We start from the raw sequence: 56,527 nt of genomic DNA, 5'->3' as shown, positions 1-56,527 counted from the left end.
CTGCGCGCCACGGCGCCCGGCCTCGCCGTCGACGGCGAAATCCAGTTCGACGCCGCCTTCGTGCCCGAGGTCGCCGCCGCCAAGGCCCGAGACAGCGCGCTCGGCGGCCGCGCCAATGTCTTCGTCTTTCCCAATCTCGACGCCGGCAACATCGCCTACAAGATCGCGCAGCGCGTCGGCGGCGCCATCGCGGTGGGCCCGGTGCTGCAGGGCCTCGCCAAGCCCGCCAACGACCTCTCGCGCGGCTGCTCCGCCGAGGACATCCTGCACATGATCGCCGTCACCTCCGCGCAATGCGCGGCAACCGATCGGAACGCGATCCGCATCGCCGACCCGGCGCAGCACGCATGAGGACAGGCCCCTCCGGGCATCGGGGGAACATCGGGGCGGGCAGATCGCCCGCCCCGATGCCGTTCAGGCCTTCATCCGCTCCGATGTCGGATCGTAGAAGGGCTTGAGCGAGGCTTCGGCCGCGACCCGGGTGCCGGCGATCTCGATTTCGTAGCGCGAGCCGAGGAGGTCGCCCGGCGTCTCGCCCGCGCAGGGCACGTAGCCCATCCCCATCGCGCCGCCGAGCGCGTGACCATAGGCGCCCGAGGTGAGATGGCCGACGACCTCGCCGTCGCGCAGGATCGGTTCGGCGTGGTAGAGCAGCGGCTCGGGGTCGGTCAGCCGGAACTGCACCAGCCGCTTCTGCAACCCCTCCTCGCGCTTGCGCAGCACCGCCTCGCGGCCGAGGAAATCGGGCTTTTGCGTCTTCACCGCGAAGCCGAGCCCCGCCTCGAGCACGTGGTCCTCGCAGGTGATGTCGTGGCCGAAATGGCGAAAGCCCTTCTCCATCCGGCAGCTGTCCATCATGTGCAGCCCGCACAGCTTGAGCCCCAGATCGGCCCCGGCCTCGGCCAGCGTCTCGAAGCCATGCGCGGCCATCTCCGCGGGCAGGTAGATCTCCCAGCCCAGCTCGCCGACATAGGAGACCCGGTGCGCCCGCGCGAGGCCCATGCCGAGCTCGATCTCCTGGAACGTGTTGAACGGGTTGGTCTCGTTGCCGAAATCATTCGGCGAAACGCGGGTCAGCAGGTCGCGCGCGCGCGGCCCCATCACGGCGAGCACCGCCTCGCCCGAGGTGACGTCGGTGATCACCACCTCGCGGTCGCCCACGAGCCGCCTCAGACGGGTCTGGTCCGCCAGCCGCGTCGCCGCCGGGGTGACCACGAGATAGGCGGTCTCCGACAGCCGCGCCACGGTCACGTCGGCCTCGATGCCGCCGCGCGAATTGAGCATCTGCGTATAGACGATGCGGCCGACCGGCACCGACATGTCGCCGCCGCAGGCATGGTTCATGAAGGCCTCGGCGTCGCGCCCCTCGACCCGGATCTTGCCGAAGGACGACATGTCGTACATGCCGAGATTCTCGCGGATCGCCATGTGTTCGCGCGCGGCGTTGTCGAACCAGTTCTGACGGCCCCAGCCATAGCGGTACTCGTGCTCTTGTCCCTGATCGGCGAACCAGTTGGCGCGCTCCCATCCCGCAAGTTCGCCGAACACCGCGCCGCGCGCCTCGAGATGCGCGTGCAGCGGGCTGCGCCGGACCCCGCGCGCCGTGGCCTTCTGGCGATAGGGGAAATGATCGGCGTAAAGCAGGCCCAGCGACTCCTTCGCGCGAGCGACGAGATAGCTGCGGTTGCCCTGGAACGGCTGCATGCGCGCGATGTCGACATCGCCGAGGTCGAAGGGCTTCTCGCCGCTGTCCATCCATTGCGCCAGCGCCATGCCGGCGCCCCCCGCCGACTGGATGCCGATCGAGTTGAAGCCGGCCGCGACCCAGACGTTGTCCATCTCGGGCGCCTGCCCCATCAGGTAGGAGGTATCGGGGGTAAAGCTTTCGGGCCCGTTGAAGAAGGTGTGGATGCCGACCTCGCCGAACATCGGGACCCGGTGCATCGCCTTTTCGAGGATCGGCTCGAAATGGTCGAAATCCTCTGGCAGCTGGTCGAACTCGAACGCCTCGGGAATGCCCGACATGCCCCAGGGCTTGGCCACCGGCTCGAAGGCGCCGAGCATCATCTTGCCCGCATCCTCCTTGTAATAGGCGCATTCATCCGGCACCCGCAGCACCGGCAGCCGCGGCAGGCCGTCGATGCTCTCGGTGACGATGTAGAAATGCTCGCAGGCCTGAAGCGGCACGTTGACACCGGCCATGCGGCCGACCTCCCGGCCCCACATGCCGGCGCAGTTGATCACCGTCTCGGCCTCGATCCGCCCGGTCTCGCCATGCGCGGCCCAGTCGAGGCCGGTGATCCGCCGCCCCTCGCGCCGCATCCCGGTCACGCGCACGCCCTCGAGGATCTGCGCGCCGCGCATCTTGGCGCCGCGCGCCAGGGCATGCGCGATGTTAGCCGGGTCGCCCTGCCCGTCCTTTTCGAGATAGACGCCCGCCAGCACGCCCTCGAGATTGATGTGCGGGTAGCGCGCCGCGATCTCGTCGGGGGTGATCCGCTCCACGTCGACGCCGTAGGTGCGCGCCATCGAGGCCTGCCGGAAGATCTCCTCGCGCCGCGCCTCGGTCAGCGCCACGGTGATCGAGCCGTTGCGCCGGAAACCCGTGGCGACGCCGGTCTCCTCCTCGAGCGCGCCATAGAGTTCCTGGCTGTATTTCGCGAGGCGGGTCATGTTCTGGCTGGCGCGCAGCTGCGCGATCAGCCCGGCGGCGTGCCACGTGGTGCCGGAGGTGAGCTGCTTGCGTTCCAGCAGCACGATGTCGGTCCAGCCGAGCCGGCTCAGGTGATAGGCGACCGAGCAGCCGATGATGCCGCCGCCGACGATGACCACGCGCGCCTTCCCGGGCGGCAGGGCCGATGCCGGCCCCGTGCCTTGCCCCTTCGCTTCGCTCATGCCTTGATCCTTTCATTGCTGGGATCCCACAGGCAGATCCCGTCCTGCACCTTGGCGGGACGCCGATCGCCGCGGATATCGATCTCGAGCGCCGTGCCCGGCGCGGTGCTCGCGGCCTCGACCATGGCCAGCGCGATCGCCGCACCGACCCTGTAGCCATAGCCGCCGGAGGTGACCTCGCCGACGATCCGGTCGCCCTGCCAGACCGGGGCCGAGGCGGGCGCATCGCTCTCGGGCGCATCGACGATCAGCGATACGAGCCGTCGGGCCGGGCCGGCCCCGGCCTGCGCCGCAAGCGCCGCCTTGCCCGGGAAATCGGCCGGTTTGCCGAGCGCCACGAAACGGTCGAGCCCGGATTCGAGGGCGGAGTAATCGCTCGAGAACTCACGCCGCCACGCGCCATAGCCCTTCTCGAGGCGCATCGAGTCCAGCGCGTACATCCCGAAGGGACGCACCCCCGCCTCCATCAGCGCATCGTGAATCGCCACCATCTCCTCATTGGCGGCGTGGATCTCCCAGCCCAGCTCGCCCGCGAAGCAGACCCGCACCAACAGCGCCGGGCGGCCTGCGACGCGCGCCTCCTGATGGCTGAGCCATGGCAGCGACAGATCGCCATCGCTCACGCCTTGCAGGACCGCGCGGCTCCCGGGGCCGCAAAGCACGAGTGTCGAGATCTCGCGGCTGCGATCGGCGAAGGTGATCGAGCCGTCGCCGGGCAGCGCCGCGCGCAGGAGGTCGGCGTCGTGCCACTGCGCCGAGGCGGCGCCGATCAGCGTCACCCGGTCGCCTTCGTGGCGCAGCACCGAGAACTCGGTGCGCACATGGCCGCGCGCGTCGCAGACATAGCCGAGCGAGAGCCGTCCCGGCTTCGGCAGCCGCCCCGCGATCAGCCCGTCGAGCCAATCCGCGACACCCGGCCCCTCGATCTCGAAGCGGGCGAAGCCCGGCAGGTCGAGCACGCCCGCGCCGCTTTGCACCGCCTCGACCTCCTCGCGGATCCGCGGCTCCCACGGGCCGTGGCGCGACCAGGTCTGCGTTGCGGCTTCGCTCAGATCGTCGCCGGGCTTCGCGAACCAGTTGGCCCGCTCCCAGCCGCCATGGACGCCCATCTGCCCGCCCGCGGCCTTGATCCGCTCATGCAGCGGCGACAGCTTGCGGTCGCGCCCGGCCGGCCATTCGTGACGCGGGAAATGCATCGCGAATTCATGCCCATAGACTTCGCGCGCCTTGTCGACGCAATAGTCGGGATCGGTGTAGTCGGTGAAGCGGCGCGGATCGACCGACCAGCAGTCCCACTCGGTGCGGCCATGGATCACCCATTCCGAGAGCACCTTGCCCGCCCCGCCCGCCTGCGCGATGCCGAAGGTGAAGGCGCAGGCCTCGAAGGCGTCGGGCACGCCGGGCATCGGCCCGATCAAGGGCAACCCGTCCGGCGCATAGGGGATCGGCCCGTTGATCACCTTGTTGATCCCGGTCTCGGCCAAGAGCGGCACCCGGCCCATCGCGTCCTCGATATAGGGTTCGAGCCGGTCGAGATCGTCCGAGAACAGCTGGAAGCTGAAATCCTCGGGCATCGGGTCGCCATCGCCGCACCAATGGGCGCGGCATTCCCGCTCATAGGGGCCGAGATTGTAGCCGTGCTTTTCCTGGCGCAGGTAATAGGAGGTGTCGACATCGCGCAGCAGCGGCAGCTTGCGCCCGGTCTCGCGGCTCCACGCCTCGATCTGCGGGATCTCGTCGGTGAGCATGTATTGATGCGCCATCACCGCCAGCGGCACCGGGCGTCCGCCGAAGGGCTCGAACCATTTGCCGACCCGGCCCGCGTAATATCCCGCCGCGTTGACCACCTTGTCGCAGGCGATTTCTCCCTTCTCGTGCTCGACCACCCAGCGGCCGTTCTCGCGCCGCACCCCCGTCACCGGGCAGAAACGGATGATCCGCGCGCCGAGATCGCGCGCGCCCTTGGCAAAGGCCTGGGTCAGCTGCGCCGGGTCGATGTCGCCGTCATGCGGATCGTAGAGCGCGCCCGCCAGATCGTGGGTCTCGATGAACGGGTAACGCGACTTGATCTCGTCGACATCCAGAAGCTCGATCGGCAGGCCCTGCCGGTCGCCCATGGCGCGGACATGGGCGAATTCCTGCATCCGCGCCTCGCTGTGCGCGAGGCGGATCGAGCCAGTGACGTGGTAGTTGAGCGGATAATCGACCCGCGCGCCGAGCTCGCGGTAGAGCCGGGTCGAGAAGCGCTGCATGTTCATCACCGCCCAGTCGGTGGAGAAGATCGGCACGTTGCCCGCCGCGTGCCAGGTGCTGCCGGCGGTCAGCTCGTTGCGCTCCAGCAGGACGCAGTCGGTCCAGCCCGCGAGGGCAAGATGGTAGAGGGCCGATGTGCCCACCGCCCCCCCGCCGATGATGACGACACGCGCTGTGGTGGGCAGCTGGGACATGTTGGCCTCTCTGAGTTCAGTAGACGGGGGGCGAGATCACCCACAGGGCGATCGCGGGTTCGGAATGGGGGTTGGCCCAGCGATAGGGCTCGTTTCGGATGCGAAAGCTGTCGCCCGAAGCGACCGTGAACTTCTCGGCCCCGAACCAGATGTCGAGCCGGCCCGACAGCATGAAGCCGATCTCCTGCGTGGCGCGCTGCATCGGCGTCTCGAGGGCGCTGCCGGGCTCGAAGCGGGAATGCACGATCTCGAAGCTGTCGGTGAGATCGGGCGAGATCAGCGTCTCGAACAGGCCCTCATGCCTGTCACCGATCGGGCGGCGGCGGTCGGCGCGCACGATGCGCCCCTCCTCCCGCGCGGCTTCCGGCGCGGGCTGCGACAGCAGCGCCGGCGCGACGCCGAGCACCGCCGCGAGCCGCTCCAGATCCTCGGCCCCGATCCGCGACAGGTCACGCTCGACCTGAGAGGCCCAGCCGACCGACCGGCCCATCGCGCAGGCGAGCTCCGCCAGCGTCATGCCGCGATTGCGGCGCAGTGTCCTGAGATCGGCTCCCGTCATCACGAATCGCGGTCCATCGCTGTGTCAGATGGAGCCTCACACGGTTCGTGAAATTTTCAAAGATTTTTTCATGAGCATCGTGTGAACGACGCGCACCCCCGCTGCCGTTGCCATCCATGCCCTCCAATTGCTCGAAAAACGGGCGGAACGGGCATCGACAGGGGTGGCGCGATCAGGAGATCCCGCCGGGCCCCGGTCCGACCGATCCGCGCTCGACGATGCGTGAGGGCAGCAGCACCGGGGCGAGTGGCGTGCGATGTTCGAGATGCTCGACGATCTGCCCCGCCACCTCGCGACCCATCATGCCGGCGGGCAGGTCGATGGTGGTGAGCGGCGGCACCGTCTCGGAGGTCCAGTCAAGGTTGTCGAAGCCCATCACCGCCATATCGTCAGGAACGCGCCGCCCCCGCTCGGCCAGCGCGAAATAGGCGCCAAGCGCCAGCACGTCCGAAAAGCACAGCAGCGCGGTGAGATCGGGATCGCGGTCAAGCAACCGCGCCGTCGCGCTCTTGCCCCCCGCCACGCTCAGCTCGGTCTCCTCGAAGCACAGCTCCAGCCCCTGCGCGCGCATCGCCACGACCCCGGCTTTTCGAGCCACGGCGCGGTCGTTATCGGCGAGCGGCCCGTGGATCACCCCAAGATGCCGGTGTCCCCGTTCGGCGAGATAGCCGACGGCGCTCCTTGCGATCTCGTGATTGTCGTATCCGATGCAGGGCACCGGGCCCTCCGGCCCGGCCCAGATCGAGGTGAAGACATGCGGAACCTTGCGGCGTGCCAGCATGTCGAGCAGCGCCCGATCATGCGCGGCGCCGCTTAGGATGAAGGCATCCGCGCCCATGGCGAGCAGCTTGCGGGCGGCCTCGATCTCTTCGGCCTCGCTGCCATGCGACACGGCAAGCAGCAAGGTATAGCCCTGTTCGGAGAGCGTCTGCTCGATCGCGGCCACGAATTTCGCATAGACCGAGTTCTCGATCGTCGGGATGATCGCCGCCACGGTGCGAGTCCGGCTGGTCGAGAGGGCCCGCGCAGCGGAGTTGGGCACGTAGTCCAGTCGCTCGCAGGCGCGTAGCACCTTTTCCCGAGTCGCCTCTCTGACCCCCTTGTAGCCGTTCATCACCCGCGACACCGTTGCGATGGAAAGCCCGCTTTCCTTCGCAACATCGCGAATTCTGCCTATTTTTTCGGCCAATGCCCAGCTCCCGGGTGTCGTACAAGATTCGAGATTGACGTGGCGTGACGTCGAATGCCTCGATGTAACCGGTTACTTCCCCATTCAACAACCGAGAATTCGAGATGAACTGTAACGGCGCTCGCAAATGTAACCGGTTTCAATGTGCACTGATCCCTTCGCTTCGGATCGCGACCACGGGGAGGATACTATGACCATGGCCCGGCCCCTAGGGGAGGCCCGATCGCGCTATAGTGGTCTCGGTCAGCCGGTACACCACAAGGCCCGCGTCTCGAACGGCATGGCGGTGCGGCTGCGCGTCGCCGCGGGCAGCCTGATCTCGATCACCGATGTCGATGGCGGCGCCCCGGTCTACCTGACCGCCATCGCCGACGACCAACGGGAATTCGGAGTCACGGCGCTGGACATCCCTACCAACTCCGCGACCGCCCTCGATACCGGCGGCTTCGACAGCCGCGAGATGGCGGCGATCGCCGCGGCTCGCGACGCCTGGCTCGAGGAAGCGACCGCGCTCGTCCTGTTCGGCGACGGCGCCGGGGGCGAGATCTACGTCACGAGGGCGAAAGCCGACGCCTCCGTCTTCGTGATCGTCCCGACCGATCCCGGTTACCTGACCTCGGGCGGCGGTGGCCTGGCCGAGATCACGGTCACCCCGCCCGCGCACATCACGGGCCATCTGATGCTGCCCGAACCCCTCGGCCAGATCCGCGACGAGTTCCGCGTCACCCGCGGCACCGCTCTGGCCTATGAGCTCAGGAAGGGCGAGTTCGTCCAGATCATCGACGTAGAGGGGCAGCAATGCTCCGACTTCATGGCGATGCGCTCCGATGCGCTCGATGCCGGGATCGAACGATACATCGACAGCACCGTCTCGCGCACCATGAGCCGCAGCGCCTTTCCCTCGCCCGGCCTCGGCGACAAGTTCTTCGATCAGGACATCCGCCCGCTGCTGTCGATGCGTCAGGACACGGTGGGGCGCCACGACACCTTCGCCTTGGCTTGCACCGCGCGCGGATACGAAGAGCGCGGCTTTCCCGGCCACGTGAACTGCTCGGACAATATCACCGGGGCCTTCGCCCCCTATGGGGTCGCCCCGCGCAGCGCATGGCCAGCCATCAACTTCTTCTTCAACACCTGGATCGACGGCGCCGATCACCGCATCGCCAGCGACGAGGCTTGGTCGCGCCCTGGTGACCACGTGGTCATGGAGGCGCTGACCGATCTGGTCTGCGTCAACACCGCCTGCCCCGACGACGTCGACCCGGTCAATGGCTGGAACCCGACGGACATCCATGTCCGCATCTATCGAGAGGATACGCCCATCACACATGCGGTCACCTGGCGCGCGCAACCAGACGACGCCGGTCGCCTGACCGAGCCATCGGCGTTCCACCCCCGTACTTCGCGGCTCACCACCCGGTTTCACGCCCGGCGCGACCTGTGGCTGCCCTCCGACTACGACGGCACCGGCGCGATCGAGGAATACTGGGCCTGCAAGAACGCCGCGACGCTGCAGGACATGTCCGGATTGCGCAAGTTCGACGTGGCCGGCCCCGATGCCGAGCGGCTGCTGCAGCACTGCATGACGCGCGACGTCTCGAAGCTGGCGCTGCATCGCGGCATTTACGCGCTGCTCTGCGACGCGCGCGGCAGCGTGCTCGACGATGGCACGCTGTTCAGGATCGAGCCGGCCGTCTTCCGCTGGTGCTGCGGTTCCGAGGACTCCGCGCTGCACCTGCGCGAGCAGGCGCGCCGGCTCGGCCTGAACGCCCGCGTGCTCGCCGTCGGGCAGCGCATGGCCAATCTGGCGCTGCAGGGTCCGAAATCCCGCGACATCCTGCGCGAGGTGGTCTTCACGCCGCCGACGCGCCCCTCGCTCGACAACCTCAAATGGTTCGGCTTCACCATCGCCCGACTGCGCGACCGCGACGGGCCGGTTTTCATGCTGAGCCGCACCGGCTTCACCGGCGAGCTGGGCTACGAGATCTTCTGCGACCGGGACGACGCGGTGACGATCTGGGACGGGCTGATGGAGGCAGGCGCGCCACAGGGGCTGGTCCCGATGGGGGCCGACGCGCTCGAGATGCTGCGGATCGAGGCCGGCCTGATGACCGCCGGCGCCGAGTTCGGCCCCGAGTGCGACGCGTTCGAGGCGGGGCTGGGCTTCGCCGTGGCAATGGCCAAGCCGGACTTCATCGGCCGCGCCGCGCTCGAACGCAACGGCGCCGCCCCGCGGCGCGCCCTGGTCGGCCTGCATCTAACGGGGGACGAGGCGCCGCATCACGGCAACGCGGTCTTCGCGGGCCGCGAGCAGGTCGGCACCGTTACCAGCGGCTGCTACTCGCCACAGCTCGGCCATGCCATCGCGATGGCCCGGATCGCCATCGAGACCGCCGAGATCGGCACCGCGCTCGAGATCGGCCGGCTCGACGGCCGCATGAAGCGCCTGCCCTGTAGCGTCACCGGTCTGCCCTTCCTGGACCCCGAGAGAGAGAAGGCCCGCGCATGACACAAGCAGATACGGACGAAGTCGTCGTCGCCCGCAACATCTGGAAGATCTTCGGGCCCCGCGCCGAGGAGGCGATGCAGGCATTGCGCCGCGAGAACCTCTCCAAGTCGGAGGTGCTCGAGCGTTACCAATCGGTGGTCGGCGTGCGCGACGTGTCGATCTCAGTCGGCCGGGGCGAGATCTTCTGCATCATGGGGCTCTCGGGCTCGGGCAAGTCGACGCTGGTGCGTCACATAAACCGGCTGATCGAGCCGACCAGCGGCCAGATCCTGATCGACGGGGTCGATGTCGGACGGCTCGATCCCGAAGGGCTGCGCGCGATGCGCGCCAAGAAGATCGGCATGGTGTTCCAGAACATGGCGCTGCTGCCGCACCGTACGGTACGCGACAACATCTCCTTCGCGCTGGAACTGCGCAACGTCGATCCCTTCACCCGCGCCGAGGCCGCCGACCGGGTGATCGAGCTGGTCAGCCTGCAAGGCTATGGCGACCGCATGCCCAGCGAATTGTCGGGCGGCATGCAGCAGCGCGTGGGCCTCGCCCGCGCCATGGCCGCCGATCCCGACATCCTGCTTATGGACGAGCCCTTCTCGGCGCTCGACCCGCTGATCCGCCGTGGACTGCAGGACGAGTTCCTCGCCCTGTCGCGGGTGATGAACAAGACCACGCTCTTCATCACCCACGATCTGGACGAAGCCATCCGCATGGGGACGCGCATCGCCATCATGAAGGATGGCGAGGTCGTGCAGACCGGCACGCCGGAAGAGATCGTGACCGCCCCGGCCGACGACTACGTCGCGGAGTTCGTCGCGGGCATCTCCAAGCTGAAGCTAGTCTTCGCCCATACCGTGATGCAGTCGATCGATGCCTACACCCGCAATGGCATCGTTCTGCCGCCGCTCGAGGCCTGCCCCAAGGCCGGGCCCGACGACAATCTCGACGCGCTGATCACCCGGGCCGTCGATCAGGAGCATCCCATCATGATCATGAGCGACGGCCGACCCGTGGGCGTCGTGACCAAGGACGCGCTGCTGCATGGCATCAAGGGAGAGGTATGAAGAGATGAGCGACCAATCCGATCCCCGGCAACACTTCAGCGATTTCGCCGGCCCCAATGGCGACTACTACGCCGAGGTCTTTCTCAAGATCCAGAAGGCGACGCTGGGCCGCCTGCATTTCAACAAGGCGGCGCTGCTCGGCAGCTTCGTCTGGGCCGCGCTCAGGGGCAACATCACCCTCTTCGTGGCCGGGCTGGTGATCGACCTGATCGCGATGGTCAACGGCGCGCTGGTCTACAAGTATTCCAAGGCCGCCGCCGACAATGCCGACAAGGACTTCCTCGTCGCGCGCTACGAGGGCTGGGCCGACACCCATCTCATCGCGGGCGTCGCCGCGCTAATCCTTGGCCGGCTCTTCTTCGCCTGGATGGCCGACCGGGTCTACTCGGCGCAATATGGCCGCTGGCGGGTCAACCGCGCGGTGAGCAGCGGCATCTGCACGTCGAGGCTGCTGCTTTGCGCGATGATCACGCTCCTGATCGTGCCGATGATGATCTACCGCGCCACCCAGTTCGTGCCGGACGAGCGCAGTTGCTTGCGTCAGGCCGAGGCCGTGGTCGAAGGCGAGGCGGTGGGCTTCAAGGCGCGCTTCGACTGCTTCCTGATCGGCGAGTTCCCGACCCTGATCTGGATCGACCGGCCCGACGAGGTCAGCTTTCCGCGCGATGCCTCCGGCAACCGGATCATGGAGCGAACCCCGGCCGCCCCGGACGCGCCGCCGGTGAGCCTCAACACCTATGTCGCGGGCGCGATCGACGACACGATTTCCTACCTGACGGTGTTCCACGGGGTCCTGTTCGACGGCATCACCCAAGCGCTGCGCGGCATGCTCGGCGCGATCACCTCGGTCTTCGTCGGCACCCCATGGCCGATCACCATGGGCGTGCTGCTGGTCCTCGCGCATCGGCTGGCCGATGCGCGGACCACGCTCTTCGTCGGCGCGACGCTGGCCTATCTCGCATTGTTCGGTTTCTGGCAGACGGCGATGGACACGCTGTCGCTGGTGGTGGCCGCCTCGCTGATCTGCGTGGCGATCGGCCTGCCGCTCGGCATTCTCGTAGGCAAGTCCGAGCGCGGGCAGGGCATCGTCACGCCGATCCTTGACGTGATGCAGACGATCCCCTCCTTCGTCTACCTGCTGCCCGCCATCGCCTTCTTCTCGATCGGCAAGCCGCCGGGCATCCTCGCCACGGTGATCTTCGCGATGCCGCCGATGGTGCGACTGACCGCGCTCGGCATCAGGCAGGTCCCCGCCTCCACCCGCGAGGCCGCCCTCGCCTTCGGCGCCAGCCCCAAACACCTGCTGACCAAGGTCGAGCTGCCGCTCGCCCTGCCCTCGATCATGGCCGGGATCAACCAGGTGGTGATGATGAGCCTGTCGATGGTGGTTGTCGCGGCGCTGATCGGCGCGGGCGGCATGGGCTACGTCGTCACCGAGGCGCTGGAGAACACCGAGACCGGCCGCGGCATCCTCGCCGGCATCGGCATCGCGCTCCTGGCGATGATGATCGACCGGGTGGTGCAGAAAACCAGGCCAGGCGCGCGCTGAGCGCCCCCTCTTCCCCCAAAAGCCAACGACGAGACCAGAAGGAAGGACCATGACATGACCAGAGCGTTCACCCTCGCCGCGAGCGTCGCGGCCTGCGGCCTTGCCCTGCCCGCCGCCGCGCAGGACCCGACCGTCCGGATCGGCGACCTGACCTGGACCGGCGCCTCGGCCATCGCCCATGTGATCGAGGCTGTGATCGACGGGCCGCTGGGTTCGGAGGCCGAGATCGTCGAAGGGCTGTCGGACGGCTCGATCATCGCGGCGGGCATCGACAAGGGCGATGGCTCGGCCGACGTCTTTCCCGACCTCTGGCTGCCCGCCCGCGAGGCGATCTGGAACGCCTATGTCGAGGACGCCGAAACCATGGCGCACAACGCGCCCTACCTGGGCACGCAAAAGCTCTACGTGCCCGCCTACATGGCCGAGCGGGTCCGCTCGATCGAGGATCTGCGCGATCCCGAGATCGCCGCGATGTTCGACAAGGACGGCAACGGCAAAGGCGAGTACTGGGCCGGCGATGTCGGCTGGAAATCAGCTCGCATGTGGGAGGTGAAGTTCAAGAGTTACGGCCTCTCGGAGCTGTGGGAGGCCGAGAACCTGCCCGATGCCACCTTCAAGGCGCAGCTCAAGACCGCGATCCAGCGCGAACAGCCGATCCTGTTCTACTATTGGACCCCGGAATGGGTGCATGCCGCCTACGACCTCTCGCCGATCGAGGAACCGGCCCGGAGCGAGGGCTGCGAGAATGTCGATCTCGACGCGACCGACTGGCTCGAAGTCTCGCATTTCGCCTGTGCCAGCCGCGATGCCGAGATCTTCGTGGGCTACTCGAAATCGCTCGAAACGCGGAACCCGCCGGTCGCGAAGTTCCTCAGCCAGTTGCGGCTCGAGCCCGAGATGGTCAACGGCTGGATCCTGCAGATCGGCCGTGACGAGATGGACCCGCGCGACGTCGCCGAGAACTGGGTCCGCGAGAACAAGGACGTGGTGGACGGCTGGATCGACTGAGCGTCCCGGCCGGAGATCGGCGCCGCCCTGACCTCACGGCGGCGACGGTCGGACCGGTCCTCCTTCACCGGGGCCAACAACGGCACGATGCTTGGGCCCGGAACGCGTCGCTGCCATCTCGGGGCGAGGCAGCGGGGAACCTCCAACGGCCGTATCGGGGCATCGCAACCCTCATTTGCCCATCGCGTCATCCCAGTCATAGGCGACCAGATCTCGCGTTTCCCGCGCGTCGAGCCGCCGGTAGAGCGCCCGTGCGGCAATATTTTCCGCCTCGGTGGCGAGCCAGACCCCCTTGCATCCGCGCGCACGTGCCACGTCGATCAACAACTCGCACAAGGCCGTGGCAATGCCCTGCCGCCGCGACGCCTCGCGAACGCCGACCTCGTTGACGAAGAAGATCGGCTGCTTGTCGGGATGCAGCAGCACGGTGCCGGAAGCGAAACCCACCACCGCGTCGCCGATCGTGGCGAAGACCAGAACATGACCCTCGTCGGCGAGGAATTTGGCGAGTTGGTTGGGATCGACCGCGTGGTCGAAGACCTCGGCACCCCGGAGACGGTACGCGTTGCCGGGGTCGAGCAGGTGGTAAAGCGCTTCGCTACCCATGCCCGAAAATAGGATGTTCGGGCATGTCCCCGCAATGGCCGGGCCGGGCATTCTCTGGCCCCCTACCCGATTGCGGGCACGCGTCAAATTTATGCGATCACCGGTAGAACCCGAGCCGGTCCGGGACGTTCGGTTCAGCGGGACGGCCGAAACCGGGCGCCCGCGCGAACGGGGCGAGGGGATGCCGGATGTCGGAATGGTTATTGCCGGGGAGCTATTGCGGCGCGGCGCCCGTGCCGGCGAACGCGCTGCAATCGTGGAATTTCGATCCCCTGCTGCTGGGCGGTCTGCTCGCCATGGCGATCGCCCTGCGGCACAGCCGCGCCGGCCTCGCCGCGACGGCGGTGCTGGCCCTCGCCTTCGTCTCGCCGCTCTGCGCCATGGCGGTGGCGCTGTTCTCGGCACGGGTCGTTCACCACGTGCTGCTGGTCGCCGTGGCGGCGCCGCTTCTCGCCGCCGCGTGGCCCAGCCGCCGTCCCTCGGGCGCCGCCCTGCCCTTCCTGATCTCGACCGCCCTGCTCTGGGCCTGGCACCTGCCCGCCGCCTATGACCTCGCGCTGCGCTACATCGCCGTCTACTGGATCATGCAGCTGAGCCTGCTGGGCTCCGCCGTCTGGTTCTGGCGCGCGGTGCTGGCCGAACGATCGGCCATCGAGGCGATGCTGTGGTCGCTGGCCGGGCTCATGCAGATGGGGCTGCTCGGCGCGATCCTCACCTTCGCCCCGGCGCAGCTCTACGCGGCGCATGCGCTGGCGCCGCTCGGCTGGGGCCTCTCGCCGCTGGCCGACCAGCAACTCGGCGGGCTGATCATGTGGGTGCCGGCGATGCTGCCCTATCTCGCGGTGATCGCCCTCACCGCGCGCCGCGGCTGGCGCTTGGCGGAGCGCGCGGCGGCATGAGCTGGCTCGCCGGGCTGATCCCACATCTGAAGGCGCTGCATGTCGGCATGCTGCTGCTGTGGTGCGGCGGGCTCTTCGCGCTGCCGCTGATGCTGGCGCGGCACGACCCGGCGATCGGCCCGAGCGACTACCGCCGCATCCGCCGCGCCACCCATTACGCCTATACCTATTTCGTCACGCCCTCGGCGGTGCTCGCCATCGCCTCGGGGACCGGGCTGATCTTCCTGCGCGAGGTCTTCGTGACATGGATGTTCGCGAAGCTGGTCTTCGTGGCGCTGCTGGTGAGCTTTCACGTCTGGGTCGGCTACGTCCTCGTCGCCGTGGCCGAACGCGAGGGCGCGCACCGGGCGCCGAACCCGGCGCTGCCGCTCGTCCTGCTGCTGGTGCCGATCCTGACGATCCTGGCGCTGGTCCTCGCCAAGCCGGAGCTGGGCGAGATCCCGGTGCCCGGCTGGCTCGCCGAGCCGCGCGGCAATCAGCTGCCTTTCGACGTGCCCAGACGATAATCGAAGACGAGTTTGCCGCCATGCCACCCCGTGACCATCACCACGAGCACGTTGAAGCCCGACATCAGGATGCCATAGGGCAGCACCGCCGCCTCGTATCCCTGCAGCCGGTAGCCCCAGTTCAGCCCCAGAAGCGACAGCAGCAGCACCGCGATCACGAAATGGGTCCATGCCGGGGCCCGGATGCGGATGCCCGGGACCAGCAGCAGCTCGGCGGTGCCCGTGGCCCCCGCCGCGAGGCCGAACAGGAAGGCCGTGCCCGCCGCCCAGATCGCGGCGCGGGCCCAGAACAGCTCTCCCGACCACCAGTAGAGGATATCGGCCCCGAAATTGCAGAAGGTCAGCGCCACCGGGAAGGCCACGCTCATCGCGTGCAGCGGGTGGCCCCAGATCCCGACGAGGGATTCCGTCTGGTCGTAGCCCGGCGCTTCCGCGATCGGATCGACCAGATCCTCCTTTTCGTTGATCATCTCCTCAGCCATGCCCGGCCTCTCCTGCGCAGTGGTGTCGCCGGCTCAACACTCCTGCTGCTCGCCGGTTGCGAAGAGAGCCTCTCGACGGTGCATCCGGCCGGACCCGCCGCCGCGATCATCGCCACGCTGTGGTGGGTGCTCCTGATCGGCGCGACGGCGATCTTCCTTCTCGTCGCCGGGCTGATCGCCTGGGCCTGGCGGCGACCGCCTGGCGAGGTGCCGGAGCGGCGCTTCGTCGTCTGGCTCGGCCTCGCCTTTCCGCTGGCTGTGCTCGCCGCGCTGCTGGCCTACGGCCTCGTGATCGGCGAACGGCTGCTGCCGCGCGCCACGCCCGACCTGGTCGAGGTGCGCGCCGAGGCCCGGCAATGGGACTGGCGCTTCGGCTATGCCGACGCGCCGGGACGGGTGACCGAGAACCAGCTTCACATCCCCGCCGGGCGCCCGGTCGACGTGGCGATCAGCTCCGCCGACGTGGTCCATTCCTTCTGGGTGCCGCGGCTGGCGGGCAAGCTCGACGCCGTGCCGGGCCATGTGAACGTGCTCAGGATCGAGGCCGACCGGCCCGGCCGCTACGAGGGGCTGAACGCCGAATACAACGGACCGGGATACCGCGACCACCGCTTCACGGTGATCGCGCATGACGCGGAGGGCTGGCAGGCCTTCCTGCGGGGAGAGAGACCATGAACGCGCTCCGGCGTCACCGCGCGCTGTCGCGCATCTGGGCCTCCGAGCCCGGCCTCAGGGGCTGGTTCACCACGGTCAACCACACCGATCTGGGCCGCATGTTCCTCGCGGTCGCGATCTTCTTCTTCATCGTCGGCGGCATCCTCGCGATGCTGATCCGGGCGCAGCTCGCGAGCCCGCGCTCGGCCTTCCTCGGGCCGGACCACTACAACCAGATCTTCACCATGCACGGGACCATCATGATGTTCCTGTTCGCGATCCCGTTCTTCGAGGGGCTCGCGGTCTACCTGCTGCCGAAGATGCTGGGCACCCGCGATCTCGCCTTCCCGCGGCTCACCGCCTACGGCTTCTGGTGTTACGTCTTCGGCGGCTCGATGATGATCTTCTCGCTGCTGGCCGGCGTGGCGCCCGACAGCGGCTGGTTCATGTATCCGCCGCTCTCCTCGACCATCGGCGCGCCGGGGATCAACTCGGATTTCTGGCTGATCGGCATCACCTTCGTCGAGATCTCGGCGATCTCGGCGGCGGTCGAGATCACCGTGACGGTGCTGCGCTATCGCGCGCCGGGCATGTCGCTGTCGCGGATGCCGATCTTCGCCTGGTACGCGCTGGTCACGGCGGTGATGATCCTCACCGGCTTTCCGCCGCTGATCCTCGGCTCGATCCTTCTGGAGCTGGAACGCGCCTTCGACATGCCGTTCTTCCAGGTCGCGGCGGGCGGCGACGCGCTCTTGTGGCAGCACCTGTTCTGGCTGTTCGGCCACCCGGAGGTCTACATCATCTTCCTGCCGGCGGCGGGGGCGATTTCGACCATCCTGCCGGTGATGGCGCGCACGCGGCTGATGGGCTACGGCTGGGTCGTGGCGGCGGCGGTGAGTTTGGGCGTGCTGAGCTTCGGGCTCTGGGTCCACCACATGTTCACCACCGGCATTCCGCATATGGGGCTGGCCTTCTTCTCGGCCGCCTCGACGCTGGTGGCGGTGCCGACGGCGGTGCAGATCTTCGCCTGGATCGGCACGCTGTCGAAGGGCCGCCCGAGCCTGCATCTGCCGATGCTGTGGCTGCTGGCCTTCTTCGCCACCTTCGTGATCGGCGGTCTCACCGGGGTGATGGTGGCGATCGTGCCCTTCGACTGGCAGGCGCATGACACCTACTTCATCGTCGCGCATCTGCATTACGTGCTGGTCGGCGGCTTCGTCTTTCCGATGCTGGCGGCGCTCTATTACTGGATGCCGCATTTCACCGGGCGCAAGACCTACTTCAAGCTCGGCAACACCGCCTTCTGGCTGATCGTGCCGGGGTTTCACGGCACCTTCCTGCTGCTGCACTGGGCCGGTCTCCTGGGCATGCGGCGGCGGATCGACACCTATGAGAGCGGTCAGGGCTGGGAGGCGATCAACCTGATCGCCTCGATCAGCGGCTTCGTCATGTCGATCGGCTTCGCGCTGGTGCTGATCGACGTCGTGATCAACGCGGCGGTGGCGATCCGCGGCTCGCGCGACCCGTGGAAGGCGGGCACGCTGGAATGGGCCATGCCCACGCCCTCGGCACCGTACAACTTCGCGAGCCTGCCCCAAATCACCTCGCGCGAGCCGCTCTACGACGCCCCCGACCTGCCGGTCCGGCTCGCCCGGGGCGAGGGCTATCTCGGCGATCCGTCACGGGGCCGACGCGAAACCCTCTCGGTCGAGATCGCCACCGGCGCGCCGCGCTACATCACCGTCTTTCCGGGCAACACCGTCCTGCCGATGCTGATGTCGGCGGTGACCGGCCTGTTCTTTCTGGGGATGCTGCTCAAGACCTACTGGCTGGTGCCGATCTCGGCCACCGGCGTGATCTGCTGCGCCCTGTACTGGGCCTGGAGCCTCGGCGGCACCACGCGCGAGGGCGCGTTGCCGGTGGGGCACGGCCCCGAGCTCTTGACCGCCGGCGAGGTCGCCGATCCGCCGGGCTGGTGGGGGTCGATCTTCCTGCTTCTCGCGAACGGCACCTTCTTCGGCTCGCTGCTCTTCGGCTATGTCTTTCTATGGACCATCGCCCCCAACTGGCCGCCGCCGCGCTACGCGGAGCCCGGGCTCGACGTGGTTCTCGCGGCGCTGGCGGGCGCCGGGCTCGCCGCTCTGGGGCCGAGGCTGCGCCCCGGCACCGGGCTGCTCCTCCTGCTGCCGGGCCTTGGCGGCCTCGCATGGGCAGGGAGCCAAATTCTGACCCGCATGCCCGACCCGACCGCGCATGCCTATGACGCCACCCTCTGGGTGCTGATCGGCTACGCGCTGCTGCATCTGGCGGTGGCACTGGTGATGGCGCTCTTCGTCGCGGCGCGCCGCCGGGCCGGTCATGTCGGCGCCATCATTGGCGGAGAGCCCCGCATCGCGCGGCTGTGGAGCGATTACGCCGTGCTCGTCTCGGGGATCGCGGTTCTGGCGGCGGCGCTGCCGGGATGGCTGACATGATCTCGGTGCTGCGCCTGTCGCTGCCGCTGGGGCTCTGGCTCGCCTCCTTCAGCGCGGTCTACGGCCTGCACGGCCTGCTGTGCTCGAGCCGCTGGGCCGCGCCGCCCATCGCCCTGTCCGAGCGCGCGCTGCTGATCGGCGCGACGCTGGCCGCGATCGCGCTGCAGGCCCTCTGCCTGCTGATCCTCAGATCGCCGCGCTGGCGCGAACCCGATCCCCGGCTCCGCAACATCGGCCTCGCCCTGGCGACGGTGGCGCTGCTGGCGACGGCCTGGACGATGCTGCCGGTGGTGGCCTTCTCCTCCTGCCTGTGAGCGCCCGGCTTCGCAGCCGCGCGCCCTCGACGAATGGCGGCGGATGGGGTTGGATCGATGTCCATACCAGCGAGGCGAGACATGAACGACTTCGTCATCCCGGCGCCGCCGGTTCCGACCATCCCGACCACCGATGGCGGCCTGTTCCCGGTCCGCCGGGTCTACTGCATCGGTCGCAATTTCGCGGCGCATGCGGTCGAGATGGGCCATGACCCGGATCGCGAGCCGCCCTTCTTCTTCCAGAAGAACCCCGACAATCTCGACGCCTCGGGCACATTCCCCTACCCGCCGCAGAGCCGGGACGTGCATCACGAGGTCGAGCTTCTGGTCGCCCTGAAATCCGGCGGCAGCGACATTCCCGTTGAAAAGGCACTGGATCACGTCTGGGGCTACGGCGTGGCGCTCGACATGACCCGGCGCGACCTGCAGGGCGAGGCCAAGAAGGCGGGCCGCCCCTGGGAGATCGGCAAGGCGTTCGAGCGCTCCGGACCGGTGGGCCCGCTGATGCCGGTCGCGCAGGCCGGTCACCCCGAGCAGGGCCGGATCGAACTGCGGGTCAATGACGAGCTCGCGCAGGAGGGCGACCTGAACCAGATGATCTGGAAGGTGCCCGAGATGATCTCCTACCTGTCGGAATATTTCGAGCTCGCCGCGGGCGACGTGATCATGGCCGGCACGCCCGCGGGCGTCGGCCCGGTCAGCCGCGGCGACAGGATGCGGGCCAGCATCGAGGGGCTGGGTGATCTGGCCGTCAGCGTGACCTGACCGGTCGGCGCCAGCTTTCCCGGCATCCACCATGGGCGTGGGATTGGCGAAGCGACGGGTCACCAAGCCTTGCACGAACGCGGGAACGACGCATTGCAAATCTACGCTTTGCGAAAGCTTGAACGCTTCCCTTCACAAGGTGGCGGCGCTGGCACGGCCCGAGGCCGAAGGACTGAAGGGCTGCCCCGTTCTAGTGCTCTAAACCGACCGGGTCCGCCGGTTCGCCAAGGGATTCCGCGTCGCCCAGCACCTCGATCGCGCCGGCGAGCATCGGCGCGATCTTCGCGAAATCCGGCAGCAGCTTTCCATGCAGCAATGCCCGGCATTCCCGCGCCAGCCGGGTCGGCAGATTGCCGAGCTCGTCGCTTCTGGTCACCAGATAGATCTGCCGCGACAGGCTCGCGAAAGGCAATGGCGATATGTCTATTTCCGACACGAGCGATCCGACATCGAGAAGGCTGAGCGGCGTGGCAATCGTCCAGCCACCGTTTTGTGCCACCGTCGCAATGACCGACCGGTTCGTTTCGAACGAAAATCGCCGCTGCGGGTGAAATCCGACGCGTTTCAAATGGCCCGAAACCAGTCGCCCCATCGGCATCGTTTCCGCGTATTGCACGAGAGGCAGCCGGGTCAGGCTCTGCCGCCAATCCTCACGGCGGTCATATTGCCCTTTGGCGGAAATCAGGACGAATTGCTCGCGCAATAGCTGAAGGATGCTGAACCGGTGCATGTCGGTCGGCATGATCCCCGTGATGGCGATGTCGACATCGCGCGACAGGAGCTTGGCCGTCACCTGATCCGAGCGGCCCGAGAAGGTCGAAATGAAGCACTGCGGCAATTGCCGCTGCAACGAGGAGGCCACCACCGGTGTGATCGAGGCGTCGAGATCGTCGATGATCCCGAGGTTCAGGACCGGCAGGCTGCGCAGGTTGAACTCGGCGAGGTTCGCCTCCGCCGCCGATACCGTCGCCATGATGCGATGCGCATGCATGCTGAGCACCTGCCCCGCCGGGGTCAGCAGGATCGGCCGGCTGTTGCGGTCGAATAGCTTGGCACCGACATTCTGTTCGAGCGCGGTGATCTGCTGCGACACGTTCGACTTGCTCACCCCGAGCTTCTGCGCGGCCCCGGCGACCGAACGCGCCTCCTCCAGCGCGATGAAGGCGCGCAGGCCGCGCAGCGTCAGCCGCGCGATCGGCCTCTCGGTCGCGGTCGGGGGGGTCTGTGTCGTCGCCATCATCGAACCTCGGGATGTCCCGCCTCGGACAATGCCCGTGCTTCGTCTCCCGGTCGACCTCGAATCCGGACCCGGGCCGGGGCTGGCGCCCCCCCGAAGCCCCCTGCGGGAGCGGGTTTCGAAGCTGACCTGCGGATGAGCACCCCGCCCGAAATTCCGCCGGCCGCGTGATGCGGCAAGGCCTCGCCGGGCCGGATTTCCCGTCTGAGGCGGCGCTTCGTTCAGCAGATCACCCACCCCCGTTCTGTTTCCCTGAACGAAGCCTCGGCGCGATTGACCGGGCGGCAATCTGCCGCGCTACTCGTCACAAATCCGAAACGGTCCGAGGGTAGAATGAAAAGTCAGACACGCGTCGTCGTAATCGGCGGAGGCATCGCGGGATGCTCCACCCTTTACCACCTGACCCAGGAAGGTTGGACCGACGTCGTGCTCGTCGAAAGAAACGAGCTCACATCCGGAACCACCTGGCATTCGGCCGCGCAGGTCACCAATTTCGGCGCGACCCAGACCATGGTCGGACTGAAAAGCCATTCCATCAAGCTCTACAAGGAATTGGCCGAGGACCCGGAATACCCGATCAATTATCACCACGCCGATGGCGGAATTCGACTGGCCAATACCGAACGGCAAATGGAAGGCTATCGCCATTTCGCCAGCGTCGCGAAAGGCATGGGCGTCGAATTCGAGGTGATCGATGCCGAGGAATGCGCCCGGCGACATCCGCTGATTTCCACCGACAACCTGCTGGGCGGGCTCTGGGACCCGCTCGACGGCGACATCGACCCGGCGCAGCTGTGCCAGGCCTTGGCGCGCCGCGCCCGCCTCGCCGGGGCCGAGGTCTATCGCAACACCCCCGTGACCGGGCTGACCCAGCACAGGGACGACAGCTGGACCGTGCATACCGAGCATGGCGACATCGACTGCGAGATCGTCGTCAACGCCTGCGGCTACCGGGTCAACGAGGTCGGCGCGATGATGGGGGTGCACCACCCCGTCGCCTCGATGGAGCACCAGTACTTCCTCACCGAGCCGATCAAGGCGATCGAGGAGGCGGGCTTCCGCATGCCGCTGCTGCGCTGCCCGATCAGCGACTACTACTGCCGCCAGGAAAAGAACGGCCTGCTGGTCGGCTTCTACGAGCAGGACTGCAAGACCTGGGGCATGGACGGGATCGACCCGAACTTCGTCAACGCGCTCTGCCCCGACGATCTCGACCGGGTGATGGACGTGCTCGAGGGCGCCTTCGCGCGGATGCCGGCGCTGATGGATGTGGGCATCCACTCGGTCGTCAACGGCCCGATCACCTACACCATCGACGGCGCGCCGCTGGTCGGCCCGATCCCCGGAAAGCGCAACGCGTTCTGCATCATCGGGCTGCGCGCGGGCCTCGGCGAGGGCGGCGGCCATGGCTGGCTCTTGGCGCAGCAGATCGTGCATGGCGAGGCCTGCTACGACACCTGGGTGATCGACCCGCGCCGCTTCACCGGCCACGCCAATGTCGAGCTGACCGCATTGAAGGCGATCGAGGATTACCAGAACGAGTTCCGCTTCCACTTCCCGCATGAGCACCGCCCGGCGGGTCGTCCGGCCAAGACCACGCCGCTGACCCCGGTACTCGCCGCCGAGGGCGCCGAGTTCGGCACCGTCAATGGCTGGGAGCGCGTGGCCTACATCAAGCCCACACCCGATTTCGAGGAAACCCACAGCTTCCGCTTCAACGAGACCTTCCCCGTCGTGGCCCGCGAGATCGAGGCGGTGCGTACCGGCGTGGGCCTCGCGGAGGTCAACGGCTTCAACCGCTTCGAGATCACCGGCCCCGGCGCGCACGACTGGCTCGACACCATGGTCTGCGGCCGCATTCCGCGCAAGGACGGCAAGGTCGGCCTGACCTACCTCCTGAACCACCACGGCAACGTGAAGGCCGAGGCGACGCTGGCCAATCTCGACGCCGACACGATCTGGTACGGCTCGGCCGCGGCCTCCGAATCCCACGACATGGACTGGCTGCAGGCGCATCTGCCGAAGGACGGCTCGGTGCAGCTCCGCTCGCTCACCAATGACTGGACGATCCTCGTCCTCGCCGGTCCGAAATCGCGCGAGGTGCTGTCGGGCGTGTCGCGCGGCGACTGGTCGAGGGCGGCCTTCCCATGGCTCTCGGTGCGCCGCGCCTTCGTCGGCATCGCGCCCGCCGTGATCATGTCGGTCAGCTACTCGGGCGAGCTCGCCTACGAGATCCACGTGCCCAACAACCAGCTCTACGCCGCCTGGCTGGCGCTCAGGGCCGAGGGCGAGAAGCACGGGCTGACCCTGTTCGGCGGCCATGCCGTGGAATCGATGCGGCTCGAGAAGGGCTACCGCCACTGGAAGGCGGACCTGATCACCGAGTTCAACCCGATCGAGAGCGGGCTCGACCGTTTCGTGAAGCTCGACAAGCCCGATTTCATCGGCAAGGCGGCGCTGGAAAAGCAGCTGGCGGGCGGGCTGAAGCGGCGCTTCGTCACCCTCGCGCTCGATTGCGACCACGCCCCGGCGCATGGCGGCGATAGCATCCTCGCCAATGGCAGATGCATCGGCACCATCACCTCGGCCGGCTGGGGCCACCGGGTCGGCAAGAACCTCGCCATGGGCTTCCTGCACCCCGAATTCGCCGAAGTGGGCACGCCGCTGCAGGTCGAGGTGATCGGCGAGGCGGTCGCCGCGACAGTGGTGGATCCGGGCCTCTACGACCCCGAGAACCAGCGCATCAGGGCCTGACCCGAGCACCGGGCGGGGCGCACGCCCCGCCCGGCCCGAGACAAACGGGGCGATCCGCCGGGCCCGCCCCCCAAGACAGAGACTGGAGACGACATGAAGATACTCGTGCCGGTGAAACGCGTGATGGACTACAACGTGCAGCCGCGGGTGAAGGCGGATGGCAGCGGCGTCGACCTCGCCAACGTGAAGATGTCGATGAACCCCTTCGACGAGATCGCGGTCGAGGAGGCGATCCGGCTCAAGGAGGCGGGCGTGGCCTCCGAGGTGATCGTGGTCTCGATCGGGGTGAAGCAGGCGCAGGACGCGCTGCGCACGGCTCTGGCCATGGGCGCCGACCGCGCGATCCTCGTGAATGCCGGCGACGACGTGCATCGGGACATCGAGCCGCTCGCCGTGGCGCGGATCCTCGCCAAGGTGGTCGAGGCCGAGGCGCCCGAGCTGGTCATCACCGGCAAGCAGGCGATCGACAACGACATGAACGCCACCGGACAGATGCTGGCGGCCCGGCTCGGCTGGGGTCAGGCGATGTTCGCCTCGAAGCTCGAGATCGAAGACGGTGTCGCCAAGGTGACCCGCGAGGTCGATGGCGGTCTGCAGAGCATCGAGGTGAAGCTGCCGGCAATCATCAGCGCCGATCTGCGGCTCAACGAGCCGCGCTACGCCTCGCTGCCCAACATCATGAAGGCCAAGAAGAAGCCGCTCGTGGAGACCAGCGCCGCCGATTACGGCGTCGATGTCAGCCCGCGGCTCGAAATCGTCTCGGTGCGCGAGCCGCAGGGCCGCCAGGCCGGGATCAAGCTCGGCTCGGTGAACGAGCTGGTCGGTCAACTCAAGGAAGCGGGGGTCCTCTGATGGCGGTTCTTCTGGTAGCTGAAATCTCGAGGGGCGCGCTGAACCGCGACGCCACGGCCAAGGCGATGCGCGCGGTGCGCGATCTCGGGCCGGTGACGCTGCTTTGCGCCGGGGCCATGCCCGAAGCGGCGGCCGAGGCGGCGCGGATCGACGGCGCGGCCCGCGTGCTGCGCGCGGAGGGCGCGCAATACGCCCACCAGATGGCCGAGCCTCTGGCGGCGCTGATCGCGGTGCTGGCGGGCGAGTTCGAGCACGTCGCCGCCCCCGCCACCTCGGTGGCCAAGAACGCGCTGCCCCGCGTCGCCGGGCTGCTCGACGTGATGGTGATCCCCGACGTACTCAAGGTGGTGGACGCCGAGACCTTCGAGCGGCCGATCTATGCCGGCAACGCGATCCAGACCGTGCGCTCGCGCGACGCGGTCAAGCTCATGACGATCCGCACCACCGGCTTCGACGCGGCGGGCGAGGCCGAGGCCGCCCCGGTCGAGACCGTGGCCGATCTCGCCGATCCGGGCCTCGCGACCTGGCTCTCCGACGCGGTGACCGAGAGCGACCGGCTCGAGCTGACCTCGGCCTCCCGCGTAGTTTCGGGCGGGCGCGGCATGGCCTCGAAGGAGAACTTCGCGCTGGTCGAGGGGCTGGCCGACAGCCTCGGCGCCGCCGTCGGCGCGTCCCGCGCCGCGGTCGATGCGGGATACGCCCCGAACGACTGGCAGGTCGGCCAGACCGGCAAGGTGGTGGCGCCCGATCTCTACGTCGCGGTCGGCATCTCGGGGGCGATCCAGCACCTCGCCGGGATGAAGGACTCCAAGATCATCGTCGCGATCAACAAGGACGAGGAGGCGCCGATCTTCCAAGTCGCCGATTACGGCCTTGTCGGCGACCTGTTCGAGCTCGTGCCCGAGCTGGCGGGGGCGCTGAGATGAACATCCGCGAGACCACGCGCGCGGCCCGCATCGACGGCAAGGCCTTCGCCGCGGGTGTGCGCGCCCGCGTCGCCGATCACGTGGCGGGGCTGAAAGCCGCGCGGGGGATCACCCCGGGGCTCGCGGTGGTGCTGGTGGGCGAGGACCCGGCCTCCGAGGTCTATGTGCGCAACAAGGCGCGCCAGACCCGCGAGGTCGGCATGACCGGCTTCGAGCACAAGCTCGACGCCGAGACGATGCAGGCCGAGCTCCTGGCGCTGCTGGCGCGGCTCAATGCCGACCCTGCGGTGCACGGCATCCTCGTGCAGCTGCCGCTGCCGCGCCACATCGACACCGAGGCGGTGCTCGCCGCGATCGATCCTGCCAAGGATGTCGACGGCTTCCACGTCTCCAATGTCGGCCTACTGGGCACCGGCCAGAAGGCGCTGGTGCCCTGCACGCCGCTGGGCTGCCTGATGATGCTGCGCGACCGGCTGGGCAGCCTGAGGGGGCTCGACGCCGTGGTGGTCGGACGCTCGAACATCGTCGGCCGGCCGATGGCGCAGCTCCTGCTGCGCGACGACTGCACCGTGACCGTGGCGCATCGCCATTCGCGCGATCTCGAGGCGATCTGCCGGGGCGCCGACATCCTCGTGGTGGCGGTGGGCCGGCCAGGGATGATCCCGGGCGACTGGATCAAGCCCGGCGCCACGGTGATCGACGTGGGCATCAACCGGATCGAGGCCGATGACGGCAGGACCCGGCTCGTCGGCGATGTCGATTTCGACGACGCGGCGCGGGTCGCGGGCGCGATCACGCCGGTGCCCGGCGGCGTCGGCCCGATGACCATCGCCTGCCTGCTGTCCAACACGCTGACCGCCTGCTGCCGCGCCCACGGCCTGCCCGAGCCCGAGGGGCTCACCGCCTGACCCGCCGCACCAGCGACCGCCGGGGCACCGCGTCCCGGCCCGCCCGCCATCCTTCGGAGACGCCCATGACCAAGTTCTGCCTGACCGTGACCTGCCAATCGAGCCGCGGCGTCGTCGCGGCCATCGCCGGCTACCTGGCCGAGAACGGCTGCAACATCGCCGACAGCGCCCAGTATGACGACCCCGAGACCGGCGGTTTCTTCATGCGGGTGAGCGTCGTCTCGGAGACCGGCGCGACGCTGGCCGATCTCGAGGCGGGCTTCGCCGAGACCGCCCGCAGCTTCGGCATGGACTACGCGTTCCACGACGAGGCCCGCAAGATGAAGGTCGTGGTCATGGTCTCGCGCTTCGGCCATTGCCTCAACGACCTGCTCTACCGCTGGAAGATCGGCGCGCTGCCGATCGACATCGTCGCGGTGGTCTCGAACCACATGGACTACCAGAAGCTGGTGGTGAACCACGACATCCCGTTCCACTGCATCAAGGTCACCCGCGCCGACAAGCCCGAGGCCGAGGCGCGGATCATGGCGGTGGTCGAGGAGGCGGGCGCCGAGCTGATCGTGCTGGCGCGCTACATGCAGATCCTCTCCGACGAGATGTGCAGCAAGATGTCGGGCCGGATCATCAACATCCACCACTCCTTCCTGCCCAGCTTCAAGGGCGCCAACCCCTACAAGCAGGCGTTCCAGCGCGGCGTGAAGCTGATCGGCGCCACCTCGCACTACGTCACCGCCGATCTCGACGAGGGCCCGATCATCGAGCAGGACATCGTCCGCGTCACCCATGCGCAATCGGCCGAGGACTACGTCTCGCTCGGCCGCGACGTCGAGGCGCAGGTCCTCGCCCGCGCCATCCACTCCCACGCCAACCGCCGGGTCTTCCTCAACGGCGACAAGACCGTCGTCTTCCCGGCCTCGCCCGGCTCCTATTCCAGCGAACGGATGGGCTGAGCCCGATCCCCCCACCGGCGCGGCCCCTCCGCGCCGCCCCCACGACAGAAATCGGGCGAACCGATCGTCACCCCGGCCGCACCGACCGGCCATATCCGGACCCAACAAGGACAGACCCATGACACGCAAGCCGACCCTGCCGATCCTCGCCCTGACCGGTCTTCTGGCCGGGACCGCCGCCAGCGCCCAGGACGGGCTGACCGTCGCCTATTTCCCGGAATGGCCGATGCCGTTCCAATACGCCAAGGCCGAGGGGCTCTATGACGAGAAGCTCGGCCTGCCGGTGAACTGGGTCCGCTTCGATTCCGGCACCGCCATGTCCGCCGCGATGGCGGCGGGCAACGTGCAGATCGCGATCAGCCAGGGCGTGCTGCCCTTCATCGGCGCCGCCTCGGCGGGTCAGGATCTGCGCATCGTCGACATCGCCGCCTCCTATGCCGACAACGAGAACTGCGTCGTCGCGGCGGCGCTCGAGATCGACGCCGAGAACGCCGAGGAGCTGGAGGGGCTGCGCGTCGCGGTGCCGGTCGGCACCGGCGCGCAGTACACCTTCCTCCAGTTGATGGAGCATTTCGAGGTCGACACCTCGACCATGTCGATCGTCGACATGGCACCGGCCGAGGGCGCCGCCGCCTTCTCGCGCGGCGATGTCGACATGGCCTGCGGCTGGGGCGGGGCGCTGGCGCGGATGATGGATTACGGCAACGTACTGCTGACCGGTGCGGAAAAGGAGGAGATCGGCATCCTCTCCTTCGACCTTACCACCACCTCGGCCGAGTTCGCCGCGGCCCGGCCGGAACTGCTGGCGGATTTCCTCGAACTCACCGCCGAGATGAACGCCAGGTGGAACGCCGGCGCGGACCGGGCCGAGATGCTGCCGGTCATCGCCCGCGATGCCGGCATGGAAGAGGGCCCCGCCGGCGAGGTGATCGACGACTTCACCTTCATCCCGGTCGACACGCTCCTGTCGGAGAAATGGCTCGGCGGCCGCGTCGGCAGCTATATCGACGGGGCGGCCGAGTTCTTCCACGCGCATGGCACCGTGCCCTCGATCCTGCCCGGCTATGGCGAGCTGATCATCACGGCGCCGCTGCAGGACATCGTCACCCACTGAGCCGGCGGAGGCGCGGCGGCGCCTCCCCCACCCCATCCCCACCGACAAGGGAATGCCCGGATGCCCGGATTGACGCTGAACGACATCTCGATGCGCTTCGATTTGCCCAATGGAACCCATGTGCAGGCCCTGCGGGACGTGTCGCTGCATCTCGCGCAGGGCGAACTCCTGTCGGTCCTCGGGCCGTCGGGCTGTGGCAAGACCACGCTGCTCAACATCGTGGCGGGGTTTCTCGCCCCCACCTCGGGCGAGATCACGCTGAACGGCCACGCGGTGCGCGGCCCCGATGCCGAGCGCGGCATGGTGTTCCAGGAGGGGGCGCTGTTCGAGTGGATGAACGTGCGCGACAACGTCTCCTTCGGGCCGCGCATGGCCGGGCGGTCCAAGTCCGAATACCTGCCCGAGGTCGACCGGCTTCTGGAGATCGTCGGCCTCAAGGATTTCCGCAACAAGGCGATCTACGAGCTGTCGGGCGGCATGCAGCAGCGCGTGGCGCTGGCCCGCTGCCTCGCCAACGATCCCGACGTGATCCTGATGGACGAGCCCCTGGGCGCGCTCGACGCGCTCACCCGCGAAAAGATGCAGGCGCTGGTCCTCAAACTGTGGAAGGAGACCGGCAAGACGGTGATGCTGATCACCCATTCGGTCGAGGAGGCGCTGCTCCTGGGCGAGCGGCTGATCGTGATGGCGCCGCGCCCGGGCCGCATCCACAAGGAATACCGCCTGCCCTTCGCCGATCTCGGCGCCGAGATGGACCTGCGCGAGGTCAAGAAACACCCCGATTTCGGCCGGACCAGGGAGGAGATCCTGTCGATGATCTGGAACATGGAAGAAGAAATCATGGGTCACATGGAGACCGCATTATGACCGGCATCGCGATCCTCCTCGTCTATATCCTCTCCTTCGTGCTGGCCGCCACCGCCGCCGGGCTGCTGCGCCGCGGCCGGATGCGCCGCGCCGATTTCAGCAGCCTCAAGACCGTGACCTTCGGCGACGAGAGCGCGATCCGCCCCGACCGCATCGCCTCGATCGCCTCGGTCGTCGTGATCTTCCTGCTCTGGGGCGCCTTCACCGGCTCCAAGCTGGTGCCGCTGCACGTGCCCGGCCCCTTCGCCGGCGAGACCTCCTTCGTCTACCAGGCCGAAACCGGCGACGGCGCGGTGAGCGACGGCCGGGTGCGGATCACAGTCGGGCCGGGCGGGCAGCTTCCCACCGCCGAGACCGCCGGGACAGACGCACTCGGCGAGGTCGCGGTCGCGGTCCAGAGCGGCCGCGACAAGCTGATTCAGCTGCCGGGCGAGGCGCGGGTGGTGTCGGTGAACGGCACCGGGATCGCGCCGGGCGGCACGGTCTCGGTCGCCGACGGCACCGTGTCGATGACCGCCAAGGGCACGCTGAGCTTCGCCGCCGAAAAGGGCCTGCAGATGGAGCCGATCTGGCTGCCCTCGCCCGAGGCGGTGGTGGGCCGCTTCATCGAGATCATGACCAACGGCTACCAGAACCATTCGCTGTGGGAGCATATCGGCGCCTCGCTGTTGCGGGTGCTGACCGGCTTCGCCCTCGGCGCGGCGGTCGGGATTCCGCTCGGCTACGCGATGGGGCTCTCGGGCTGGTTCCGCGGCTGGTTCGACCCGATCGTCGAGTTCATGCGACCGGTGCCACCGCTGGCGCTGATCCCGCTCGTCATCATCTGGTTCGGCATCTGGGAGACCGGCAAGGTGGTGCTGCTGTTCCTCGCCGCGCTCTGGGTGATGACCATCGCCGCGCGCGCCGGCGTCTCCGGCGTCAAGATCAGCAAGATTCACGCCGCTTATTCGCTCGGCGCGTCAAAATGGCAGATTCTGCGTCACGTGATCGTGCCGAACTCGCTGCCCGAGATCTTCACCGGCGCGCGGGTGGCGATGGGCGTGTGTTGGGGCACCGTCGTCGCCGCCGAACTGGTCGCGGCGCAGATGGGCGCGGGCATGATGATCATCGCTGCCTCGAAGTTCCAGCTGACCGACATCGTGTTGATGGGCATCATCCTGATCGGCCTGATCGGCTTCGGCATCGACATGCTGATGCGCCAGGCCGAAACCCGGCTGGTGCCGTGGAAGGGCCGCAGCTGAAGCCCCGCCACCCTCCGCCCCCACGATCGCGGGCCCGCCCCTTCCCGGGGCGGGCCTCGTCGTTCCGGCGCGCCGTCACGCGGGGGGCTCGCCCGCAGGACAACGGCGCGACACCGAAACGGTGCCGCGCCGAAGACAACGACCGCGCCGTTGGGTCGCACTCAGTCGAGCCGCACCACCCGCCCCTCGCACCAGGACAGGTCGGCCGCATCCGCCAGAAGCTGCGCGCGCAGCCCATCGGCGAGGCTCGGGGACATCTCGCGCCGCTGTGCCACGCTCTCGACGAAATGCCGCATCTCGGCCTCGTAGGCGGCGGCGTAGCGTTCGAGGAAGAAAGCCTGCGCCGGGGCGCGGCAGAAACCCTCGGGCCCGGCCATCTCCACCGTGTCGCGCAGCATGTTGTCGGCCCGCAGCATCGCGCGGGCGCCATGCACCTCGATCCGCTGGTCGTAGCCATAGCTGGCGCGGCGCGAATTCGAGATCTGGCAGATCCGCCCGGAGGCCGTGGTCAGCGTCACCGCCGCGGTGTCGGCATCCCCCATCTCGCCGATCGCCGGATCGACCAGCGCCGCGCCGACCGCGTAGACCGTGACCGGCTCCTCGCCCAGAAGAAACCGCGCCATGTCGAGGTCGTGGATCATCATGTCGCGAAAGATCCCGCCCGAGCCCTCGATATAGGAGGGCGGCGGCGGGGCGGGGTCGCGCGACAGGATCGTCACCATCTCGACCCCGCCGATCTCCCCGGCCTCGATCCGGGCGCGGATCGCGGCGAAGTTCGGGTCGAAGCGGCGGTTGAAGGCGGTCATGAAGGGCACGCCGGTCTCTTCGACCACGGCCATGCAGTCGCGGATCCGCTCGGCGGACATGTCGACGGGCTTCTCGCACAGGATCGCCTTGCCGGCGCGGGCGGCGGCATGGATCAGGTCGTAATGGGTGTGGGTCGGCGTGCCGATCACCACCGCCTCGACCTCGGCGCTGTCGATCAGCGCCTCCGCCGTCATCGCCGTCGCGCCGCAGTTCGCAGCCAGCCCGCGCGCGGCCTCGTCCATCGCATCGGCCACGGCGGCGACGCGCGCCCCCGCGATCCGGCCCAGCGAGGCGGCATGGACCCGGCCGATGCGGCCGCAGCCCAGTATCCCGACATTCAGCATCTCATTCCCCCTTGAACCCGCGCAGCACGCCGCGCGTCGCCTCGACCAGCGGCTCGTGGAGCTCCGACAGGATCGCCACCCGGTCGAAGCGGTCGGGGTCGCGCGCCACGGCCGCGCGCAGCGCCCGGCCGAACTCCATGCGCAGCTCGGTGCCGATGTTGAACTTGGCGATCCGCGAGCCGCGCGCCAGCGCCCGGCGCTGCGCATGCGGCACGCCCGAGCCGCCATGGATCACCAGCGGCACCTCGGTGACCGCCTCGATGGCGCGGATCCGCGCCTCGTCGAGACCGCCCTCGCCGCCGCGCTGCAGATGCGTGTTGCCGACCGAGATCGCCATGGCGTCGATCCGCGTCTCCTGCGCGAAGCGCGCCGCCTCCTGCGGATCGGTTCCGGCCGAGCCCTCGCCGCCCGCATAGCCGACGAAGCCGATCTCGCCCTCGCAGGACACCCCCGCCGCATGCGCCATGGCGGCGATCTCGGCGGTGCGGGCGATGTTCTCGGCGAGCGGCAGCCTCGAGCCGTCGAACATCACCGAGGTGAAGCCCGCCGCGATCGCCACGCGGCATTCGGCTTCGGTGTAGCCGTGGTCGAGATGCGCCACCACCGGCACCGCGGCCGCCTCGGCCAGATGCCGGAACATCGCGCCGAGGATCGGGAGCGGCGTGTGCTTGCGGCAGGACGGCCCGGCCTGCAGGATCACCGGCACGCCCTCGGCCTCGGCGGCGGCGACATAGGCGCGCATGTCCTCCCAGCCCAGCGTCACGAGGCCCGCCACCGCGTAGCCGTCGCGGTTCGCGGGCCCCAGCACCTCGGAAAGCGTAGCGAGCGTCATTTGAACTTGGCCACCATGTCCATGATCCCCGGGATCGTGTGCAGCTGCGCCGCATGGGTCGGCTGGAAATACTGCTTGAGGCTGCGCTGGCTCAGCCCGCCGAGGATGGTGAAGTAATACATCTCGTAACCCGGCAGCACCGCGCAGGGGTGGTAGCCCTTGTCGATCAGCACGGTCGATCCGTTCACGATGTGATAGGCGTCGCCCGGCTCGTTGTCCTCGCGCTGGAGCATCTGCAGCCCCGAGCCGTAATCGGGCCGGAAGCGGAAATTGTAGGTCTCGTCATGCCGGGTCTCGACGATCTCGCCTTTGTCGTCCCGACGGTCGGTGTCGTGCTTGTGGCTGGGAAAACCCGACCAGCCGCCCTGCCCCACCGTGTAGAGCTCGCTCACCAGCAGGCGACCCACCTTGTCGTGCTGCTTGGCGCCAAGGATGTGCTTGATCTTGCGATGCGTCTTGGTGTCGTCCGAGCCGTATTGCACGATGTCGAGCTCGGGCTCGCGCACGTCGAAGGGCTCGAGCACCCTGTCGTATTTCGCGCCCGCGACGAAGATTTCCGCCGCCTCGCTGCGGCAGGTCATGCGGGCCTTCGCGCCCGTGGGGACGTAGACGCCCTCGGGCTCGCCGTCCCAGACATCGACGCCGCGCCTGCCGAGGGCCTCGAAGCCCATCCCCTCGACATCGACATCGACCGTGCCGGTGGCGGGCACCACGCAGGTCTCGTAGCCGGGCACGGCATAGTCGAAGCTCTCGCCGCGCTTCAGCTTGACGATGTTGAAGTAGTTGAGCGGCACCAGATCGTGATCGGCATCGACGATGGGCTGGTTGCGGTTGTCATGGGGGGCGATGTGCATGGGATGTCCTTTCAGCCCTGCGTGGGGCCGGGATGGGTGTCGAGAAAGGCCTGCAATTCGGCCGGATCGGGCATGGCGGGGGCGCAGCCGGGCCTGGCCACGACGATCGAGGCGCAGGCCGAGCCGCGCAGCACCGCCTCGCGCAGCGGGCGCGCCTCCGCGAGACCCGAGATCAGTCCCGCCATGAAGCTGTCACCCGCGCCGGTGGGCTTGAGCGCCTCGACCGGAAAGATGCCGGTGCGCAACTCCTCGCCATGCGCGAAGGTCACCGCACCCTCGGGGCCCATCTTGTAGACCACCAGATCGGAGCTTTCGGCGAGCGCGCGCGCATGGGCGAAGCCGCGCTCGATGCCGCCCGCCATGAAGCCGAACTCCTCGTCATTGCCGATGACGATGTCGGCCATGGCCCCGGCGCGGCTCAGCACCTCCGAGGCGACCTGCGGCGAGGGCCAGCTATAGGGGCGGTAATCGACGTCGAAGATCACCGGCAGCCCGGCCGCGCGCGCCAGCTCGAAGGCGCGAAAAGCGGCCGCGCGCGACGGCTCGGCGGCAAAGACCGTGCCGGTGGTGATCACCCCGTCGAAACACGCGTAATCCACCGCCTCGACATCCGCGACGCTCATCTCGAAATCGGCGGCGTTGTTGCGGTAGATGACGCTCTGATGCTCCTCGATGCGGGTTTCGTAGATCGCGAGAGAGGTGCGCGCCTCGCCCCGCACGCGCCGCACGTGGCGGCGCTCGATGCCGTAGGCGTCGAGCTGGTCCTCGCAGTACCAGCCCACCGCGTCGTCCGAGACGCAGGTGACCAGCGACGCGGTGCAGCCGAGCTTCACGAGACCGGCGGCGATGTTGGCCGAGCTGCCGCCCATGGCCACCATCATCTCCCGCGCCTCGCGGGTGCGGGTGCCGGGCGGCGTCGGTGTCAGATCCATGCCGACCCGGCCGATCACCAGAAAGCGGCGTCCCTTCAACCGGTCCAGCATCACACCCCCCGCCGCTGCCGGGCGCGGCCCTGCTCCTGGCTCTCATGGCCGGCGCGGACCCGCTCGCTCGTCGTCACCTCGGGCGTGCCGACCTCCCACCAGGCGTGGCCTTTGGTGGTCCAGCCCTCATAGGGGTCGACCTTCATGACGATGACCTGGCTGCGGTCGCTCGCCTTGCCCCGCTGGAACGCCGTGGCCAGTTCGGCCGGGTTCTCGACCGTCACCGCCTCGGCGCCCTGCGCCCGCGCATGCGCCTCGAAATCGACGGCGAAGGGTTCGGGGATGGTCGGGCAATCGGCGAGCAGGTTGTTGAAGCTCTCGTTGCCGGTGTTGTTCTGCAGCTTGTTGATGACCGCGAAGCCGCCATTGTCGAGCACCAGCACGATCAGCTTCTTGCGGCTCAGCGCCGCCGAGTAGAGATCGCTGTTCATCATCATGTAGGAGCCGTCGCCGATGAAGACGATGGTGTCGCGCTCCGGCTCGCGCTGCTCTTGCGCGATCCGCGCCCCCCATGCGCCCGAGATCTCGTAGCCCATGCAGGAAAAGCCGAACTCGACATCGACCGTGCCGATCCCCAGCGTGCGCCAGTTCGCCGTCACCTCGGCCGGAAGCCCGCCCGCCGCGGCGACGATCCGGTCGCGCGGGTGGCACAGCTCGTTCACCACGCCGATCGCCTGCGCGTAGGAGTTCGGGCCATTGCCGGGCTTCACGTTCTCGGCGACATAGGCGTCCCAGCCGCGCCGCTCCTTCTGCGCCTTTTCCACCCACGCTGCGGGCGCCGCGTAGTCGAGCCCCTGCCCCAGCGCCTCGAGCGCCCGCTTCGCGTCACCGACCACCGGCAGCGCCCGGTGCTTACCCGCGTCGTGCCGCGCCGCGTTGATCGCGACGATCCGGGCGCTGGCATCGAAGGCGGTCCAAGAGCCGGTGGTGAAATCCTGCAACCGCGTGCCGACGGCGAGGATCAGGTCCGCCTCCGCCGCGATGGCATTGGCGCTGTCCGAGCCAGTGACGCCAATGGGCCCGATGTTGAGCGGATGCTCGGCCAGAAGGTTCGCCCGGCCCGCGATGGTCTCGACCACCGGGATGCGATGCGCCTCGGCAAAGGCGGCCAGCGCATCGGCGGCGCGGGAATACTGCACGCCGCCGCCGGCGATGATCATCGGCCGCTTGGCCGCGAGCAACGCCGCGCGCGCATCCGCGATCTCGGCCTCGTCGGGGGCCACGCGGCGGATGCGGTGGAGTTTCCTCTCGAACATCTCTTCCGGGAAGTCCCAGGCCCAGCCCTGTACGTCCTGCGGCAGCCCGATGAAGGCCGGGCCGCAATCGGCCGGGTCGAGCATCGTCGCCAGCGCGGCAGGCAGCGACTGGATCACCTGCGCCGGGTGGGTGATCCGGTCCCAGTACCGCACCACCGGCTTGAAGGCGTCGTTCACGCCGAAGGTCGGATCGCCGAAATTCTCCATCTGCTGCAGCACCGGGTCCGGCAGCCGCGTGACGAAGCCGTCGCCGCAGAGCATCAGCATCGGCAGCCGGTTGGCATGGGCGAGGCCGGCGGCGGTGAGCAGGTTCATCGTGCCCGGCCCGGCGCTGGCGGTGCAGAACATGAAGCGCTGGCGCAGCCATTGCTTCGCATAACCGGCGGCGGCGAAGCCCATCCCCTGCTCGTTCTGACCGCGATAGAGCGGCAGCTCGGCCTGCACGCCGTGCAGCGCCTCGCCAAGGCAGGTGACGTTGCCATGGCCGAAAATGCCGAAGCCGCCGCCGCAGACGCGACGCTCCTCTCCGTCGATCTCGATATACTGGGCGGCGAGCCACCTTATGATGGCCTGCGCGGTGGTGAGGCGAACGGTACCCTGTGATGCGGTCATGGCGGGGCGGCCCTTCCAGGTTTTTCGTGGCAAGTCGCGAATGCCGCTTGCGGCGTTTCGACTCTCACGATACGTATTTTGCAACCGGTTGCAAATCGAAATCGACGAGGGGGGAGTTCGACATGCGGGAGATCGGCATTGGCATCATCGGCGGCGGCTACATGGGCAAGGCGCACGCCGTCGCCATGTCGGCCGTGGGCGCGGTGTTCGACACCCCGCTCCGGCCACGGCTGGAGATGGTCGCGGCCAGCTCGCCCGAGAGCGCCGAGCGCTACCGCGCCGCCTATGGCTTTGCCCGCGCCACCGACGACTGGCGCGCGCTGGTCGAGGACCCCCGGGTCGAGGCGGTGGTGATCGCCGCGCCGCAGGAGACGCATCGCGAGATCGCCGGGGCCGCCTTCGCGCGCGGCAAGCCGGTGATGTGCGAAAAGCCACTGGGCGCCTCGGTCGAGGACGCCCGTGCCATGGTCGCGGCGGCCGAGGCCTCGGGCGCGGCCAACATGGTCGCCTTCAACTACATCCGCACCCCCGCGAGCCAGTTCGCGCGGCAGCTCATCGCCGAGGGCGCGATCGGCGAGGTGACGTGGTTTCGCGGCGAGCACACCGAGGATTTCCTCGCCGACCCCGAAACGCCGTTCAACTGGCGCTGCGCGGGCGAGGCCAACGGCACGTTGGGCGACCTCGCGCCCCACATGGTCAACGCGGCGCTCGCGCTTCTCGGGCCCATCGCCGCGCTTTCGGCCAGCATGGAGACGGTGCACACCGAGCGCCCCGGCGGCCGCGTCGACAATGACGACCAGGCGCAGCTGATGTGCCGCTTCGCGCGCGGCACCATGGGGCAGATGCATTTCAGCCGGATCGCGACGGGCCGCAAGATGGGCTACGCCTACGAGATCACCGGCACCCGCGGCGCGATCCGCTTCGATCAGGAGGATCAGAACGCGATCCACCTCTACCGTGCCGAAGGCCCCGAGGCCACGCGCGGCTTCACCCGCATCCTCACCGGCCCGGCGCATCCCGACTACCTCCCCTTCTGCCAGGGGCCGGGCCACGGCACCGGCTACCAGGACCAGATCATCATCGAGGCGCGCGATTTCCTGCGCGCGATCGAGACCGGCGAGACGGTCTGGCCCAGCTTCCGCGACGGGCTCGAGGTGGCGCGCGTGATCGAGACCGCCCGCGCCTCGGCGCGCGACGGGCGCTGGCGCGATGTCGAGAAACACTGAGAACAGAGGTCAGGACATGACGATCAGGATTGGCAACGCCCCCTGCTCATGGGGCGTGGAATTCGCGGCCGACCCGCGCAACCCCGATTGGCGCGACGTGCTGCGCGACTGCGCGCAAGCGGGCTACAAGGGCATCGAGCTCGGTCCGGTGGGCTACATGCCCGAGGACCCCGCTGTGCTCGGCGCGGCGCTCGACGAGTTCGGCCTGCAACTCATCGGCGGCGTGGTGTTCCGCCCGTTCCACGACCCCGCCGCATGGGAGGACGTGCTCGACGCCGCGCATCGCACCTGCCGCGCGCTCAAGGCGCATGGGGCCGAGCACCTCGTGCTGATCGACTCGATCTCGCCGCGCCGCGCCCCGACCGCCGGCCGCGCCTCCGAGGCCGAGCAGATGGACGCGATGGAATGGGCCGCCTTCCGCGAGCGCATCGCCACCGTCGCGCGGATCGGCACCGAGGAATACGGTCTGACCACCGGCATCCACGCCCACGCGGCGGGCTTCATGGATTTCGAGCCCGAGCTGGAGCGGCTTCTGGACGAGGTCGACGAACGCATTCTCAGGATCTGCTTCGACACCGGCCACCACTCCTATGCGGGCTTCGACCCGGTGGCCTTCATCAAGCGCCACGAGGACCGCATCTCCTACATGCATTTCAAGGATATCGACCCCGAGGTGAAGGCCCGGGTGATCGAGAACCGCACCGGCTTCTACGACGCCTGCGGACAGGGCATCTTCTGCAATCTCGGGGAGGGCGACGTCGATTTCCCCGCGGTGCGGCAGGCGCTGCTGGAAGCGGGCTTCGAGGGCTGGTGCACGGTCGAGCAGGATTGCGATCCGACGCTCGACCCCGACCCGCTGAGAGACGCCCGCAAGAACCGCGAATATCTCGAATCCATCGGCTTCAAATAGGAGGTCCGGCCATGACGAAACTGGGATGGGGCATGATCGGCGGCGGCGAAGGCAGCCAGATCGGCCCGGCGCATCGCCTCGGCGCGGGGCTCGACGGGCTGTTCGACTTCCGCGCAGGCGCGCTCGACCACCGCGCCGAGGCCGGGCGCGACTACGGCCAGCGCCTGGGCCTCGCCCCCGACCGCGCCTATGGCGACTGGCGCGAGATGCTGGAGGGCGAGAGGAACCGCCCCGACCGGGTCGATCTCGTCACCGTGGCCACCCCCAACGCCACGCATTTCGAGATCACCAAGGCGTTCCTCGAGGCCGGCTTCCACGTGCTGTGCGAAAAGCCGATGACCATGACCGTCGAGGAGGGCGAGGAGATCGTCCGTACCGCGCGCGCGGCGAACCGGATCTGCGCGGTGAATTACGGCTATTCGGGCTATTCTCTGGTGCGGCACATGCGGGCGATGGTGGCGCGCGGCGAGCTCGGCAAGATCCGGCTGGTGAAGGCCGAATTCGCGCATGGCCACCATGCCGACGCGGCAGACGCCGACAATCCGCGCGTGCGATGGCGCTACGACCCGGCGCAGGCGGGCGTCTCGGCGCAATTCGCCGATTGCGGCATCCACGCCCTGCACATGGCGAGCTTCGTGATCGGCCAGGAGGTCGCGCGCCTCTCCGCCGACACGGTGAGCTGCATCGAAAGCCGCACGCTCGAGGACGACGCGATGGTCAATCTGCGCTTCGACGGCGGCGCGGTGGGGCGGCTCTGGACCTCCTCGGTGGCGATCGGCCGCCAGCACGGGCTGACGCTTCAGGTCTTCGGCGAGAAGGGCGGGCTGTCCTGGGCGCAGGAGCAGCCGAACCAGCTCTACTGGATGCCGCTCGGCGGCCGGCGCGAGGTGATCGAGCGCGGCGAGGCGGGGCTCTCGCCCGAGGCGGACCGCACCAGCCGGGTGACGATCGGCCATGCCGAGGGCATGCCGCTGGCCTTCGCCAACATCTATGCCGATCTCGCCGAGGCGATCGCCGCGCGCAAGGCGGGCCGCGAAATGGACCCGGCCGCCGATCTCTACCCGCGCGCCGAGGACGGGCTGCGCTCCATGGCCGCCGTCTTCGCCGTGGCCGAAAGCGGCAGGCAGGACGGCGCCTGGACCGAGGCCCGGCCGCCGATGTTCCGCTGACCGTTCGGGCCGGGGCCGCCGAGGCCCCGGCCCCTCAGCCCGCCCCGGGCAATGGCCTGAGCGTGCCGCGCTCGACGATCCGGCAGGGGAACACCCGTGCCTCCGGGTAGCGGTCCGGCTCGTCCAGCATCGCCCCCATCAGCTCGATCGAGGAGGTGACGATCTGCCGGATCGGCTGGTGAATCGTGGTCAGGTCGATCCCGGCCCAGCCCGCCATCTCCATGTCATTGAGCCCGAGCACGCCGACATCGCCCGGCACCGAGAACCCGTGATCGCGCAGCGCCGAGAGCGCGCCGATCGACAGCACGTCGTCGCCGCAGAAATAGGCCTCGGCCGGCGGCGCCTGCAGCAGACGCTGCATCTCGCGCCGCCCCGCGTCGAAGGTGTAGGCCCCCGCGAAGGATACGGTCAGCCCGACCTCCGGCGCCTGCGCGATCTCGGCTTGGAACCCGGAGAGGCGGTCCTGGGTCGAGGTCGCGGATTCGGGTCCGCCGAGAAAGGCCAGCCGCCGGTAGCCGCGCGCGATCAGCGTGCGCGCGGCGGTCCGGCCGCATTCGACGTTGTCGATGCCCACCGTGTGCACCTGCGGGTCCGAGGCATAGCGCCCGAAGGCGTTGATCACCGGCACCCCCGCCTCGCGGAACGCGATGGCGAAGCCCGGCAGTAGGGTCGAGGAGGCGACGACGACGCCGTCGACCGAGTATTGCCGCAGCATCCGCACCGAGTTCTCGGGCTCGGTCTCGCCCGAGAGGTTGACCAGCAGCGGGCGCAGCCCGCGCTCCTGCAGGCCGCGGGTGAACAGGTCGAAGATCTCGAGGAAGAACGGGTTGTGGAAGTTGCTCGACACCAGCCCGATCAGCTTGGTGCGCCCGGTGGTGAGCGACGAGGCCAGCGCGTTGGGGCTGTAGCCCAGTTCGCGCGCCGCCTTCTCGACCTTGCGCCGCATCTTGGGCGAGACCGAGGCGCCGTCGGTAAAGGTGCGCGACACCGCCGAGCGCGACACGCCCGCCCGTTCGGCGACCTCCTTGAGCGTGACCACCATGACCCCCCGTCTTCCCTCCCGCGACCGCATAGCTCTACCTCATCGAACGCCCGGGTCCAGCATGAGTTGCGCCGACCCGTTTTGCAACCGGTTGCAAAATGCCGTCCGATATGCTCTAGTCGGAGTCGAAGGGCTGGCGGAGGACCGCTCTTCCAACGGAACCAACGACACCAGGGAGGGATGTCCGATGACACCGACAAAGAAGCTGCTGCTGGCCGCGACCGTCGCCGCCACGCCGCTGATCGCCGCCGGCGCCGCGCAGGCCGAGGGCGAGAAATACATCCTCGTCAGCCACGCCCCAGACAGCGACAGCTGGTGGAACACCATCAAGAACGCGATCGCGCTGGCCTCCGAGCAGATGGGCGTCGAGGTCGAATACCGCAATCCGCCGACCGGCGATCTTGCCGACATGGCGCGGATCATCGAGCAGGCGGCGGCAAGCGGCCCCGACGGCATCATCACCACCCTGTCGGATTTCGACGTGCTCTCGGGCCCGGTCCGCTCGGCCGTCGACAGCGGCGTCGACGTGATCATCATGAATTCGGGCACGCCCGAGCAGGCGCGCGAGGTCGGCGCGCTGATGTATGTGGGCCAGCCCGAATACGACGCGGGCCTCGCCGCGGGCGAGCGGGCCAAGCAGGACGGCGTCGAGAGCTTCCTCTGCGTGAACCACTACATCAGCTCCCCCGCCTCGACCGAGCGCTGCCAGGGCTTCGCCGACGGTCTCGGCGTCGAGCTGGGCGAGCAGATGATCGACAGCGGCCAGGACCCGGCCGAGATCAAGAACCGGGTGCAGGCCTATCTCTCGGCCAATCCCGACACCGACGCGGTGCTCACCCTCGGGCCGACCTCGGCCGATCCGACGCTGCTGGCGCTCGACGAGACCGGCATGGCGGGCGACATCTATTTCGGCACCTTCGATCTCGGCGCCGAGATCGTGCAGGGCATCAAGGACGGCGTGATCGAGTGGGGCATCGACCAGCAGCCCTTCCTGCAGGCCTACCTGCCGGTGGTCGTGCTGACCAACTACCACCGCTACGGCGTGCTGCCCGGCAACAACATCAACTCCGGCCCCGGCTTCGTCACCGCCGAGGGGCTCGAGATGGTCGAGAAGTTCGCCGGCGAATACCGCTGAGCGAGCGCGCGGGGGCGGCACCTCCCCATTGGCCGCCCCCATCGAGTTTCAACCGATCCCTGGAGTAAGCGGGCATGGCAGATACACCGCAAATCGTGATGGACGAACGGGTCAAGCAGATCTCGCCGATGCGCCGCGCGATGATCCGTCCCGAGCTGGGCGGCATCGTGGGCACCATCGCGGTGTTCGTCTTCTTCGGACTGTTCGCCTTCGACAGCGGCATGTTCAACAGCCAAGGCATCATGAACTGGTCCGTCGTCTCGGCGCAGTTCATGATCATCGCCGTCGGTGCCTGCCTGTTGATGATCGCGGGCGAATTCGACCTCTCCGTCGGCTCGATGATCGGCTTCGCGGGGATGATGATCGCCATCTTCGGGGTGACGCTGGGCTGGCCGATGTGGATCGCGATCCTCGTGACCTTCGCGCTGTGCATCTCGATCGGCGCGCTCAACGGCTTCATCGTCGTGCGCACCGGCCTGCCCAGCTTCATCGTGACGCTGGCCTTCCTGTTCATCCTGCGCGGCTTCACGATCTTCCTGCCCCAGACCATCGAGCGCAAGACCATCATCGGCGGCATCCGCGAGGCGGCCGAGGGCGACTGGCTCGCGGCGCTGTTCGGCGGCACCATCGGCAAGGGCCTCTTCAGCTGGATGGGCGAGGCCGGGATCATCGCCACCTTCGAACGCGGCACCCGCGCCGGCGAGCCGGTGGTGAACGGCATCCCGATGCTGATCGTCTGGGCGCTCGGGCTGGTTCTGCTCGGCCACGTGCTGCTGACCCGCACCCGCTTCGGCAACTGGATCTTCGCCGCAGGCGGCGACGCCGAGGCCGCGCGCAATTCGGGCGTGCCGGTGAACCGGGTCAAGATCACCATGTTCATGTTCACCGCCTTCTGCGCCACTGTCTTCGCCGCCTGCCAGGTGATGGAGTTCGGCTCGGCCGGGGCCGACCGGGGCCTGCTGAAGGAGTTCGAGGCGATCATCGCCGTGGTCATCGGCGGCGCGCTGCTGACCGGGGGCTACGGCTCGGTGATCGGCGCCGCGCTCGGCGCGCTGATCTTCGGCGTGGTCCAGCAGGGGCTGTTCTTCGCGGGCGTCGAAAGCTCGCTGTTCCGGGTGTTCCTGGGCGTGATCCTGCTCTTCGCGGTGATCCTCAACACCTATATCCGCCGCATCATCACCGGAGAGCGCTGACATGACCCAGCCCCTGATCCAGATGAAGAACATCGAGAAGCATTTCGGCTCGGTCATCGCGCTGGCCGGCGTCTCGGTCGACATCCATGCCGGCGAATGCCACTGCCTTCTGGGCGACAACGGCGCCGGCAAGTCGACCTTCATCAAGACGCTCTCCGGCGTGCACAAGCCGACCCGCGGCGAGATCCTGTTCGAGGGCCGCGACATGCATTTCGCCGATCCGCGCGACGCCATCGCCGCCGGGATCGCCACCGTGCACCAGCATCTCGCGATGATCCCGCTGATGTCGGTGAGCCGCAATTTCTTCATGGGCAACGAGCCGGTGCGCAAGATCGGCCCATTCTCCTTCTTCGACCACGAGCTCGCCAACCGGGTGACGATGCGGGAGATGGAAAAGATGGGCATCGTGCTGCGCGGCCCCGATCAGGCCGTCGGCACGCTGTCGGGCGGCGAGCGGCAGACCGTCGCCATCGCCCGCGCGGTGCATTTCGGCGCCCGCGTGCTGATCCTCGACGAGCCGACCTCGGCGCTCGGCGTGCGCCAGACCGCCAACGTGCTCGCCACCATCGACACGGTGCGCAAGCAGGGCGTGGCGGTGGTCTTCATCACCCACAACGTGCGCCACGCCATGGCGGTGGGCGACCGCTTCACCGTGCTGAACCGGGGCCGCACCTATGGCACCGCCAGGCGCGGCGAGATCAGCCCCGAGGAGCTGCAGGACATGATGGCGGGCGGCCAGGAGCTGGCGACGCTGGAAAGCAGCCTCGGCAGCACGGTCTGATCCCTCCCCGGCCCGTGGCCGCGGGACCCCTCCAACCGCATGAGGGGGCGGGATCGCGCGATCCCGCCCCGACTGCGTTCGGGCCCGGCCGGATGCCGGGTATCCGGGGCATGGCCCCGGCCCCGCCGGATCCGCGCGGATCAGCGGCGCGGCGGCAAGCTCGCGCGCATCTCCTCGACGCTGAGCACGCCGTCGCCGTTCCTGTCGGCGGCGTCGAAGCGCGCGGCCTCCTGGCTGAGGGTCTCGGCCCGCGACAGCGGCTTGAACTCGGCCCGCTCTTCGGCGGCCGGGCGCTGCTCCTGCCCCCGGTTCTGGCCCAGACCTTGGCCCAGACCTTGGCCCGGACCCTGACGCGGCCCATGGCCCCGGCCGTCACCCCTGCCCGGGCGGGCCTCGCTCCGAGCCGCGCGCGCTTCCTCGGCGCTCACCCGGCCGTCGCCGTCGGTGTCCGCGGCGTCGAAACGCGCGCCCGCCAGCTTCAGCGCCTCGGCGCGCGGCAATGGCGTCATCTCGGGATGCTGCTGGGCCGAAGCCGCGCCTGCGGCGATGCCCGACAGGGTGGCGATCACGGCGATGATGCTGATCTTGCCTGCGATTTTCATTCTCGTCGTCCTTGCGATTGGAACGTCACCCCCGGTCCTCGCGGCGCTGCGCCGCGCCGGGGTCGGGTCCGGGATGGCGCAGTCCCGGGCCAAGCTACAGTCGAGAATTGTCGCGAAATGTATGCGCGGCGACAGGGCGCGACCGGCCGCGCAGGCCCCGGCCCCGCGCCCTATCCCGCTGCCGGATCGACCGAAAATCACCCGGCCCCACCGCGCCCGCACCGCCGCTTCGGCCTTGGCCCCGGATACAATTCAGTTGCCGCCCCCGACCCTGTTCGCCCGGCCCGCCCCCCGTCAGGCGCCGGCCTCGCCCAGCAGCTCGGTCCAGACCGCGTCCTCGGAGCGGCGCTTGGCCCCGGCCAGCCGCATCGCGGTGATCACCAGCTCGCAGCTCGGCAGCTCGTCCGAAAGGTCGATCAGGCTGCCCTCGGCGATCCGGTCCCGCGCGAGGCTGTGGGGAATCCACGCGGTGCCGATGCCGACCTGCGCCATCTCCTGCGCCGCCAGCGTCAGCGCCGTCTCCACCCGCTGCACCGCCTGCAAGGGCTGCGGCAGGTTCGGCAGGATCAGCAGGTTCATCACCTGACCGAGGAACACCGCGTCGGGATAGGAGACGATCGGCAACAGCCCCATGGCGCGGTCGCGCAGGTGATCGGCGCGCCGCGCCGCCGCATGGACCGGGATCAGCCGGTCCTGCCCGACCTCGACCGTCTCCAAGTAATCGGCCTCCACCTCCGGCGCGATCCCCTCGATCCGGTAGACCAGCGCGATATCCGCCTTGCGGGCCAGGAGCTGGCCATAGCAATCGTCGAAATTGGCCGAGCGCAGCCGGATCGAGATCGAGTCGTGATGCGCCAGCACGCCCTGCAGCAGCCGCGGCGTGCGCGAGGTGGTCAGCGCGTGCTGGCTCGCCAGCACCACGTGGTTCTCGGCCATCTGGCTGCCGCTGCGCAGATCCGCGACCAGCTGGCGCAGCGTGCGGATGATCTGGAGGATTCGATCGCGCTGGGTTTCGGTGGTCCTTTGCAGCTGCACCGGCTTGCGGCTGCGGTCGAACAATTCGACCCCGACATAGTCCTCGATCTGCCGAATGCGGCGAGAAAAGGCAGACTGCGTCAAAGAGCGGCGTTCGGCCGCCTCCGAGAAGGATCCGGTCTCCGCGACGGCGATCAGGTCTTCCAACCATTCCAAGCGCATGCAAGGGTCCCGCTAAGTTGCATATCATGCATATTACAATGTGAACTTCGCATTTGCATAGCGATATTTGGGGGCGCAGTATTCCCATAGTGAATTATGAACGGGAGCGTCACATGCATCTGGCCCGGTTTCCCCGCGTCCATCTCGCCCATCTGCCCACCCCTCTCGAGCGGCTCGATCGCCTGAGCGCCGAACTCGGCGGCCCCGAGATCTGGATCAAGCGCGACGACTGCACCGGCCTCTCGACCGGCGGCAACAAGACCCGCAAGCTCGAATTCCTCATGGCCGAGGCACAGGCCATGGGCGCCGACATGGTGATGACCCAAGGCGCGACCCAGTCGAACCACGCGCGCCAGACCGCCGCCTTCGCCTCGAAGCTCGGGCTGCGCTGCCACCTGCTTCTGGAGGACCGCACCGGGTCCAAGGATCACAACTACAACCGCAACGGCAACGTGCTGCTCGACCACCTGCACGGCGCCACCACCGAGACCCGCGGCCCCGATCTCGACATGCATGCCGAAATGGAGGCGGTGGCCGACAACTTCCGCAAGGACGGCGCCAAGGTCTACACCATCCCCGGCGGCGGCTCGAACGCCACCGGCGCGCTCGGCTACGTCAACTGCGCCTTCGAACTTGTGGGTCAGGCCAATGACCGCGGCATGGTGATCGACCACATCGTCACCGCCACCGGCTCCGCAGGCACCCAGGCCGGCCTGATCACCGGCCTCAAGGCGATCAACGCGCAGATCCCGCTCCTGGGCATCGGCGTCCGCGCGCCGCGCGAGAAGCAGGAGGAGAACGTCTTCAAGCTGGCCCGCCTCACCGCGGAGAAGCTCGGCTGCGAGGGCATCGTCGCCCGCGAGGACGTGGTCGCGAACTGCGACTATGTCGGCCCCGGCTACGGCATCCCGCGCGAGGACACGATCGAGGCGATCCGCATGTTCGCGGAGCTCGAAGGCATCCTTCTCGACCCGGTCTATTCCGGCAAGGGCGCGGCGGGGCTGATCGACCAGATCCGCAAGGGCCGCTTCAAGAAGGGCGAGCGGGTGGTGTTCATCCACACCGGCGGCGCGGCGGCGCTGTTCGGCTACGACGCGGTGTTCGAGCGCGCCCCGGGCGACAAGCTGGCAGCGGAGTAAACCCATGGCCGAGACGCGTTTCACCGGTAGCTTCACCCAGCAGGAGCCGATCCCGGAGGAGGGCATCTCGGCGGCGCTGGAGCTGCTCCGCAGCGGGCGGCTGCACCGCTACAACACCGCGCCGGGCGAGACCTCGCTCACCGCCCGGCTCGAAGCGGCCTATGCCGATTGGCAGGGCGCGCGCTACTGCCTGGCGCTGGCCTCGGGCGGGCAGGCGATGCAGATCGCGCTGCGCGCCTGCGGCGTGCGCCCCGGCGACCGCGTGCTGACCAACGCCTTCACCCTCGCCCCCGTGCCCGGCGCCGTCGCCGCCATCGGGGCCGAGGCGGTGCTGGTCGAGATCACCGAGGACCTGGTGATCGACTTGGGCGACCTCGCCGCCAAGGCCCGCGCCTCTGGCGCCCGGCACCTGCTCCTGTCGAACATGCGCGGCCATCTGTGCGACATGGACCGGCTGATGCGGGTCGCCGATGATTGCGGCCTCACCGTGATCGAGGATTGCGCCCACACCATGGGCGCGCGCTGGAACGGCCGTCGCTCCGGCAATTTCGGCGCGATGGGCTGCTTCAGCACCCAGACCTACAAGCACATGAATTCCGGCGAGGGCGGCTTCCTCACCACGGACGACCCCGAGCTGATGGCCCGCGCGATCATCATGTCGGGCTCCTACATGCTCTACGAGCGCCACGGCGCGGCCCCCGGGCCCGAGCATTTCGAGAAGATCCGGCTCGAGACGCCGAACATGTCGGCGCGGATGGACAATCTGCGCGCCGCGATCCTGCTGCCGCAGCTCGACCGGCTCGACGACGCCATCGCCCGCTGGAACGCGCTGCACGACCGCATGGCCGAGCGCCTCTCCGCCCTGCCCGGCGTGGCGCTGCCCGAGCGGCCCGAACCCGAATTCTATGTCGGCTCCTCGATCCAGTTCCGGCTGCCGGGGCTGGGGGCGGAGGCGGCGCGGCAGCTGGTCGCCGAGGCGGCGGCGCGCGGGGTCGAGCTGAAATGGTTCGGCGCGACCGAGCCGGTGGGTTTCACCTCGAACCATGGCAGCTGGCGCTACCTGCGCGCGCAGGCCCTGCCCCGCACCGACGCGATCCTCTCGACCCTGTTCGACATGCGGCTGCCGCTGACCTTCAAGCCGGCCGATTGCGACGCGATCGCCCATCATCTGGACGCCGCCCTCGCGGCGCTGCGCAGCCCGGAGGGCGCGGCATGACCCCGAAACGGATCGGCATCCTGGGCGGCATGGGCCCCGAGGCGACGGTGCTCCTGATGCAGCGCGTGATCGCCGCCACCCCGGCCCGCGACGATGCCGACCACATCCCGCTCCTCGTCGACATGAACCCGCAGGTGCCCTCGCGCATCGCCCGGCTGATCGAGGGGCGCGGCGCGGATCCCGGCCCGGTGCTGGCCGAGATGGCGCGCCGGCTCGAGGCGGGCGGCGCCACCGCGCTGGCCATGCCCTGCAACACCGCGCATCACTACGCCCCCGAGATCCGCGCCGCCGTCGATGTGCCCTTCATCGACATGGTGGCGCTCGCGGTGGCGCGGGCCGCCGAACGGCTCGGGCCGGGCGGCAAGCTGGGTCTTCTCGGCTCGCCGGCGTTGCGCCGGATCGGCCTGTTCGACCGCGCCTGCGCCGAGGCCGGCCTCACCCTGCTCCACCCGCGGGACGAGGACGCGCTTCTGGCCGCGATCCGCGCGATCAAGGCGCACGGCCCCGACGAGGACAGCCGTGCCGCGCTGCGCGCCGCCTCGGCCGATCTCGCCCGGCGCGGCGCGACGCTGCAGCTCGTCGCCTGCACCGAGTTCTCGCTCATCGCCGGGGCGCTCGCGCCCGAGGCGGAGGGCATCGACACGCTCGACCTTCTGGTCGCGGCGATCCGCGACGCCGCCCTCGGCGCGCCCCACCCAGAAGACGGCACCGCCGCCTGACACCCCATGCAGAACGGCGCGAAACAGCGTCGATGCAGCCAGCCAACAGAGGAGTATGAAATGACTCGGACGACGACACGCGTAGCGCTCGCGCTCATCACCTTCCTGACCGCCGGATCGGCTCTGGCCGAAACCGTGACCATCGGCCATTTCGGCAACCCCACGCCAATGCAGGTGGCGCTGGCCGAGGGCCGCTTCGACGAAGCCACCGGCTGGGACATCGAATGGCGCAAGTTCGGCTCCGGCTCCGAGGTGATCGCCGCCATGGCCTCGGGCGACATCAAGCTCGCCGAACTCGGCTCCTCGCCGCTCGCCATCGCCACCAGCCAGGGCGTCGAGCTGGAGATGTTCATGCTGGCGCAGGTGCTGGGCTCGGCCGAGAGCCTGATCGCCCGCGACGGTGCCGAGATCGAGACGCTTGAGGATCTCGCTGGCAAGCGGGTCGCGGTGCCGGTCGGCTCGACCGCGCATTTCTCGCTGATGGGCGCGCTCGACCATGCCGGGATCGCCGCCTCCGATCTGACACTCCTGAACATGCCCCCCGACCAGATCGCCGCCGCATGGGAACAGGGCGCGATCGACGCCGCCTTCATCTGGCAGCCGGTGCAGAACCAGATCCTCGAAACCGGCACCCGCCTCGCCACCTCGGCCGAGACCGCCGAATGGGGCTTCCCGACCTTCGACGCCTGGGTGGTGAACGCCGAGTTCGCCGCCGAGAACGCCGAGGCCGTGGCTGCCTTCGCCAGGACGATGGACGAGGCCAACGCCGCCTATCTCGCCGACCCCGCCGCCTGGACCGCCGAGAGCGAACCGGTGCAGACCATCGCCGCCGAGACCGGCGCCGACGCCGCGCAGATCCCCACGATCCTCGAAGGCTTCACCTTCGTGCCGCTCGCCGAGCAGCTCGGCGAGACCTGGCTCGGCAGCGCCCACGAGACGATGCGCGACACCGCCGCCTTCCTCAAGGAGGCCGGGCGCATCGACCAGGTGGCCGAGGACTATTCCGGCTTCGTGAACACCGAGATCGGCACCGCCGCCACCCAGTGATGGCCCCCGGCCCCGGCCCCCGCGCGGGCCGGGACCCCCAGACCCCGACGAGGAGTGGTCCAATGGGACTGAACATCAAATCCGCCTCCGTGGTGTTTCCCGCAGCCGAGGGCCGGCCGCCGGTCGAGGCGCTGCGCGGCATCGATCTGGCCATCGCCGAGGGCGATTTCGTGGTGGCGCTCGGCGCCTCCGGCTGCGGCAAATCCACGCTTCTGAACCTGATCGCGGGCTTTCTCGCGCCCAGCTCGGGCGAGATCCTGCTCGATGGCCGCCCGGTCACCGGCCCCGGCGCCGACCGCTCGGTCGTGTTCCAGAAACACGCGCTGCTGCCCTGGCTCAACGTGATCGAGAACGTGGCCTTCGGTCTCAAGATGCAGGGCGTGGCGGAGGCCAGGCGCCTCGCCATCGCCGAGGATTTCGTGAAGCTGCTGGGCCTCGACGGGTTCCAGAAATCCCCGGTCTACCGGCTCTCGGGCGGCATGCAGCAGCGCGTCGGCATCGCCCGCGCCCTGACCTGCGACCCCAAGGTGCTGTTGATGGACGAGCCCCTGGGCGCGCTCGACGCGCTGACCCGCGAAAAGGCGCAGGAGCTGATCCTCAGGATCTGGAACGACACCGGCAAATCGGTCTTCTTCATCACCCACAGCGTCGAGGAGGCCCTGTTCATGGGCACCAAGCTGATCGTGATGTCGCCCCGGCCGGGCCGCATCTCGCACCGCTTCGACCTGCCCTTCTCGCGCCGCGTGCTCGCGGGCGAACCGGCCCGGCAGATCAAGGCATCCCCGGAATTCATCCGCCTGCGCGAGGAGGTGCTCGGCATCATCTTCGCCGACGAGGAGGAAGCGGCATGATCGAGACCGTCAAGCACAGCACCAGCGTCGCCGAAAAGGCCCGCATCAACCCGCGCAGCGGCGTCTTCGCCTGGTTCGCGCGCGGCCGCCCCACCAAGCCGGGCGAGACCTACGGCGTGCCCGGACAGGGCGACACGATGTGGCTCTCGGTCGTCTCGATCCTGTTCCTGCTCTTCGTCTGGTGGGCGATCACCGCGCTGGGTCTGGTCAAGCCGCTCTTCGTGCCGAGCCCGCAGGCGATCCTCGCCAAGTTCGTCGATGTCTGGCAGAACGGCTTCACCAACACCTCCTTCCTCGAACATGTCGCGGTCTCGACCGCCCGCGTCTTCGGCGCCTTCCTGCTGGCCTGCGCCGTCGGCATCCCGCTCGGCCTCGCCATGGGGATGAGCCCGGTGATGCGCGGGTTGTTCGACCCGCCGATCGAGTTCTACCGGCCGATCCCGCCGCTGGCCTACCTGCCCTTGATGATCATCTGGTTCGGCATCGGCGAGACCTCCAAGGTGCTGCTGATCTTCCTGTCGGTCTTCGCCCCAGTGGCGCTCGGCGCCCGCGCCGGGGTGCGCTCGGCGGCGATCGAGCAGATCCACGCCGCCTACAGCTTCGGCGCCTCGCGCTGGCAGGTGATGCGGCACGTGATCCTGCCCTCGGCGCTGCCCGAGATCCTGACCGCGATGCGCGTCGGGGTCGGCTTCGGCTGGACCACTCTGGTCGCCGCCGAGATGGTCGCCGCGACCAAGGGGCTTGGCTACATGGTGCTGTCGGCCAGCCAGTTCCTGCAGACCCCGACCGTGATCATGGGGATCATCGTGATCGCCGCGATCGCCTATGCCTTCGACCTGCTGATGCGCTGGATCGAGGCCAAGGTCATCCCCTGGAAAGGCAAGATGTGAGACCCGACATGACCGTGACCTATCTCAAGCGCGCCAGGCGCCACGCCGAGAGCGACCAGGCCGACACCCGCGCCGCCGTCAGCGCCATGCTGGCCGAGATCAAGTCGGGCGGCGAGGCCCGGGTCGAGGCCTATGCCCGCGATCTCGACCGCTGGGACGGCCCGGTGCTGGTGGACGCGGAGACCCGCCGCGCCGCCGCCGCCCGGCTGCCCGAAAGCCTCAAGGACGACATCCGCTTCGCCCATGCCAATATCCGCCGCTTCGCCGAGGCGCAGCTGCGCACGGTGCAGGGCTGCGAGGTCGAGATCCTGCCCGGGCTGATCGCCGGGCAGCGGCAGATCCCGGTCTCGGCGGCGGGCTGCTACGTGCCCGGCGGGCGCTACAGCCACATCGCCTCGGCGCTGATGACCATCACCACCGCCAAGGTGGCGGGCGTCGGACACATCACCGCCTGCTCGCCGCCGCGCCCGGGCGAAGGCATCCCGGCGGCGATCCTCTTCGCGATGGATCTCTGCGGCGCCGACGCGATCCTCAACCTCGGCGGCGTGCAGGGCGTCGCGGCGATGGCCGAGGGGCTCTACGGGCTGCCGCGCGCCGACATCCTCGTCGGCCCCGGCAACCAGTACGTGGCCGAGGCCAAGCGCATCCTATTCGGCGAGATCGGCATCGACATGTTCGCCGGCCCCACCGACAGCATGGTGCTGGCCGACGCGACCGCCGATCCGGAGATCGTCGCCATCGACCTCGTGAGCCAGGCCGAGCATGGCTGGAACTCGCCGGTGTGGCTCGCCACCACCGATCGCGGCCTCGCCGAAAAGGTGATGGCCATCGTGCCCGGCCTGATCGACGCGCTGCCCGAACCCAACGCCTCGAGCGCCCGCGCCGCATGGAGCGACTTCGCCGAGGTGATGCTCTGCGACGACCGCGAGGCGATGGCGCGGGTCGCCGACGACTACGCGCCCGAGCACCTGCACGTGCAGGCCGCCGATCTCGACTGGTGGCTGAACCGGCTGCGCGCCTATGGCTCGCTGTTCCTCGGCGAAGAGACCACCGTGGCCTACGGCGACAAGGCGTCGGGGCCGAACCACGTGCTGCCGACCTCGGGGGCGGCGCGCTATACCGGCGGCCTCTCGGTGCACAAGTTCATGAAGACGGTGACCTGGCAGCGCGCCGACCGCGCCGCCTCGCGCCAGCTCGGCGGCGCCACCGCCCGGATCAGCCGCGTCGAGGGGATGGAGGGCCACGCCCGCGCCGCCGACATCCGCCTGACCCGCTACGCCGTGACCGAGGCCGGCGCCGCCGCCGCCAAGGTCGCGGGCTAGGCCCTCCCCCGGCGCCCCGACCCCACCGGGGCGCCGTCAAAGCCAAGGAAATCCCCGATGTTCATTGATGCGATCGCACCGGCCCGGCTGCGCGCGCCGGTGCTGCGCCTGCCCGTTCTCCTGCCCGGTTTCACCGTCGCCGCCGTGGTCGCCGTGGCGGCCCAGTTCATCTCCGAGCATTACGGCGCGCCGGCGATGCTGATGGCGCTGCTCTTGGGGATGGCGCTTCAATTCCTGTCGCTCGAAGGCCGCTGCGTCGCGGGCATCGGCTTCACCGCCCGCCACGTGCTGCGCCTCGGCGTGGCGCTGTTGGGCGCGCGGATCTCGGTCGAGCTTCTGCTCGATCTCGGCGCGGGGCTGATCGGGCTGATCGTGGCGGCGGTGGCCGCGACGATCCTGCTCGGGTTCCTCGCGGGCCGCGCGCTCGGCAAGGGCTGGCGCTTCGGCCTGCTGACCGGCGGCGCGGTGGCGATCTGCGGCGCCTCCGCCGCCATGGCCATCGCCGCGGTGCTGCCGCGCGACGAGAACTCCGAAACCGATCTGAGCTTCACCGTGCTCGGCGTCACCCTGCTCTCGACATTGGCGATGATCGCCTATCCGCTGCTGACCGGCTGGGTCGGCTTCGACACCCGCACTACCGGCGTGTTCCTCGGCGCGACGATCCACGACGTGGCGCAGGTGGTCGGCGCCGGCTTCTCGATCTCGCCCGAGGCGGGCGAGACCGCGACGCTGGTCAAGCTGATCCGGGTCAGCCTTCTGGCCCCGGTCGTGCTGCTGTTCTCGCTGGCGATCCGCGCCGGCGGCCTCGGCGACAGCGCCACGGGCAAGCGGCCGCCATTGATCCCGGGCTTCGTGCTGGGCTTTCTGGCGCTCGGGGCGCTGAACTCGCTGGGGCTGGTGCCGGAGATGCTGGGCGGGCTCTTGGCCGATGCCTCGGGCTGGGCGCTGCTGATCGCGATCGCGGCGGTGGGCATGAAGACCTCGCTCGCCACGGTGATGCAGGTCGGCGGCGCCGCGATCGCGCTGATCGCCGCCGAAACGCTGTTCCTCGCCGGGATCTTCCTGACAGCGCTTTGAACGGCCTGCCGTTCCCGTCGAAGAACGGCAGGCAAGTTGTTGATTAGGTTAGGATTCACCTGCGATTGCCAGCTGGCAATCAGCGTGTTCTCCGCTCCTTCAGGAACAGGTCGAGCGCGGAGCGCAGCGCCGCGTCGCTGAGATCGGCGTCGAACTCCATCACGTAGGACTTGCCCTTGCGGCGGATGCTGACATTGCCGTCGCGATGCTGCACCACCCGGTCCGAGCGCTTGCGCGGCGCCGTCACCTTGCCCGCCGCCTTGAGCCGCGACAGCACCGCCGGCGCCGCGAGGCGCGCGCCCTCCTCGGCGATGGCCTTGGCCTCCGCCAGCACCGCCTCTCGCGCGCCGGGCTCCGCCATCAGCGGCCGCAGCTGCCGCGCATGCAGCTCCTTGATGTCGCGGATCGACGGGAAGGCAGCGACGATCTCCGGTTCGAGCTTGGCCAGTTGCAGGAACCGCGACAGGAAGCCGGGCGAGACCTGCAACCGCTCGGCCATCAGCTTCTGCTGGCCGCCGTAATAGGCCTCGACCGCGCGGGCATAGTCGCGGGCGCGCTCGTAATCCGAGATGTCCTCGCGGTCGCGGTTCTCGATATCGGCGAGGCGGAACGCCTCCTCGTCGGTCAGCTCGCGCTCCTCGATCAGGTAGCGGAACTGCGGGTAGTTGTTGGCCCTGAGCCAGCTCACCGTGAAATGCCGCCGGGCGCCGCAGATCACCTCGAATTCGGGGCCGTCGCCCTGCCCCGCCGGGCGCAGCCGCCGCACGATCGCGGGAAACTCCTGCTGGCCTTGCGCCTTCATCCCCTCGATCAGGTCGGCGCAGTTTTCGGGCGTCAGCAGCTCGTAGGCGCGGTTGTGCCCCTCCCACATGACGCAGCTGGCCGGATCGACGAGGCGCAGCACCTTTTCCTGGCGCCCGCCCGTGACCTGCTCGGACATGGCGGTGGAGCGCTTGAGAAACCGCGTCTGCGCCCGCCCTGCCCCGTCCTCGCGGGTTTCGGTCTCGTCGAGACCGTTCAGGACGTCGTTGAAGATGTCGTCGTGCTTCCTGCTCACAGGATCCCCTCCTTGCGCAGCGCCGCGTGGTGGCTCGGCCATGTCTTGCGGATCTCGGTCTCGACCTCGCGCCCCACCGCGTCGAGATAGACGCGGCAGCGCTTGTGCGTCTCGGTGCGGGTCGCCGCCCCGGTCAGCTCGTAGACGGTCATCAGGTTCGCCGTCGCGTTGTCGATCTCGGCGCTGTCCTTCAGGACCGCCGACAGCATGTCCTGCGGGAACACCGCATCCATCATCCGCTTGATCGCGCCATGGGCGCTCTTCTGGTCGTTCATCTTGGTCGCAAGGATCTTGACGAAATGATAGCCCCGCGTCCCGCCATGTTGCGCCAGCTCGCCCAGGGTCGAGGACATCATCCGCAGGAAATGCGCGGTCGAGCCGAAATCGATGTTGTTGGGCGGCGCCGGCACGATGATCGCGTTGGCCGCGCGCAGCACCGACAGCGAGATCATCCCGAGCGCCGGCGGCGGGTCGAGCAGGATCACGTCGAACTGGTCCGAGATCGTCTCGATGCCGCCGCGCAGCCGGTCGAGCACGAAATCCTGTTCGCGCACCATGCGCGCCGCGAACTCGTACTCGGCGTCGTAGAGACCGAGATTGGCCGGGATCAGCGCGATGCCGGGCCAGTAGGTGGCGCGCAGCGCGTAATGCAGGCTGGTCGGGCCGCCATGGCGGAAGAACGGGTAGAGCGTGTCCTCCTCCTCGTCGACATCGACGTCGGGGTTGAGGCCGAAGACGCTGGTGGTGGAGGCCTGGCTGTCGCAATCGATGACGCAGACGCGGTAGCCCTTGAGCGCGAGATACTGCGCCAGATGCGTCACCACCGTCGACTTGCCGACCCCGCCCTTGAAGTTCTGCACCGCGAGCACCGTCGCCGGATCGGTGGGGGCGCGGCGCGGCAGCGTGCCGAACACCTCGCGCATCCGGTTCACCTCGGCCAGCGAATAGCCGGTGCGGCGCCCGGTATCGGGATCCTTCTCGGGTTCGGGCAGCCGGCCGTCGCCCTCGGCGTCGCGCAGCGCCTTCTCGGTGCGGCCGCACATCTCGGCGGCGCTGCGCACGTTGAAGCGCAGATCGAGGCTCTTGCTGACGCCCGGCGCGAAGACCCGCGCGCGCAGCTTCTCGATCACCCGCCCGGCCCGGCCCGCCAGCGCGTCGATTTCATCCAGCCCGACGGGATAGTCTTCCATGTCCAAAGCGATATCCTTGCCTGCGTTCGGCCTCCAAGATGCGGTGGCGCGGCACGGAGGTAAAGTGCGCTATCCGCGGGGCGGTGCCACGAAAACCGAACCTGCCCGGGGCGTGGCGCAAATACCGCACTCGGACCCAAAGAGCCGTATGGTTCGGATTTCGCGGCACCTCGCCCCCCTCCCCCATCCCGATTTGTAGCAAATCGCCGCCGCGGGGCGCCCAAAACCCCGAAATCCGAATCCGAAAACCCCCTGTTCTGGATTCTAGGGTTCTCTGTTCATGCCGCCCGAGGCCCTTGTTTCACTGCGCGAA

The 56,527-nt window shown here is 68.7% G+C and carries 50 protein-coding genes (1 of these 50 cut by a window edge); 33 read left to right on the top strand and 17 right to left on the bottom strand.

Annotated features, from left to right (window positions below; genetic code table 11):
- On the top strand, positions 1–351 hold the end of the coding sequence (pta, locus tag ACRAQ3_RS18310; RefSeq protein WP_432256888.1) for a phosphate acetyltransferase. Its footprint begins 690 nt before the window's first position; 351 of the gene's 1,041 nt are visible here — the last part of the coding sequence; the start codon falls outside the window, past its left edge; its stop codon occupies positions 349–351.
- 63 nt (positions 352–414) lie between these two features.
- Here the strand turns inward: pta and ACRAQ3_RS18305 are convergent, their stop codons facing one another.
- The 4 genes from ACRAQ3_RS18305 to ACRAQ3_RS18290 form a co-directional block, all read right to left on the bottom strand.
- Entirely contained in the window at positions 415–2,895 is a 2,481-nt protein-coding gene (locus tag ACRAQ3_RS18305; RefSeq protein ID WP_432256887.1) for a GcvT family protein, read from the bottom strand.
- Positions 2,892–5,342, bottom strand: a complete 2,451-nt coding sequence (locus ACRAQ3_RS18300) for a GcvT family protein (protein WP_432256886.1) — start codon at positions 5,340–5,342, stop codon at positions 2,892–2,894. Before ACRAQ3_RS18300 ends, ACRAQ3_RS18305 begins: the two co-directional genes overlap by 4 nt.
- A 16-nt stretch (positions 5,343–5,358) precedes the next feature.
- Positions 5,359–5,901 carry a helix-turn-helix domain-containing protein gene (locus ACRAQ3_RS18295; RefSeq protein WP_432256885.1) on the bottom strand — a complete coding sequence of 181 codons (543 nt, stop codon included), beginning with the start codon at positions 5,899–5,901 and terminating at the stop codon, positions 5,359–5,361.
- Between the two features lie 172 nt (positions 5,902–6,073).
- Complete coding sequence (locus ACRAQ3_RS18290; protein ID WP_432256884.1) at positions 6,074–7,090, bottom strand: LacI family DNA-binding transcriptional regulator; 1,017 nt, start codon at positions 7,088–7,090, stop codon at positions 6,074–6,076.
- Positions 7,091–7,286: 196 nt separating this feature from the next.
- Between ACRAQ3_RS18290 and ACRAQ3_RS18285 the strand changes: the two genes are divergently transcribed.
- From ACRAQ3_RS18285 to ACRAQ3_RS18270, 4 genes are read left to right on the top strand one after another with little or no spacing between them, the layout of a single operon-like run.
- Positions 7,287–9,599, top strand: coding sequence for a DUF1989 domain-containing protein (locus tag ACRAQ3_RS18285; protein WP_432256883.1), 2,313 nt, complete (start codon positions 7,287–7,289; stop codon positions 9,597–9,599).
- The gene (locus ACRAQ3_RS18280) at positions 9,596–10,657 is read left to right on the top strand and encodes a quaternary amine ABC transporter ATP-binding protein (RefSeq protein ID WP_432256882.1); all 1,062 of its coding nucleotides are present in this window, start codon (positions 9,596–9,598) and stop codon (positions 10,655–10,657) included. Before ACRAQ3_RS18285 ends, ACRAQ3_RS18280 begins: the two co-directional genes overlap by 4 nt.
- A 4-nt stretch (positions 10,658–10,661) precedes the next feature.
- Complete coding sequence (locus ACRAQ3_RS18275) at positions 10,662–12,206, top strand: ABC transporter permease (RefSeq protein ID WP_432256881.1); 1,545 nt, start codon at positions 10,662–10,664, stop codon at positions 12,204–12,206.
- Between the two features lie 54 nt (positions 12,207–12,260).
- Positions 12,261–13,214, top strand: a complete 954-nt coding sequence (locus ACRAQ3_RS18270) for a glycine betaine ABC transporter substrate-binding protein (protein ID WP_432256880.1) — start codon at positions 12,261–12,263, stop codon at positions 13,212–13,214.
- A gap of 171 nt (positions 13,215–13,385) precedes the next feature.
- Here the strand turns inward: ACRAQ3_RS18270 and ACRAQ3_RS18265 are convergent, their stop codons facing one another.
- On the bottom strand, positions 13,386–13,820 hold the full coding sequence (locus ACRAQ3_RS18265; RefSeq protein WP_432256879.1) for an N-acetyltransferase family protein: 435 nt from the start codon (positions 13,818–13,820) through the stop codon (positions 13,386–13,388).
- Between the two features lie 188 nt (positions 13,821–14,008).
- On the opposite strand from ACRAQ3_RS18265, the gene ACRAQ3_RS18260 reads away from it, so the two are divergent.
- The gene (locus ACRAQ3_RS18260) at positions 14,009–14,719 is read left to right on the top strand and encodes a cytochrome c oxidase assembly protein (protein WP_432256878.1); all 711 of its coding nucleotides are present in this window, start codon (positions 14,009–14,011) and stop codon (positions 14,717–14,719) included.
- Positions 14,716–15,225: a CopD family protein gene (locus ACRAQ3_RS18255; protein ID WP_432256877.1), complete on the top strand. Its 510-nt coding sequence runs from the start codon at positions 14,716–14,718 to the stop codon at positions 15,223–15,225. The genes ACRAQ3_RS18260 and ACRAQ3_RS18255 overlap by 4 nt, the downstream gene beginning before the upstream one ends.
- Here ACRAQ3_RS18255 and ACRAQ3_RS18250 read toward each other — a convergent pair.
- A complete protein-coding gene (locus ACRAQ3_RS18250) occupies positions 15,195–15,707 on the bottom strand; it encodes a DUF2231 domain-containing protein (protein WP_432256876.1) in 513 nt (170 codons plus the stop codon). The genes ACRAQ3_RS18255 and ACRAQ3_RS18250 overlap by 31 nt on opposite strands.
- Positions 15,708–15,785: 78 nt before the next feature.
- On the opposite strand from ACRAQ3_RS18250, the gene ACRAQ3_RS18245 reads away from it, so the two are divergent.
- The 4 genes from ACRAQ3_RS18245 to ACRAQ3_RS18230 all read left to right on the top strand — a co-directional run bounded on the left by ACRAQ3_RS18245 (position 15,786) and on the right by ACRAQ3_RS18230 (position 19,914).
- Positions 15,786–16,382 carry a cytochrome c oxidase subunit II gene (locus ACRAQ3_RS18245; RefSeq protein ID WP_432256875.1) on the top strand — a complete coding sequence of 199 codons (597 nt, stop codon included), beginning with the start codon at positions 15,786–15,788 and terminating at the stop codon, positions 16,380–16,382.
- Positions 16,379–18,835: a cytochrome c oxidase subunit I gene (ctaD, locus tag ACRAQ3_RS18240; protein ID WP_432256874.1), complete on the top strand. Its 2,457-nt coding sequence runs from the start codon at positions 16,379–16,381 to the stop codon at positions 18,833–18,835. The genes ACRAQ3_RS18245 and ctaD overlap by 4 nt, the downstream gene beginning before the upstream one ends.
- Entirely contained in the window at positions 18,823–19,149 is a 327-nt protein-coding gene (locus ACRAQ3_RS18235) for a hypothetical protein (RefSeq protein WP_432256873.1), read from the top strand. Before ctaD ends, ACRAQ3_RS18235 begins: the two co-directional genes overlap by 13 nt.
- Before the next feature lie 81 nt (positions 19,150–19,230).
- A complete protein-coding gene (locus ACRAQ3_RS18230) occupies positions 19,231–19,914 on the top strand; it encodes a fumarylacetoacetate hydrolase family protein (RefSeq protein ID WP_432256872.1) in 684 nt (227 codons plus the stop codon).
- A 190-nt stretch (positions 19,915–20,104) separates the two neighbouring features.
- Here ACRAQ3_RS18230 and ACRAQ3_RS18225 read toward each other — a convergent pair whose 3' ends face one another.
- Positions 20,105–21,151 (bottom strand): LysR family transcriptional regulator, encoded by a 1,047-nt coding sequence (locus ACRAQ3_RS18225; RefSeq protein ID WP_432256871.1) that lies wholly within the window; start codon positions 21,149–21,151, stop codon positions 20,105–20,107.
- A gap of 333 nt (positions 21,152–21,484) precedes the next feature.
- Here ACRAQ3_RS18225 and ACRAQ3_RS18220 point away from each other — a divergent pair, with 333 nt between their 5' ends.
- The 8 genes from ACRAQ3_RS18220 to ACRAQ3_RS18185 all read left to right on the top strand — a co-directional run bounded on the left by ACRAQ3_RS18220 (position 21,485) and on the right by ACRAQ3_RS18185 (position 30,763).
- Positions 21,485–23,905 carry a GcvT family protein gene (locus ACRAQ3_RS18220; protein ID WP_432256870.1) on the top strand — a complete coding sequence of 807 codons (2,421 nt, stop codon included), beginning with the start codon at positions 21,485–21,487 and terminating at the stop codon, positions 23,903–23,905.
- Positions 23,906–23,998: 93 nt separating this feature from the next.
- Positions 23,999–24,757, top strand: a complete 759-nt coding sequence (locus ACRAQ3_RS18215; RefSeq protein ID WP_432256869.1) for an electron transfer flavoprotein subunit beta/FixA family protein — start codon at positions 23,999–24,001, stop codon at positions 24,755–24,757.
- Complete coding sequence (locus ACRAQ3_RS18210; protein WP_432256868.1) at positions 24,757–25,683, top strand: electron transfer flavoprotein subunit alpha/FixB family protein; 927 nt, start codon at positions 24,757–24,759, stop codon at positions 25,681–25,683. The genes ACRAQ3_RS18215 and ACRAQ3_RS18210 overlap by 1 nt, the downstream gene beginning before the upstream one ends.
- Positions 25,680–26,591, top strand: a complete 912-nt coding sequence (folD, locus tag ACRAQ3_RS18205; protein ID WP_432256867.1) for a bifunctional methylenetetrahydrofolate dehydrogenase/methenyltetrahydrofolate cyclohydrolase FolD — start codon at positions 25,680–25,682, stop codon at positions 26,589–26,591. The genes ACRAQ3_RS18210 and folD overlap by 4 nt, the downstream gene beginning before the upstream one ends.
- Before the next feature lie 65 nt (positions 26,592–26,656).
- Positions 26,657–27,541: a formyltetrahydrofolate deformylase gene (purU, locus tag ACRAQ3_RS18200; RefSeq protein ID WP_432256866.1), complete on the top strand. Its 885-nt coding sequence runs from the start codon at positions 26,657–26,659 to the stop codon at positions 27,539–27,541.
- Positions 27,542–27,659: 118 nt separating this feature from the next.
- Positions 27,660–28,655: an ABC transporter substrate-binding protein gene (locus tag ACRAQ3_RS18195; RefSeq protein WP_432256865.1), complete on the top strand. Its 996-nt coding sequence runs from the start codon at positions 27,660–27,662 to the stop codon at positions 28,653–28,655.
- Between the two features lie 60 nt (positions 28,656–28,715).
- Positions 28,716–29,522 carry a taurine ABC transporter ATP-binding protein gene (locus ACRAQ3_RS18190; RefSeq protein WP_432256864.1) on the top strand — a complete coding sequence of 269 codons (807 nt, stop codon included), beginning with the start codon at positions 28,716–28,718 and terminating at the stop codon, positions 29,520–29,522.
- 5 nt (positions 29,523–29,527) lie between these two features.
- Complete coding sequence (locus ACRAQ3_RS18185) at positions 29,528–30,763, top strand: ABC transporter permease (RefSeq protein WP_432256973.1); 1,236 nt, start codon at positions 29,528–29,530, stop codon at positions 30,761–30,763.
- Positions 30,764–30,924: 161 nt separating this feature from the next.
- Here ACRAQ3_RS18185 and iolG read toward each other — a convergent pair whose 3' ends face one another.
- From iolG to iolD, 5 genes are read right to left on the bottom strand one after another with little or no spacing between them, the layout of a single operon-like run.
- Positions 30,925–31,914, bottom strand: a complete 990-nt coding sequence (gene iolG / locus ACRAQ3_RS18180) for an inositol 2-dehydrogenase (RefSeq protein ID WP_432256863.1) — start codon at positions 31,912–31,914, stop codon at positions 30,925–30,927.
- A 1-nt stretch (position 31,915) separates the two neighbouring features.
- The gene (locus tag ACRAQ3_RS18175; RefSeq protein WP_432256862.1) at positions 31,916–32,746 is read right to left on the bottom strand and encodes a class II fructose-bisphosphate aldolase; all 831 of its coding nucleotides are present in this window, start codon (positions 32,744–32,746) and stop codon (positions 31,916–31,918) included.
- Positions 32,743–33,600 (bottom strand): 5-deoxy-glucuronate isomerase, encoded by an 858-nt coding sequence (locus ACRAQ3_RS18170; RefSeq protein WP_432256861.1) that lies wholly within the window; start codon positions 33,598–33,600, stop codon positions 32,743–32,745. The genes ACRAQ3_RS18175 and ACRAQ3_RS18170 overlap by 4 nt, the downstream gene beginning before the upstream one ends.
- An 11-nt stretch (positions 33,601–33,611) precedes the next feature.
- On the bottom strand, positions 33,612–34,583 hold the full coding sequence (iolC, locus tag ACRAQ3_RS18165; RefSeq protein ID WP_432256860.1) for a 5-dehydro-2-deoxygluconokinase: 972 nt from the start codon (positions 34,581–34,583) through the stop codon (positions 33,612–33,614).
- Entirely contained in the window at positions 34,583–36,451 is a 1,869-nt protein-coding gene (iolD, locus tag ACRAQ3_RS18160) for a 3D-(3,5/4)-trihydroxycyclohexane-1,2-dione acylhydrolase (decyclizing) (protein ID WP_432256859.1), read from the bottom strand. Before iolD ends, iolC begins: the two co-directional genes overlap by 1 nt.
- 122 nt (positions 36,452–36,573) lie before the next feature.
- Between iolD and ACRAQ3_RS18155 the strand changes: the two genes are divergently transcribed.
- Genes ACRAQ3_RS18155 through ACRAQ3_RS18145 form a run of 3 tightly spaced genes read left to right on the top strand, consistent with a single transcriptional unit; the run spans position 36,574 to position 39,756 of the window.
- Positions 36,574–37,677 carry a Gfo/Idh/MocA family protein gene (locus ACRAQ3_RS18155; protein WP_432256858.1) on the top strand — a complete coding sequence of 368 codons (1,104 nt, stop codon included), beginning with the start codon at positions 36,574–36,576 and terminating at the stop codon, positions 37,675–37,677.
- Positions 37,678–37,693: 16 nt separating this feature from the next.
- A complete protein-coding gene (locus ACRAQ3_RS18150; RefSeq protein ID WP_432256857.1) occupies positions 37,694–38,587 on the top strand; it encodes a TIM barrel protein in 894 nt (297 codons plus the stop codon).
- Between the two features lie 11 nt (positions 38,588–38,598).
- Positions 38,599–39,756: a Gfo/Idh/MocA family protein gene (locus ACRAQ3_RS18145; protein WP_432256856.1), complete on the top strand. Its 1,158-nt coding sequence runs from the start codon at positions 38,599–38,601 to the stop codon at positions 39,754–39,756.
- A gap of 34 nt (positions 39,757–39,790) precedes the next feature.
- On the opposite strand, the gene ACRAQ3_RS18140 is transcribed toward ACRAQ3_RS18145, so the two are convergent.
- Positions 39,791–40,798 (bottom strand): LacI family DNA-binding transcriptional regulator, encoded by a 1,008-nt coding sequence (locus tag ACRAQ3_RS18140; protein WP_432256855.1) that lies wholly within the window; start codon positions 40,796–40,798, stop codon positions 39,791–39,793.
- Positions 40,799–40,985: 187 nt separating this feature from the next.
- Here ACRAQ3_RS18140 and ACRAQ3_RS18135 point away from each other — a divergent pair, with 187 nt between their 5' ends.
- From ACRAQ3_RS18135 to ACRAQ3_RS18125, 3 genes are all read left to right on the top strand, one after another.
- A complete protein-coding gene (locus ACRAQ3_RS18135; protein WP_432256854.1) occupies positions 40,986–41,933 on the top strand; it encodes a sugar ABC transporter substrate-binding protein in 948 nt (315 codons plus the stop codon).
- 74 nt (positions 41,934–42,007) lie between these two features.
- Positions 42,008–43,126: an ABC transporter permease gene (locus ACRAQ3_RS18130; protein WP_432256853.1), complete on the top strand. Its 1,119-nt coding sequence runs from the start codon at positions 42,008–42,010 to the stop codon at positions 43,124–43,126.
- Between the two features lies 1 nt (position 43,127).
- Complete coding sequence (locus ACRAQ3_RS18125) at positions 43,128–43,907, top strand: ATP-binding cassette domain-containing protein (RefSeq protein WP_432256852.1); 780 nt, start codon at positions 43,128–43,130, stop codon at positions 43,905–43,907.
- Positions 43,908–44,047: 140 nt separating this feature from the next.
- On the opposite strand, the gene ACRAQ3_RS18120 is transcribed toward ACRAQ3_RS18125, so the two are convergent.
- Both ACRAQ3_RS18120 and ACRAQ3_RS18115 read right to left on the bottom strand, forming a co-directional pair.
- On the bottom strand, positions 44,048–44,509 hold the full coding sequence (locus ACRAQ3_RS18120; protein WP_432256851.1) for a hypothetical protein: 462 nt from the start codon (positions 44,507–44,509) through the stop codon (positions 44,048–44,050).
- A 294-nt stretch (positions 44,510–44,803) separates the two neighbouring features.
- A complete protein-coding gene (locus ACRAQ3_RS18115; RefSeq protein ID WP_432256850.1) occupies positions 44,804–45,706 on the bottom strand; it encodes a LysR family transcriptional regulator in 903 nt (300 codons plus the stop codon).
- Between the two features lie 113 nt (positions 45,707–45,819).
- On the opposite strand from ACRAQ3_RS18115, the gene ACRAQ3_RS18110 reads away from it, so the two are divergent.
- The 8 genes from ACRAQ3_RS18110 to ACRAQ3_RS18075 all read left to right on the top strand — a co-directional run bounded on the left by ACRAQ3_RS18110 (position 45,820) and on the right by ACRAQ3_RS18075 (position 53,967).
- Positions 45,820–46,845: a D-cysteine desulfhydrase gene (locus tag ACRAQ3_RS18110; RefSeq protein WP_432256849.1), complete on the top strand. Its 1,026-nt coding sequence runs from the start codon at positions 45,820–45,822 to the stop codon at positions 46,843–46,845.
- Positions 46,846–46,849: 4 nt separating this feature from the next.
- Positions 46,850–48,061, top strand: coding sequence for a DegT/DnrJ/EryC1/StrS family aminotransferase (locus ACRAQ3_RS18105; protein ID WP_432256848.1), 1,212 nt, complete (start codon positions 46,850–46,852; stop codon positions 48,059–48,061).
- Complete coding sequence (locus ACRAQ3_RS18100; RefSeq protein ID WP_432256847.1) at positions 48,058–48,780, top strand: aspartate/glutamate racemase family protein; 723 nt, start codon at positions 48,058–48,060, stop codon at positions 48,778–48,780. Before ACRAQ3_RS18105 ends, ACRAQ3_RS18100 begins: the two co-directional genes overlap by 4 nt.
- Before the next feature lie 60 nt (positions 48,781–48,840).
- The gene (gene tauA, locus ACRAQ3_RS18095) at positions 48,841–49,827 is read left to right on the top strand and encodes a taurine ABC transporter substrate-binding protein (protein ID WP_432256846.1); all 987 of its coding nucleotides are present in this window, start codon (positions 48,841–48,843) and stop codon (positions 49,825–49,827) included.
- Positions 49,828–49,889: 62 nt separating this feature from the next.
- Positions 49,890–50,678: a taurine ABC transporter ATP-binding protein gene (locus tag ACRAQ3_RS18090; protein ID WP_432256845.1), complete on the top strand. Its 789-nt coding sequence runs from the start codon at positions 49,890–49,892 to the stop codon at positions 50,676–50,678.
- On the top strand, positions 50,675–51,568 hold the full coding sequence (locus ACRAQ3_RS18085) for an ABC transporter permease subunit (RefSeq protein WP_432256844.1): 894 nt from the start codon (positions 50,675–50,677) through the stop codon (positions 51,566–51,568). Before ACRAQ3_RS18090 ends, ACRAQ3_RS18085 begins: the two co-directional genes overlap by 4 nt.
- An 8-nt stretch (positions 51,569–51,576) precedes the next feature.
- Complete coding sequence (gene hisD / locus ACRAQ3_RS18080) at positions 51,577–52,890, top strand: histidinol dehydrogenase (protein WP_432256843.1); 1,314 nt, start codon at positions 51,577–51,579, stop codon at positions 52,888–52,890.
- Positions 52,891–52,953: 63 nt separating this feature from the next.
- Positions 52,954–53,967, top strand: coding sequence for a YeiH family protein (locus ACRAQ3_RS18075; RefSeq protein ID WP_432256972.1), 1,014 nt, complete (start codon positions 52,954–52,956; stop codon positions 53,965–53,967).
- 79 nt (positions 53,968–54,046) lie between these two features.
- Here ACRAQ3_RS18075 and ACRAQ3_RS18070 read toward each other — a convergent pair whose 3' ends face one another.
- Together ACRAQ3_RS18070 and ACRAQ3_RS18065 are read right to left on the bottom strand one after the other, a co-directional pair.
- Positions 54,047–55,024, bottom strand: a complete 978-nt coding sequence (locus ACRAQ3_RS18070; RefSeq protein WP_432256842.1) for a ParB/RepB/Spo0J family partition protein — start codon at positions 55,022–55,024, stop codon at positions 54,047–54,049.
- Positions 55,021–56,214, bottom strand: a complete 1,194-nt coding sequence (locus ACRAQ3_RS18065; protein ID WP_269397968.1) for an AAA family ATPase — start codon at positions 56,212–56,214, stop codon at positions 55,021–55,023. Before ACRAQ3_RS18065 ends, ACRAQ3_RS18070 begins: the two co-directional genes overlap by 4 nt.
- Between the last annotated feature and the right edge of the window lie 313 nt (positions 56,215–56,527).

The organism is Limimaricola sp. AA108-03 (assembly GCF_050847355.1).
Classification (GTDB): domain Bacteria; phylum Pseudomonadota; class Alphaproteobacteria; order Rhodobacterales; family Rhodobacteraceae; genus Limimaricola.
The sequence above is the reverse complement of the archived record's forward strand: the minus strand, read 5'-3'. Positions and strand labels throughout refer to the sequence as shown.

Bases quoted from the DNA above. Each gene is read 5' to 3' on its own strand.
- ACRAQ3_RS18305 (WP_432256887.1), bottom strand. From the start codon at position 2,895: ATGAGCGAAGCGAAGGGGCAAGGCACGGGGCCGGCATCGGCCCTGCCG.
- ACRAQ3_RS18300 (WP_432256886.1), bottom strand. From the start codon at position 5,342: ATGTCCCAGCTGCCCACCACAGCGCGTGTCGTCATCATCGGCGGGGGG.
- ACRAQ3_RS18295 (WP_432256885.1), bottom strand. From the start codon at position 5,901: ATGACGGGAGCCGATCTCAGGACACTGCGCCGCAATCGCGGCATGACG.
- ACRAQ3_RS18285 (WP_432256883.1), top strand. From the start codon at position 7,287: ATGGCCCGGCCCCTAGGGGAGGCCCGATCGCGCTATAGTGGTCTCGGT.
- ACRAQ3_RS18280 (WP_432256882.1), top strand. From the start codon at position 9,596: ATGACACAAGCAGATACGGACGAAGTCGTCGTCGCCCGCAACATCTGG.
- ACRAQ3_RS18275 (WP_432256881.1), top strand. From the start codon at position 10,662: ATGAGCGACCAATCCGATCCCCGGCAACACTTCAGCGATTTCGCCGGC.
- ACRAQ3_RS18270 (WP_432256880.1), top strand. From the start codon at position 12,261: ATGACCAGAGCGTTCACCCTCGCCGCGAGCGTCGCGGCCTGCGGCCTT.
- ACRAQ3_RS18265 (WP_432256879.1), bottom strand. From the start codon at position 13,820: ATGGGTAGCGAAGCGCTTTACCACCTGCTCGACCCCGGCAACGCGTAC.
- ACRAQ3_RS18260 (WP_432256878.1), top strand. From the start codon at position 14,009: ATGTCGGAATGGTTATTGCCGGGGAGCTATTGCGGCGCGGCGCCCGTG.
- ACRAQ3_RS18255 (WP_432256877.1), top strand. From the start codon at position 14,716: ATGAGCTGGCTCGCCGGGCTGATCCCACATCTGAAGGCGCTGCATGTC.
- ACRAQ3_RS18250 (WP_432256876.1), bottom strand. From the start codon at position 15,707: ATGGCTGAGGAGATGATCAACGAAAAGGAGGATCTGGTCGATCCGATC.
- ctaD (WP_432256874.1), top strand. From the start codon at position 16,379: ATGAACGCGCTCCGGCGTCACCGCGCGCTGTCGCGCATCTGGGCCTCC.
- ACRAQ3_RS18235 (WP_432256873.1), top strand. From the start codon at position 18,823: ATGGCTGACATGATCTCGGTGCTGCGCCTGTCGCTGCCGCTGGGGCTC.
- ACRAQ3_RS18230 (WP_432256872.1), top strand. From the start codon at position 19,231: ATGAACGACTTCGTCATCCCGGCGCCGCCGGTTCCGACCATCCCGACC.
- ACRAQ3_RS18225 (WP_432256871.1), bottom strand. From the start codon at position 21,151: ATGGCGACGACACAGACCCCCCCGACCGCGACCGAGAGGCCGATCGCG.
- ACRAQ3_RS18220 (WP_432256870.1), top strand. From the start codon at position 21,485: ATGAAAAGTCAGACACGCGTCGTCGTAATCGGCGGAGGCATCGCGGGA.
- ACRAQ3_RS18215 (WP_432256869.1), top strand. From the start codon at position 23,999: ATGAAGATACTCGTGCCGGTGAAACGCGTGATGGACTACAACGTGCAG.
- ACRAQ3_RS18210 (WP_432256868.1), top strand. From the start codon at position 24,757: ATGGCGGTTCTTCTGGTAGCTGAAATCTCGAGGGGCGCGCTGAACCGC.
- folD (WP_432256867.1), top strand. From the start codon at position 25,680: ATGAACATCCGCGAGACCACGCGCGCGGCCCGCATCGACGGCAAGGCC.
- purU (WP_432256866.1), top strand. From the start codon at position 26,657: ATGACCAAGTTCTGCCTGACCGTGACCTGCCAATCGAGCCGCGGCGTC.
- ACRAQ3_RS18195 (WP_432256865.1), top strand. From the start codon at position 27,660: ATGACACGCAAGCCGACCCTGCCGATCCTCGCCCTGACCGGTCTTCTG.
- ACRAQ3_RS18190 (WP_432256864.1), top strand. From the start codon at position 28,716: ATGCCCGGATTGACGCTGAACGACATCTCGATGCGCTTCGATTTGCCC.
- iolG (WP_432256863.1), bottom strand. From the start codon at position 31,914: ATGCTGAATGTCGGGATACTGGGCTGCGGCCGCATCGGCCGGGTCCAT.
- ACRAQ3_RS18175 (WP_432256862.1), bottom strand. From the start codon at position 32,746: ATGACGCTCGCTACGCTTTCCGAGGTGCTGGGGCCCGCGAACCGCGAC.
- ACRAQ3_RS18170 (WP_432256861.1), bottom strand. From the start codon at position 33,600: ATGCACATCGCCCCCCATGACAACCGCAACCAGCCCATCGTCGATGCC.
- iolC (WP_432256860.1), bottom strand. From the start codon at position 34,583: ATGCTGGACCGGTTGAAGGGACGCCGCTTTCTGGTGATCGGCCGGGTC.
- iolD (WP_432256859.1), bottom strand. From the start codon at position 36,451: ATGACCGCATCACAGGGTACCGTTCGCCTCACCACCGCGCAGGCCATC.
- ACRAQ3_RS18155 (WP_432256858.1), top strand. From the start codon at position 36,574: ATGCGGGAGATCGGCATTGGCATCATCGGCGGCGGCTACATGGGCAAG.
- ACRAQ3_RS18150 (WP_432256857.1), top strand. From the start codon at position 37,694: ATGACGATCAGGATTGGCAACGCCCCCTGCTCATGGGGCGTGGAATTC.
- ACRAQ3_RS18145 (WP_432256856.1), top strand. From the start codon at position 38,599: ATGACGAAACTGGGATGGGGCATGATCGGCGGCGGCGAAGGCAGCCAG.
- ACRAQ3_RS18140 (WP_432256855.1), bottom strand. From the start codon at position 40,798: ATGGTGGTCACGCTCAAGGAGGTCGCCGAACGGGCGGGCGTGTCGCGC.
- ACRAQ3_RS18135 (WP_432256854.1), top strand. From the start codon at position 40,986: ATGACACCGACAAAGAAGCTGCTGCTGGCCGCGACCGTCGCCGCCACG.
- ACRAQ3_RS18130 (WP_432256853.1), top strand. From the start codon at position 42,008: ATGGCAGATACACCGCAAATCGTGATGGACGAACGGGTCAAGCAGATC.
- ACRAQ3_RS18125 (WP_432256852.1), top strand. From the start codon at position 43,128: ATGACCCAGCCCCTGATCCAGATGAAGAACATCGAGAAGCATTTCGGC.
- ACRAQ3_RS18120 (WP_432256851.1), bottom strand. From the start codon at position 44,509: ATGAAAATCGCAGGCAAGATCAGCATCATCGCCGTGATCGCCACCCTG.
- ACRAQ3_RS18115 (WP_432256850.1), bottom strand. From the start codon at position 45,706: ATGCGCTTGGAATGGTTGGAAGACCTGATCGCCGTCGCGGAGACCGGA.
- ACRAQ3_RS18110 (WP_432256849.1), top strand. From the start codon at position 45,820: ATGCATCTGGCCCGGTTTCCCCGCGTCCATCTCGCCCATCTGCCCACC.
- ACRAQ3_RS18105 (WP_432256848.1), top strand. From the start codon at position 46,850: ATGGCCGAGACGCGTTTCACCGGTAGCTTCACCCAGCAGGAGCCGATC.
- ACRAQ3_RS18100 (WP_432256847.1), top strand. From the start codon at position 48,058: ATGACCCCGAAACGGATCGGCATCCTGGGCGGCATGGGCCCCGAGGCG.
- tauA (WP_432256846.1), top strand. From the start codon at position 48,841: ATGACTCGGACGACGACACGCGTAGCGCTCGCGCTCATCACCTTCCTG.
- ACRAQ3_RS18090 (WP_432256845.1), top strand. From the start codon at position 49,890: ATGGGACTGAACATCAAATCCGCCTCCGTGGTGTTTCCCGCAGCCGAG.
- ACRAQ3_RS18085 (WP_432256844.1), top strand. From the start codon at position 50,675: ATGATCGAGACCGTCAAGCACAGCACCAGCGTCGCCGAAAAGGCCCGC.
- hisD (WP_432256843.1), top strand. From the start codon at position 51,577: ATGACCGTGACCTATCTCAAGCGCGCCAGGCGCCACGCCGAGAGCGAC.
- ACRAQ3_RS18065 (WP_269397968.1), bottom strand. From the start codon at position 56,214: ATGGAAGACTATCCCGTCGGGCTGGATGAAATCGACGCGCTGGCGGGC.